Genomic DNA, 57,671 nt, shown 5'->3' on the forward strand with positions numbered 1-57,671 from the left:
CCAAGTTTCCCAATAATGTAATTTATTATCTACTTGTTTATATAATTTCAGCATTTTCTTTTAGATCAGATTTCTTAAATGACACACTACGTTAAAGATATAACTCGTTTCCATAAATTCTATCAAGTGATTTGTGAAGTTAGCAGAATTCAACCAAAAGGAATTTAATAATTGCATTTATCAAATGAATTGACTTAATTACTGCAAACTAGTTTAGCTTAAATGATTGCCACAGTAAAACACAACTCCCGTAACTATAAAATAGACCTCACCAAACCCCTTGATATTTCAATACCGCTCAAAGGGGGCGACAAAAACGTGAACGCATGGTACTTGGACCCGCCCAAAATCTCACCGCATGAAGAGGACGGGTTTGTGGGAAAGGTAAGCGACGGCGCATCCACCAATTTCAACGATATTTGGTTCAACCCCCATTCGCACGTTACGCATACCGAATGTTTGGGACATATTTCGGAGGAGTTCAACTCCATCAATAAAAAACTGAAGCAATTTTTCTTTTTGGCCGAGGTAATCACCGTGGCCCCCGAACAAATGGACGAGGATTTTATCATCTCGGAAAAGCAAATAAAATATGCCTTGGGCAACAAAAAACGACAGGCCGTAGTTATCAGGACCATGCCCAATTTAGGCGACAAGCGTTCCAAAAAATATTCGGATACCAACCCAACGTACCTGACCGAGGCAGCGGCCAAATATTTGGTGAAAAAAGGAGTGGATCATTTGTTGATAGACCTCCCCTCCGTGGACAAGGAAAGGGATGGCGGAGAGCTTTTGGCGCACAAGGCCTTTTGGAACATGAGCGGAAAGCCCAGGACCAAAGCCACCATAACAGAATTTATTTATGTGCCCAACCCTGTGGAAGACGGCACCTACTTTTTAAACCTACAAGTAGCACCTTTTGAAAATGATGCCAGCCCCAGTAGACCTGTGTTGTACAAAATTGAAAACCCATAAATGAAGACAACCCTGAAATTGGAAGAGGTAATGATGTTCGTTCTGGGCATCTACCTTTTTAGTTTGCTGGATTACCCCTGGTGGTGGTTTTTGGTATTGATGTTAACCCCTGATATTGGAATGGTGGGCTACATTTTCGGAAACAAGGTCGGAGCTTTTTGTTATAATCTGTTTCATCATAAGGGAGTGGCCATACTCATCTATCTGGTGGGCGCTTACTTTTCCATACCTTTATGCCAGTTGATCGGGGTAATTTTGTTCTCGCACTCCGCGTTGGACAGAATGCTGGGGTACGGATTAAAATATGATAAAGGATTTAAGTTTACCCATTTGGGTGAAATAGGAAAATAATATGGGCGAAGTTGTGGATATTGTTTTGGGGTTGATCTTGGGCGCAATAATCATGTATTGGGTCTATTCCCTGTTCCGAAAAAAGAAGAACAAAGAAATTACCGAAGAACAGTCTACCGTAATTCTCAATAAAATCCGTAGTGTATGCAAATTGGTTTCGGTTGAAGGGGATTTTGCCGAGATCTATCATTACGAGAACACCAAGGACAGCTTTATGAGCCTGTTGCGAAGCAAGAAAAAGGCATTGATCGTCATCAAGGCGAAGGCACAGATCGGGTACGACCTGAACAAATTGGATTTAAAAGCGGATAACGACAACAAGCGGATCATGCTCAACCATTTTCCAGAGCCAGAAATATTGTCCATTGAACCCGACCTGCAATTTTATGACATTAAAAATGGTATTTTTAACAGCTTTTCGCCCACAGATCTGACCAATCTGAATCAAGAGGCCAAAGAGCATATCAGAAAAAAGATACCCGAAAGCGGGTTGATGGAAACTGCAAGGAGAGAAGCATTACAGGCCGTTTTGGTCGTGGAAAAAATAGTGGAGACCATTGGATGGACATTGGATTGTTCCGCTTTGGAAATATCAAAAAAGGAAAAAGAATCAATAGAAGAGTAAATATGAAAACCAAAATTGTAACCCTGCTATTGGTAGGTGTATTAGCCTCCAGTTGTGTACAAATCAAAAATGAAATGAACAATAATTTTGACCACACGTTTGCCCACGTGGTCTATTTCTGGTTTAAAAATCCAGATAGTCAAGCCGATAGGGCCACTTTTGAAGCATCCTTGACCAAATTTTTGAACAGTTCGCAGTACGCGAAGACAAAATTTATCGGTAAGCCGCCAAAGGCCATCCGCGATGTGGTGGACGATTCGTTCACCTACTCTTTGATCCTTTCTTTTGAATCTGCCGAAGATCAGGCCGCCTATCAAGACGAAGCCGCTCACAAGGTTTTTATAGAAGAGTGCGAAGATTTTTGGGAGAAAGTCATCGTTTACGACTCACAGGGAATCCAGCAATGAATGTAGAGGAACTTCGGGAGCTTTGCCTGAACAAAAAGGGGGTGACCGAAGCGTTTCCTTTTGATGAAAACACATTAGTGTTCAAGGTGATGGGCAAAATGTTCGCCCTCGTGCCTTTGGAACGCCTCCCTACGCAGTGCAATTTAAAGTGCGACCCCGAAAGGGCCGTGGAGCTTCGGGAGGAATATGATGGCGTAATCATGCCAGGCTATCATATGAGCAAGACCCATTGGAACACCCTGTTTCTGGAAGAGCTCCCTCCCCGATTGATCAAAGATCTGGTCGACCATTCCTATGAACTGGTCGTATCTGGATTGACCAAAAAGCTTCAACAAGAGCTCAACAATTTAGGTTGATGTTTCATGAAAGATTTAAAAACATTTTACACTTCCCAGCGAGATAAACATCAGCAGGAACTTCAGCAGGCAAAAAAACAATTGGGCCTGTTGGCCACCTTGCGTTTGTCCGTTTTTGTGGCCTTGGCCCTTGGTATGTATTTCCTTTGGGGAAGTTCGTTGCTATTTGTAGTGCTGCCCTTGGGCATTGCGCTGTTTTTGTATTTGGTCACCCGCTTCAGCAATGTAAAACGCCATAAGGAATATTTGGAAAGGCTTATCGAAATCAACAATACAGAATTGAACATTCTGGCCCGAAAGTTTCATTATTTGCCCGACGGCAAGGAGTTTTTGGAACCCGATCATCCATATGCCCAGGACCTTGATATTTTTGGAAGGGGTTCCTTTTACCAGTATGCCAACCGTACGACCTTGGTGCAGGGTAGGGAGGTGTTTTCAAAGCTTTTATTGGACATATATCCAAAGGATATAGCCAAAAAACAGGCTGCGATTCAGGTACTGTCGCAATTACCCGAATGGCGGCAACATTTCTCGGCATTGGCAGGAGAGACCCGACCCAAAATATCCCCCGATGTGGTTTCCGACTGGATGAAAAACCACAAGTCTTTTATGCCCAAATGGGCGGGAATCGTTCCGCCGATTTTTGGTGTGTTGTCGATTGTACTGATTACATTGGCGGTTATGGGCCATGTGCCCGAAAGTTTGATTCTGTTCTGGTATCTCCTGGGCGCTGGAATCGTAGGTCGCTATGCAAAGAACATTATCGGATTTACCACAAATGTATCGGAGGCCCAAGAAACCATTCAACAACACCAACGACTGATTTCGGAACTGGAAGCACATGCTTTCAACTCAGAGTTGCTGCAAGAGCTTCAGAAAAAACTAGAGGTAAAAGGGGAGAGGACATCAAAAATTCTAAAGAAATTTTCCCAAAGTATGACGATGTTGGAGCAGCAGTTCAACCTCATAATTTCGATGTTTGCACAGGGTCTCGGCTTATATAGTGTTTATTATGCCTATAAAGTGGAATCTTGGATCGAGAAATATGGGGACGATGTTGAAGATTGGTTTTCCGCCATTGCCCAGTTTGATGCCTACATCACGCTTGGTACCTATGCCTTCAACCATTCCGATCATACCTATCCGAACTTGGTTCATGGTGACATTATCCTTAGCGGGAAAGAAGTGGGCCACCCCTTGGTGGACCCCAAAAAGAACGTTTTAAACGATTTTGAGATCGCAAAGGGTCGTTTTTGCATAGTTACGGGCGCCAACATGGCTGGTAAAAGTACCTTTTTGCGTGCCGTTGGCCTGCAGATAGTAATGGCCAACATGGGTTTGCCCGTAAAAGGAAGAGAAGTGTTGTACCGTCCCGTACGTTTGCTAACAAGTATGCGATCTTCGGATTCTTTGGCGGATGAGACTTCCTATTTTTATGCGGAGCTCAAACGCTTAAAATACATTGTGGAGGAGCTGGATAAGGATGACTGTTTTGTGATTTTGGATGAAATTTTGAAGGGTACCAATAGTGTGGATAAGGCCGCTGGTTCCAAAAAATTTGTTGAACGATTGGTAAAAAATGGGTCTACGGGCATGGTCGCTACGCACGATCTAAGTTTGTGCAGCCTTGCCGATGAACTGTCCGAAGTGGAAAACCGCTATTTTGATGCCCAAATCGTAAACGGGGAACTGTATTTTGACTATACCTTTAAAAAAGGGGTTTGCCAGAACATGAACGCTTCCTTTTTGTTGCGGAAAATGGATATCATCAGGGATTAGAAAGGGTAGCCAATGGCAAAATTCAATGTTGCTTTGTTCCCGTTGTTTCCAAAAAAGGGAACGTTCCATCTGTCATTTTTTGGTTGATAGGGCACTCTAAAAGGTGAGGCCAAATCAAACCGAATCACAAAATTCTGGATGTCCACCCGCAATCCAAAACCGAACCCTGCGCCCATTTCCTGCAACCAATCCGATTCAAATCTGCCATCGGCAAAAAGGGTATTTGAAAAAGTACTGTTTTGTTGGTCGTCCTCCAATTCGTCAAAATCCCCAGTAAGCCATACATTGCCCGCATCTACAAAAAAAGCACCTTTAAGATAGGAGAATATAGGGAAACGATACTCGATATTGGCTTCCAGTTTTAGGTTACCCGATCGGTCAAAATAATCGGTAGTGGAATCTTCCGAAGTGGCATTAAAATTTCCTGGCCCCAGTGAACGGATATTGAAAGCCCTAACACTATAGGGACCTCCTGAGAAAAATTGTTTCACAAAGGGAAGGGTCTCACTGTTTCCGTAAGGTATTCCCCATCCAGCATACACTCTCGACACCAAAGTTTGTTCCTTGCCCATTCTCAGGTAAAACCGAAAATCCGCATCCATTTTGGCATATTGCGCATATTCCGAGCCAAAAATGGTACCTGAACCGCCATCAATCAAACTAAAAAAGTTTCCTGCCAAATCGATATTGGTAGAAAAGAAAATAGGGTAATCCTTACCCAGATCGGATACTTCGTCATAAGTAAAAGTGTACAGGAGTCCTGCTATAAAACGTTGGTCAAAACTTCTACGGAGGAAGGGATTGTCATCCAAGATCTGTTGGAACTCATCCGTCACATTGGACAATCGAGTGTAATTGATACTAATTGGATCTAACTGGTGAAAAACATATCGGTTTTCCTTCCAGGTATATCCAAAGGAACCGTTGATGGAACTCAAGGTAAAAAGTTGACTCCTTTTCAAGAAATCCACCCCTGCGGATATTTTTGTTTTGGGAACGGAATACCTGAAATTTTCTGGTGAAAAGGGAATGGAACGGGGGAAAATCAAATCTCCCTTTACGCCCCAAGCAATACTGCTTAAACTGGAATTGTTTCCAGACGTAAGTTGGGATTCATAAGAAAAATGAGTGGACAGGCTCAAGGTTTCCCCTCCTTTAAAAAGGTTTCTGTTATTATAGGTCAACAATAGTCCTGGGCCCGTAAATCCGTTAGATTTGGTCACCGCCTGTATTTCTGCCCGCAACGATCGCTTCGTCAAAGGGGCCAGATAAATATCTGCAGCAAGGGAGCCTCCATCGCCGTCGGTCAAGGTAGTGTCCAATTCGGTGTACTGTATGTTCACATACTTATAACTGCCCAAGGAGGAAAGCCTGCTGCTGGTTATTTTGGAGGTGTTTGCATTGTACAGATCTCCCTCTTTGAACAAGAGATACGTTTCCAGTAATTTGGGTTTAAAATAGTATTCGTTCTGTATGAAATCGGTCCCGTTTACCGTGGTTCGGTTTTGTTTGGACAATGGTAGGGTATCGCCCTCGATCGAATAATTGGGATAAACCGTGATGGAGTCGATGGTGTAGGGTATGGCCGTTTTTTTAGGTACATTTTTCTTTAAACGAAGGAACAGGTCGAATTTTCGATTTTGGTATTGATTGGTGTCCGCTTCAAAAATCATAAGGTTGGCATGACTGTTATAGTACCCTCGCTGTTTTAATCCATGGTCTAAGCGTTCCCGTTCCGCTTTTAAAAGATCAAGGTCAAAACGATCGTTTTGTGATAAGGGGGTCGCTTTGATGAGGTCCAACAACTCGTTGTAGATGGGCAGGGAATCACGGTCCACTTCGTAGTTTTCCAGCGTATAGGGTTCCTGTACCGTTGCGGAGTAGTTGACCGATGCATATTTTTCCTTTAAAAGGGTCTCGGAGCTGGACCTGCTGTAAAAGAAGCCGTTGTTGTCCAAGCGGTTCAATAAAAGCTCTTCCACCTGTTGCGGATTCACATCGGAGAAGTATACGGGTTCCTCACCAAAGGATTTATTAAGGAACTTGTAAATAAAACCTGGTTTTTTCCGCTGTGCCTTATAATGAAAATATAGCGCAGGCTTCATTCCCAAAAATGTGGTATTGGGGTTGGGCTCGATCAAATCGATCAGTTCAGACTCAACATCTTTTAGTTCGGTTACGTTGCCAATGGTATCCAATGTCAATTCTGCCCCCGTATAGAGACGCTCGCCTTCGGGGATAAACTTTTTTATACTGCAGGAGTGGAACAACAAAGCTGCTAGGCCACCATACAAAATATATGTTTTGATAAAAGTTTTCAAAAAATGATTTTATGGTTTCTTCTTGTCATTGTCCGTTTCGGTTATTTCCTCTTCTTTGCTCTTGGGCTTTATGGGATTGAACAATTGACTGAATTTATTGAATTCCCTATTGAAAATAAAGGCAAGCCCTGTAACTATCAGTTGACCATCGATAACATTTTGGTATTCTTGCCTTCTAAAACCCTTAAGTCTATAAGTACCTTCCTCGTTCAAGAGATATTCCAGGGTCACATTCCCAATGACTGGGGTAGCGGTATCCGAGCTTGATGATTTTCCCTCAACATCCACGGCACTTCCCGCGGTAACTATAAAACGGTCATCGAATAGTTTTTTGCTTGCGTTAATGTTCAGTTGCGTCCTGTTCTGGTAGCCATCTCCCTGATTCTCCTGAAAACTATCCAAGTCAAAATCCAGTTCCAGCCCCGTGTTTCCCATGATTTTGTTGGAAATGGAATTGAGCTCGCTGGACAGTACTTTGTTCACATTGTCTCGGGCAATGGCAACAGCGCCGCCATTACTTCCATCGCTACCCGAGGTGGGATAAAAGCGGTTCAGGGCCAATAACGAAAAAACCTGTTTGTTGAGCTCGGATTCTTGTTCGTTCAACTGCTGGATGCGTCCATACACACCTCCACCGTAACTTCCCTGCACATTTTCGGGCATGTCCAGGGCAAAGGAGATTTCGGGGGCGGTGATTTCACCATCGACCATTAAATAGACCAAAAATTTGGCAGGCCTTTGGTACTGTCCAGAGATTCCCGTGTCCTGCCCATAGCTTATGGAGGACATCAAGGGTGCGGCGGAAGTTTCGACTTCGTAAGTGGCCGTAACATCCAAGGTTGCATTGTAGGGGTCCCCAGACCAAACCACGTTGCTGCCATCGTTTATTGTGAATTCACGGTTTACCAAATTATAGAGGCTTGTCTTGTAAAAACCTGAATTTAGATCTAACCTTCCCGATAAACGGATGCTCTGATTGGGGTCAATGTTCAAATTTAAGGTCGCATTACCAGATGCCTGAAGCATGTCGCCCGTGCGCTCGTCCAATACAATTGTGAAAACTGATTCGTCCGAGATTTGCAAGGTGGTACTGATGTCCATTCCCTCAAAAATGGAGTTGGTCGTTTCACCAGTGTTTCGGGTCAGGATGGCATCGGGGTTTTCACGGTTGACAAAGATCACAACGCCTTCTCTCTCCTGTATTTCATATTGTGTCTTGGGAACCAGGTAGGTAAGGTCGGTTGCATCACCAATGGTAAGTTTACCGTTGATGATGGGCAGCTCCAAATCTCCCGTCACTTCCAATTCCGTATCAACGATGGCCTTACCATACACAAGTTCATTGTCGCCTTTTTTGGAATCGAGCATCGTAAATTTATCCGCTTGGACGGATAGGTCGAACCTAGGATTTAGTAGCTCCTCGGTAAAAACGGTTCCATCGAGCACCAAAGTACCTTTATTGGTATCGTTTATTCTGAAATCATCAAAGATAATCTCCTCTTCATTCAGATCAAGCGTTTGCTCCTTCACGCTCAAGTTTGTTTTAAAGGCTGAAAGGGTGAGTCCCACATCGTTGAAATTCAATGTTCCAGAATACATAGGGTCGTTCAGCGTGCCCCCGACCTTCATGTGTCCTGAAAAATAACCTGATGGGTCGGATATTTCGTCTTTGAGAAATCCCTGAACAATACTGGTTTCAAATTTTTGAATGTCAAGATCCATATTTAAATCCGAACCATTTTGATGGGCCACATATCCTCCTGTCAAAGTTAGGTCGGCGCCTCCGCCAGAGAGTTTTAGGTCAAAATCATAGTCCGAAAGGGATTTGGAAGACGCATTTAAACTGAGACTCCCCAACGGGTTCTGCATCAAACGAAAATCCGAGATATCCAATTTGGAAACCAATCCAGTAGCTTCGTAGGGGTTGAGAATCACAAAATTTCCCTGTACCGTTCCTTTTGCCAGTGCTTCATCTGGATTCAATAGACTTAGAAAGGTCTGAAGCTGAAAATTTTCGAAAATGATTCCAATATGTTCATTTTCCATTTGGGGAACCGTTGTGGATACCTCCAGTTTTTGTCCGTTCCTTGAAAGCACTAGGTTTTGAAATTCCGTAAATGATTCCGCCATTACAATTTTATTGTCATCTGGGATTTCCCAAGATTTTGTGTTCAGCAGCAGGTTTTTAGGGGAGATGTGCAAGCTAAGGGTGTCTTTTTTGAACACCAGTTCGGAACTTATGTGCATGATCTGTGTAGTATCGTTTACAGAACTAAAGTCCAGCACCAACTCTTTGTTCTTTAGGTTTCCTTCTATATGGGTTCGCTTTAAAAGTATGGGGTCGTATTCAAAATTTTTGAGGCCTGCATAAAAATTGAGGTTGGTGGAGTCGCCTTTGAGATTTACTTCAAGACTGTCCACCGTGCTCCCAGCATAGGTAAACTTTGGAACGGATATTTTTCCGCCCAATTTTTTTGTTTTTGAGTTAAAGTCGGCATCTATGTTCAAGGAGTCCAAATCTTCCACGCCATTAAAAAAGACCTTGGAAATGATGGGTGTGGGTTTTAGGGCCAAATCCAATCGGGCCTCAACGTCAACCAGATCGGCAGAAAGGGTACTATCCGTGGAAAAATAATTTTCCAGTTGCTTTTTCAGGGCCGTCCTAATCCTATCGGGAGATGCATTGGAATACAGTCCGCCGTTTATAAAACCGCTCTCCACTGTGGCGTCGGTGATAGAGTCTTGGACATGGGCATTCAGCAGTATCGGTGCAATCTGAAATTGTTTGTTGTCCGAGACCGCGATACCATTTTTGATCGAGGTGTTGACCGTATAGTTGTTCGAGCTTCCGTTGTACGATCCTTCGATATTGCCAGCGATTTTTATATCGTCCCTTGTAAATCCAAGTTTTCTTAAATCTGCTCCTTCAATGTTTAATGTAAAGGTTATGGCGTTGTTTTCTGAGGTTAAATCGATGGAAGTATCGGCTGTTAAATCGAGGTTTTCATCCGCTATGGCAAGCGCAACTTGCCCTGTGCCATTGTTCAATTCACCTTCTAATTGGATGTCCTTGTACTCATATTGATTCAACTGAAGTTGGGAGATAGTCCCTTCAACTTGGGCATCCATATCCGCAAGTTCCGTTCCTGAGCCAGAGCCTTTTAGTTCTAGCGAGATTGCACCAATATTTTTATTTTGAAGCAGGGCACCAAGTTGAAGACTATCCGTGCTTATGGTGCCATCAAAGCGTTTCTGATTTCCAAAATTTGCAAAGGCGTTCAAAATAATGCGTCCCTCAGGAATCTTTACAATTGACTTGGTCTTAATGGATTCGAGGTCACCTTTGAGAGTTCCCGTGAGGGTAATGTTTTCTGGAATCTTGAAGCTTATACTGTCTTTGGATATAAACGGTCGGATATCTTTTTCCGTAGATTTTATATCGATATTTTTCAAATTATAGGCGAGGGAATCCATTTCCATGATATTGGAAAGACTTCCTTGCATTAGAATGGACGAAGAACCCCACTCCAGTTGGGTATCAAACTCATCTACCATTTTTAAGCTTCCGTTTGCCTTTACCGACCCTGTGATGGCATGTTGGGCGAGTGCATTTATGTAATCGTTCTTTTGCAGTTCGGGCAGGAAGCTTTGTATGTCCGAAGGTTGCACATGAAGTTGATTCAAACTGATTTGTAGCGTGCTGTTTTGTGGATTGTCAAAGGCGTTATCGATGGATTTATATTGAAGGTCAATATTGGCGTTGGCAACACTGTTGTTGAGCTGCACCTTCAAGTTGGAAATAACCGCCTTGGTGTCCGATATACCTGCCTCGAAACCCAATTGTTTCAGTGCAATTCCACTGCCTTCCTTAAATGAGAAATTAGTAATCCCCACATGGAAATCCTTTGGAATGTATCTAAAATCGTTTGCTTTCAGGGCAATATGGTCTATCAAAAAAGCATCGGGATTAAAAATGCTATCATTGGGAACATTGCCATTTTTGGAAAAATCAAGGGAATTGGATTCCAGATTCAGCTCCTCCGCCACTAGTTCCATATCAGGCCATGCAAAGGGAGCGCTTGGCTCCGAACTTTTTGTGGAATCCTTGGGTTGATTTAGTGTCAACTGTAGACTTGAATTTTTTAGTCGTATTCCACCAGTTTTGTAACTGTTTTTGGAAAGGTCTATGGCCGTTTCCTCCAGGCCCATGTCAGACAGTTGCATTTTTGTACGAATGCCATCAGGTTTTGAGTTGTATTCGATGGCAACTTCGGCTATCTCAAAGTTGTCAATCTGAATTTTAGGCGGTGTTGAGGCGGTGGTATCGTTGCTGATGGGAAATGGGCGGGTTTGCTCATAGGAAAGTTGACTGTTCTTCAAAACAAAATCGTCCACTCCAAAATGCATTTCCTCAAGGTCAAATTCGGTAACCTCAATCTCAAGTTCACCAAGTTTCACATTGATTTGGGTTCCTAAATAGGCATCATTGTACCGCAATTTCCAATTGGTGAGTTGAAAATCGCCCAGCGAAATGGACATGGGTTCAGCCGTTGATGTGTTTTCTTCGGAGGAGGCGAAGGCGTCCAATAGAAAAGAAAAGTTGAAATCTTTTTGTTCGTTGTTTCTGCTAATGTTGGCAACAAGACCAGTGGCCTCAACATCATCAATGGATAGTTCGTTTTTTGCGATCAAAGGATATATGGGAAGGTCCATTTGGAGCTCTTTGGCATACAGCAAGGTGTCCCCTTGTTTGTCTTCCAGATAGATGCCCTCTACTTGTACGTCCCCAGAAAAGGTGATAAAGACTTTGCTTACTTCGACCTTGGTCTGCGTTTTATTGGAGACGTATTCCGTGATGCGGGTAACGATCAGACTTTGCGCCCAAGGTGTTCTGATGATCAAAACCAGGATGAAGAACAAAACCAACAGAACAAGGAAGCATTTCCCAATGGTTTTTAGGATTCTTTTACGGTTCCACTTTTTATCCTTCATACATACCAAATCGAAGCGATTGCATCACTTTTATTTTACAAATCGTCAGAAACACCTTGTAAAGATAGGATAGTGCTATGTAAGAAGGATGCTGAAACGGGATAAAGAATATCTCGATAGCATCACCTGTCGGGTAAAAAATTATAGATTCTTAACCTGAAGCTTATGGAAACTATCCGCTTGTAAACGTAACAGCTCTTCTGCCTTTTGCTTTTTGTAGCGGTACAGTTCTTCTTCGTTTTTGATGTCGGCGTAGATTTGCTGATTGAGTTCCCCATCGGTGGCCATAAGCAATTTACGTTGTTCCACTTTTTGGGAGACCCAAGTAGCGACCACACTTTCCTGCTCTTCGAATTTGTAGTCGTATTCCCCTTTCGGAGACATTAATTTTGCAATGATGGGCGCGGTTTCGATGGCCAAGAACAACAAAAAGATGAAAAAGGATGGGAACCAGGGCAATTTGCCCAACGCATTAATGCGTGCCATCAGTCCGTCAAAACCATCAATAATGGGCTGTGAATCGGCAACTGCGGTATCGTAATCGGTTTGAAGGGCCGCAATCTGGGCCTCGATATTCTCGATTTTATCGGCGTTCGTTTCTTTTAAGGAATTAAGCTCCGCCAGAGCCGCATCGTGCTTTTCACGTTTCTCCTTGTACACGGGGCCTTTGCCCAATAGTCCAGTTCCCGCTCTGCCTTCGGCTTCGGAAATGTAGGTATCGTAGAGCGCGTTGGTCTCTGCTTCTTTGGTCGCAACCTCATTCTTCAGGTTGGCAATGTCTTGGTTTAGGCTTTCAATTTTTGGAGTGTATTGGAGTGCCAATTGTTCCTTGTTGTTCAAGGTCAAGGCATTTTTTTCTTCCAAGAGCACCTGATTGATTTCTTTTTCAAAAATCTTCATCTCCAAGGGCTTTGAAATCACCACGGCGATGATCAAAGCCAAAACAATTCGCGGAGCCGCTTGGAGCAGTTCTCCCTTAAAATTGTCACGCTTTTTGATGGTGGACACAATATATCTATCCAAATTAAAAATGAGCAGACCCCATATCAGTCCAAAGAAAACAGCGGTATATATGTTGTCGAAAACTGTGTAAAGGGCATAGCCCGATGCAATAAATGCCATTACGGCGGTAAAGAATACGGTAGCGCCGATGCCAGCGTATTTGTTGCGTTCCCCATTGGAACAAGTCTCTAAAATTTGGGTGTCGGCTCCCGAGCAGAAAATAAAAAAGCGTTGTAGCATAGCGTGTTCTCTTTGATTGATAGATTATTAGAACGCAGTTTTTATGGATTTGTTACATAAAAAGCCCCAATTAAGGGGCTTTTAACATTGTATGGATAACAGGGTCTAGTTGTCTATTTCAATAGGGTCTACCGACAGCTTGACTATCGGGTTGTCGCCCTTGGTGCCCCTGATGTCAATATTGATTTTATTGTTTTTCTGAACGGTTCGCATTGCTTCTTTGGCAGATATTTCCTTGCCGTTCAACGTAAAGGTTGCTCCCTTGTCCGCCATCTCCTTGATGTGCTCCAATGGTGATTTTGGCGCAGGCGGTGCAGGGGGCATTTGAGGAGCGGGAGTACTCACTTCCTTCACTTCTCTCGTACTTAAGGGAGATTTTGGAGGTTCTGGTTCTCCAATTGCAGGTGGTGCTGGCGGTGGCGGTGGAAAATCAGGGAACGGTTCGGCATCGTTACGTTGTTTCTCGGACATTTTCCCATAAATGGTTTTTAGGCGCATTACCTCATCTTTTTTGATGACCATATGGTTTCGGTCCATTGCATTGTACTTTTTGGCCAAAGTATTGTATTCTTTCATTTCTTCCCGAGTGGCACTGCTTTGACCGAGCATTTTTGGCTCCACAATATTTATGGTCGCGGAACCGTATTCTTCAAAAATACCATCGACTTTTTGGATAACATCTTTTGGGGTGGTTGCCTCCGCATTTATAATCGAACGGATAGTTTTCTTCCTTTCTTCAAGGGAAAGGTGGTCATTGATTTTTGCGAGCTCACCTTTTAAATCTTCCAACGGGACTAATTTATTTTGGAATAATAGCTTGCCATTTTTATTGATGTGGATTTCAATGGGATTGATGGTTTTTTGGCGATCATTTTGATTCTGTTTTGAAGTATAAATCGCATAATTGGCTTTATTTCCAAACCCCAATGGGGTCATACCAATTATTTGGTTTCTCTTGATAAGGTTGTTCAATGTATTGGCAGGTACAATAGTTTCATCGTCAACGAGGACCAAATCACTCTTGGAATTTAGTCTTATCCAACTGTCGCTCAATAGGTAGAAGTCTTTGTCTATTTGCATGAAGACATTTTGGTTGCCCTTTTTAGATGACTCTATTTTTTTTGCCAAAACAAAGTCTTTTTTAACCTCGGGATAATTGGTTAATATAGTTTCATAATCAAGATTTTTTACATTAGGAACTAGGGACGATAGCTGCCTTGTGTTTGATTCGTCTTGTCGTAAACCAATGTAGATAGCAGAACTAATTTTACCTTGTAAATTTCCCCAATGCTGTATTTGATTTGTGGAAACATACCCCTCTTTTACCACATTGAAATCAAAAAATATTTCACCTGAACTGGAAACTTGAAATTCAATATTGTAATATCCCTTGTTGTCGGTTTTTGCAAGTGTACTTCCTTTGGAATCAGTAATAATGGCATTTTCAAGAGGTAATAAGGTTTCTGAATCTAAAATAAGACCTGCTAATTGAATAGATCTGGAGGAAATCCCATCTGCGGACTCAAAACTTTTGTTTTCTGGGTACAAGGATGTTTCTGTAAACTCGACAGGCGTGGTACGGGTTATTGTTTTCGTCTCACTAAACCCAAATAATAATAGGGCCGTAAGTGGCAGGAGCAATAGGCTCCTGAGTACAAATGATGTTTTTGATGTTTTTGTTTTCATGACTGTAAAACGTTTTTTGATTGATGAATAATTGATGGCATTTGCCATGCCGACCGACTGATGATTTTCAATGCCGTTTGATAAGTACGACAGCAAAGTATTTTGATATTGTGAATGATCATGGTCTTTGTTGATCACCGCGTTATCAGCTAAAAATTCGTGGTTGAGCTTTATGGACGATTTAAAAAGATAGATCAACGGATTGAACCAAAGAATGACTTGGGCCAATTCTATAAAAAGGATATCCAAGCTATGCTTTTGTTTGGCATGGGTCTCCTCATGCAGCAAGACTTCTTGTGGGATGTTGCCTTCCTTGTGCTGTTTTTGGTTTAAGAAGATAAAGTTGAAAAATGTGTGTGGGGGCAACGCTTGTTTCAAAAGCACCTTGGTGACAAAATTTTCCTTGAACTTGGGATTCTTCTTAATTCTTAAACGTATTCGTAAAAGATTTGCCATAAAACGCAGTCCGAATCCAATAACACCCAATCCATAAACCATCCACAACAAAAGTTGCCAATCAAAAACCGAAGCTTCTGTAATAGGTTGTTCAATTGCGGTATTGGAAATAGGTGTTGTTATCGGAGCAATTGAAGTGGTGGTGGGTTCAACCGCATCGATATATTCGATAAACACCAAGTTGGGAATTATAAAGGAGACGATAATGGCCCCCAGAAGAAAGTAGCGCTTAAAATGGTGTATGCTTTCCCTTTCCAGCATTAGTTTGTAGAACACCAGAAAAACGGTCAGGCAGGCTGTGGATTTTAAAAGGAAGACCAACATAATTACTTCTTTTTGATTTCGTTGTCAATTAATTTTTTCAAGTCCTCCAATTCTTCTTTGCTCAAGTTGGTTTCTTGGGTAAAGAATGATGCAAACTGACTCGCACTGTCGTTGAAGAAGTTCTTGATGAGGCCGTTCACCTGCTTCGAAAAATAGTCTTTCTTCATCACCAAGGGATAATATTCCCTACTTCTACCTATACTATTGTAGCCAATAAAACCTTTGTCCGCTATCCGTTTTAAAAGCGTCGCCACCGTGGTGGTCGCTGGTTTGGGTTCGGGATAGGCATCCAAAATGTCCTTCATATAGGCCTTTTTCAATTTCCAGACAATGTTCATTAACTCTTCTTCGGATTTTGACAATTGCATTTTTTCGGTTTTACCATTTATGTTCTACAAACATAGAATAAAAATTAATATTCTACAAGTGTAGAGTTAAAATAAATCGGTTTTTCTGTCTTTTTAATTCAAAACGTGTTGAAAAACCCACTTGATCTATGTTCTAAAAAAGATAGGGTTATGTGCCCTAAGTTACTGTGCATCAGAATTGGTAGCGATACTTTTATACTATTAAATCACGCAATCATGAAAACCACAGTAGTTATTGGCGGAAATTTTGCAGGAATGACCGCCGCGTTGGAAATCAAAAGAAAAGGGAAAAAGGACCATAAGGTTTTAGTGATAGATAAATCACCTTTGTTCCTATTTGTTCCCTCACTGATCTGGGTACCTTTCGGAAGAAGGGAAATCAAGGATATCTCGTTCAGAAAAGATACTGTTCTTGAAAAGAAAGGAGTCGATTTTGTACAGGCCGAAGCTTTAACCGTAGACCCCGATAGCCAAATAGTGCATACGACCAAGGGTGATTTTACCTACGATCATTTGGTCATCGCCACTGGTCCAAAAGTAAAATACGATGTTGCTCCAGGGGTTCAAGAGCATGCCCAATATATTGGAACGCCCAATGGTGCCATGAAAACCAGAAAGGCTTTGGAAGAGTTCAAGAAGAATCCTGGCCCTATTGTTATCGGAGCTACACAAAATGCGGGTTGTATGGGCGCCGCCTACGAGTTTTTGTTCAATGTGGAGAAATGGCTCAGGGAGCAAAAAATCAGAAAGAAAGTCGATCTGTATTGGATTACCCCCGAAACCTTCTTGGGACACTTTGGCATTGATGGGATCACTGGTGGCGAAACCATGCTGAAATCTTTTATGAAGATGTTCAACATCCATTACCGAACACAAGTTGGGGTGAAGGAAGTGACCGCAGAGAGTGTAACCCTAACTTCTGATGAGGTGTTGCCAAGCAAATTTACCATGTTGATGCCTCCTTTCGTTGGTGTTGATTTTGTGGTCAACTCACCAAAATTGGAAGCCACCGCAGCAGGGTATTTGCCCGTTGGTGATGACTACCGACATTTTAAATACCCCAATATTTGGTCCGCAGGTATTGCCGTTGATGTAAAATTGCCCTTTAAACCAGGCAAAGTGCCATTTTCTGGTCCCAAAACAGGATACCCATCCGATGAAACAGGCAAAATTGTAGCGGAGAACATCATCAGGGTAACCCAAGGCAAGGACAAATTGAAGAAGAAAGCTTGGGGCAAAATCCCTGGAATATGTGTGATGGATGCTGGTAAAAAAGAAGTCATCATCTTGAGCGACCACTTGTTCAAGCCCAGAAACTTTGCCATCATGATACCCAACATATTTTACGACTTCAATAAAGTGTTGTTTGAAAAATATTTCCTTTGGAAAACAAAACATGGATATTCTCAATTGCCTTGACCATTGAGGTGTATGTTTGATCAAATCCATTCATGGCAACGTGGGTGGATTTTTTCTTTGGTATATATCAAAACCCGTTGACCGAAAAGTTCTAAGTTTGCAAGCGATAAAAAACCATCTATCATGTCAGTATTGGAGGAATTACAAGCACGAAGCGGAAATCAATGTGAATTGTGCGGAGCAACGGAGAGTTTACAGGTGTACGAAGTTCCCCCTGTGTCCACCGGTGGCTTGGATGGAAGTATTTTGGGCTGTGCCACCTGTATCTCACAAATTGAGAACCCCGACAGTACAGACGCCAATCATTGGCGCTGCTTAAACGACAGCATGTGGAGCGAGCACAATGCGGTAAAGGTCGTGGCGTGGCGAATGCTGAACCGCCTAAAGTCCGAAGGATGGCCCCAAGACCTTTTGGGCATGATGTATTTGGATGATGAAGCCTTGGAATGGGCCAAGGCTACGGGGGAAGGCCAAGATGAAAGCGAAAAAATTATCCATAGGGACGTAAACGGCAATATCCTTGAAAACGGGGACAATGTTGTTTTGATCAAAGACTTAAAAGTGAAGGGTTCCAGCATGGTCGCAAAACAGGGAACCGCCGTTAGACGGATTTCCCTGGATCACGAAAATGCCGAGTATATTGAAGGCAAGGTAGATGGCCAGCAAATTGTAATAGTGACCAAATACGTAAAGAAGCTCTAGGCCTTCATCTCTGTATAATATTTGTAAAAATAGGGTATGGTCTCAATGCCCTTTAAAAAGTTCCAGACCCCGAAATGTTCGTTAGGGGAGTGGATGGCATCACTGTCCAATCCAAAGCCCAAAAGAATGGTTTTACTGTCAAAAACATTTTCAAACAAAGCTACGATCGGAATACTTCCGCCAGTCCTTTGTGGCACTGGCGTTTTGCCGAATGTGGTCTCCATAGCTTTCGAGGCTGCTTGGTAACCATCGCTGTCAATTGGCGTAACGTAGGCTTGACCACCATGATGTGGAGAAACTTTCACTTTCACACTTTTTGGAGCAAGTGATTCAAAATGTTTGGTGAACAGTTTAGTGATTTCGTGCCAATCCTGATCGGGCACTAATCGCATGGAAATTTTGGCGTAGGCCTTGCTGGCGATTACGGTCTTTGCACCTTCCCCAGTATACCCGCCCCAGATTCCGTTTACGTCCAACGTTGGACGGATACCGAATCGCTCGGGAGTTGTATAGCCTTTTTCACCGTGCACGTCGCCAATGTCCAATGATTTTTTGTAAGCTTCCAAATTAAAAGGGGCCTTCGCCATTTCGGCCCGTTCATCATCGGGGATTACCTGCACCTTGTCATAAAATCCTGGGATAGTGATATGATTGTTTTCATCGTGCAATTGCGCTATCATTTTGGCGAGTACATTGATCGGGTTTGGTGCAGCTCCACCGTAGATTCCTGAGTGTAGATCACGATTGGCTCCCGTAACTTCCACTTCCACATAGCTCAGTCCTCGTAGCCCAGTGGTAATGGACGGGGTGTCGTTGGCTATCATTCCTGTGTCGGAAATGAGGATGATATCGTTTTTGAGTTTTTCGCTGTTTTCCTTTAGGAAATCTTCGAGACTGTCGCTCCCCACTTCTTCCTCGCCTTCGATCATAAACTTGACGTTGCAGGGCAATTCATCGTTTTGGATCATATATTCCACCGCTTTCACGTGCATAAAGAACTGTCCCTTATCGTCACAGGCACCACGGGCGAAAATGGCCCCATCGGGATGGAGCTCTGTTTTCTTGATTACGGGCTCAAATGGCGGTGATGTCCAAAGGTTCATCGGATCTGGTGGCTGTACATCGTAGTGGCCGTACACCAAAACGGTCGGTAAATTAGGGTCGATGATCTTATCGCCGTATACCACGGGATAGCCTTTGGTCTCACAAATCTCCGTATTGTCGCAACCTGCATCTTCCAAGGATTTTTTGACGGCTTTTGCCGCTTCCAGCACATCTTTGGCATAAGCCTTATCGGCACTGATGGAGGGAATTTTTAGGAGCTCGATCAACTCGTTGATAAATCTGTCTTTGTTGGAATTAATGTAATTGGTGATGTCTTTCATATAGGATTTTAAAGTACCCTAAAAGTACAAAAAACAAGTTTTTAAGGGCGGTACATTTGCAAATCGGAAAATTGATTTATATTTGCACTCCATTTCGCGGGTGTGGTGGAATTGGTAGACACGCTAGACTTAGGATCTAGTGCCGCAAGGCGTGGGGGTTCGACTCCCTTCACCCGCACTAATAAAAAAGCTCTTCAATTTTGAAGAGCTTTTTTATTTTCTTGCCACCGGTATTTGATTCTAAATTAGACTTTCTTTTTTTGATTAATTTACAAGAATAGACTTTAAAAATTGACTTATTCTTAAAAAAATAAATATTCATTGAATTTTTTATTGATATCAATAAAAATGTTAAATTTACGATAGGTGCTAAATGATGGTTGGGTTTATTCAATTCGTAGGTATAGCCTTAGAGCAGTTATCCCACTTCATTTTCACTAGTGTCGAATTTTTTTACAATAAATTGAAGTAAATTAAGTTCTAATTACTGTTAAATATTGATATTTGTCAATTTTTGACTTGAAACCAAACTGAAACTAACTAAATTAATTGGCCAACTACACTATGTACAAGGAAATATATTTGGTCGACGACGAAGACCTAGTAAACACTGTGAATGCGATTCACTTTAGAAGAATGGGAATGGAAGATAGGGTTAAAAGTTTTACCAACCCTGAATTGGCCTTGGACGATCTTAGGTTTAGAGATGACCCCAAAACAAAAACCTTGATCTTATTGGACATTAATATGCCGGAAATGAGCGGATTTGAATTCTTGGAATTTATGATGCTCGAAGATTTTCCAGAATCCAATGAAGTACTATTGGTAACCTCTTCGGAATCTGATTCCGACAAGGAAGAAGCCAAAAAGTATGAAAAATACGTAAAGGAGTTTATTACCAAGCCTTTGAGAATTGAACATCTGGAGGATTATTTGCAAAGTGCAAATAAATAATCTTACTTTAAGTAAGAGCATAGGTTGTTATGGTTCCCCGTATACGTCCCATTTTTCCATGTCGATTAAGTTTTGATCCGTGAAACAGAAACAGGTATTGATCCATAACAAGGTTGAAATCGTTGAGGATAGGGAGGATATTGTCTGGGCCATGGATGAGAACTATAAGCTCACTGCGTTTAACTCCTGCTTCAAGTCACTCTTAAAAAAAGAAGGCATTGGTAAAGCTGAACGGGGCATGGACCTTAAAAAGGTATATAGCTCCGGATTTTTTTTCAGTCCGTGCGAGCAGGGATGTGAAAGAGCCTTAAAACGATATGCAACGACTTCCAAGCACACTTTCGAGGATAACGGAAAAATCGTGGTGCACGAGTTTTCTTTCCAGCCTTTTATGAACAGCTCCGGAGAGGTGGTCGGCTGCTGTATTTGGCAAAAGGACATTTCCAAGGAAATTGACAATAACCATCGATTACGGGACAGCGAGAGAAAATATCGTGAGGCACAAGAAGTTGCCGATGTAGGCCACTGGAACTGGGATATGCAAAAGGACGAAATCACTTGGTCCGACCAGCTGTACAGGATATTTGGCCAGGACCCGGAAACGTTCCATGCGCATTATGGTTCACTAATGGAAATCATCCATCCGGAGGATCGCGAAATTTTTGACGATGATGTAAAAAAGTGCATCAATCAAAGAGTAGTTCACGACATTGTTCATCGAATAGTTGTCCATCAAGGTGAAATTAGATATGTCCACCAAAAAGGAAGAGCTTTTTATGATATGGACGGAAGGCCATACCGAATGAGCGGTACCACTCAGGATGTGACCAAGGATGTGCTTTCCCGACATCAAATCATGGAGCAGAACCACGAGCTTCAAAACTTTGTCAGAATTATATCCCACAACCTTCGCGGTCCCATATCAAATCTATTGATGTTGTCAAAAATTTATGAATGGGGCAAAGACGAAGTGAACGATGATATCGTACGGAAAATTGAAAATACTACCGAAGCACTGGATCAGACCATCAAAGATCTCCACCTTTCCCTATCATTAAAATCTGCGGACAAGGAAAAGTTTAGGAATGTTCCATTAAAAGATGTAATGAAGGATGTGGACGGCCTGTTATCCGAAGAAATTTTGAAGAACAAGGCTTCCATCCAAACAGACTTTGCAAAAGCCGATCTTGTTTTTGGGGCAAAAAGCTATGTGGTCAACATTTTCTACAATATCATCCTCAACGCCATTAATTACGCCAAGCAGGATGTTCCGGCCGAAATACAGATAAAGGCGGAGAAAACCGAAAAATCCGTTGTTCTAAGTTTTACGGACAATGGGATAGGTATGGACTTGACCCCAGAAAAGGAGCGTAAAATCTTTGATATGTACGGTAGGCTCAGTGGAGCAACCGAAGGAAAGGGTTTTGGATTGTATTTGGTCAAAACACAAGTAGAGGCCATGGATGGAACAATAGAAGTGGAGAGCAAAAAGGATGTGGGCACGACCTTTAGAATCATTTTTCCCAACAATACCGTCACCTCGTCTTAGAAAGGTAATCTTCGCAAATCCACGTTGCCACCGGAGATGATTATCCCAACATCTTTTCCCGATAAATTTTCTTTTTTCTTCAGAACAGCAGCGAACGCAACCGCGCTGGAAGGTTCACAAACAATTTTTAAGCGTTCCCAGATCAATTGCATGGCACTCGCGATCTCTTCCTCGGTAACCCTCACAATTTCCTCCACATGTTTTTGGATGACTGGAAAATTTCTATCCCCCAGTTGAGTTTTGAGTCCGTCCGCAATCGTATTTGTCGTCTCATTGGTTTCAATTTTTCCACTTTGTAAAGAGCGATAGGCATCATCTACCTCAAAAGGCTCGCCCCCGATAGTTTTGCAATGATTACCAAAAAAATGGGCGGATAATGCGGTACCGGCAATCAAACCTCCGCCACCTACAGGCGTAAATACGTAGTTGATATCCGGATGAAGCTCCAAAAGTTCTTTGCAGGCGGTTCCCTGTCCCAAAATAACGTGGTCATCGTTGGAAGGATGGATAAAAGTAGCCCCATGGTCTCGTACAATCCGCTCAGATTCATTTTCCCTGGCTTCCAGGGTCGATTCACATTCGATTAAAATACCGCCATAGCCCTTAACAGCTTCTTTCTTGACCTCGGGTGCCGAACGCGGCATCACAATGTAGGCCTTTACCCCCAGACTTTGGGCAGAAAGGGACAGGGCTTGTGCAAAATTGCCCGATGAATGCGTGACCACACCGTTCGCTTTCTGTTCTTCGGACAGTTGCATAATGGCGTTGGCGGCACCACGCATTTTAAATGCGCCCATGCGTTGAAAATTTTCGCACTTAAAATATAAATTGGTGCCGGCCATCTCGTTCAAGAGCCGGGAAGTGAGTACGGGAGTGTTATGGATAAAAGGTTTTATCCTTTCGTGGCATTCGATCAATTCACGTTTGTCCATATGTTGTTTTTGGAAGTTCGAGGAACAACCTCGAATTTCATGTAAAGATAACAACACATCATTGATTTCGGGACTCGACCTCCCTCTCTTTTTCCTTTGATTTTGCCGATATTCCCTCCATTCCCAATTCCGGAATTACCAAGAGTGGTATTTGGGTGTGGAAAGCCGTTCTTTTGATAATGGGCTCACGGGTCATTTTCTCCATATAGCTATGCTGATAGTTCAACATGGCCAATAAATGAATGCCCAACTCTTTGGAGAAGGTTTCCAACGTGTGGGATACCGAATTGAGTTCGGAAACCGTATGCACATAGTGTTCAATGCTTCCCAAATATCTTCGTAGCATGTTCAAGTTGAACTGCTGTAATTCCGTTAATGCCCGAATACCGTATTGGACATGTACGATTCGTATCGTGGCATTGAACATAGTGGCCAGGTCAATGATCGGCTCCAATTCCGAATTCGTGTAGAACCTGTTAAAATCAGTAGCAAAGGCAATTTCCGAAGGAGTTACGTATTCAAAATGATATGGAATGGCCAAAACAGGACACTTTCTGGTACTTTTTATGATCCGTACCGTATTGCTTCCCATAAATACTTCGTCCACGCCCGAGGCACCTTTGGTCCCGGTGATTACCAGATGTATTCCAAACGTATCCACAATGTCCTTTACCTCCTCTACCAATAAATTAAAGGAAGAGATGGTTTCAAAGCTGTGATTGGGATTTCCGTATTTGGTTTGGATACGCTCTACCGTTTTGTTCAACCCCCTTTCCGAATTCTCCCTAACGGCATCAACTATTCGGACTCCATCAATCATTTTGGCCATGAACCGACTGCTCGGAATAACAGGGGTGTACGTGTTCAACAAGTAAAAAGTGCAACGCCTGTTGCGGAACAATTGCATGGCATAATCAATGGCATTCCATGCATTTTCCGAAAAATCCGTAGGTATTAAAATCCTTTGCATCTGACTAAGATTTACGATGCGATAAAATTAGACCTAAGGGGTAGGGGATACTATGACAATTGTCAGGTTTTTGAAAACGTGTTAAAAGCCTTCGACCATTTCAAGCAATTTGCGCTCGTCCTTGATGCCGATTTTTTTACCGGAAGTATGGATCAGCCCTTTCTTTTTGAACTCGGAAATAATTCGGATGGCAGATTCGGTCGCGGTGCCCACAACATTGGAAATATCCTCCCTGGAAAGCGTAAGAGCCAAGAATCCGTCGGCATCTTCCCCAAAATTGTTCTGTAGGTACAGGAACGCTTCGGCCATTCGCTGCTTTACCGTTTTTTGGGAAATATTCACGATGACATCATCGGCCTCCTTAAGATCATGGGCCATATGCCGCAATACCTCCAAAGTAAAGTTTGGGTTTTTTTGAAGCGTATTGTTGATACTTTCCTTGGGAATAAAGCAAACCTCCATATCATTGATCGCAATGGCGGAAAGATTGGTGCTCTCTTGGGAAATTACGGAACGCTGACCAAGTACCTCTCCCTTGCTGGCCAGCTTTACAATTTGGTCCTTTCCGTTGGCGCTCAGCTTGGAAAGTTTTGAGACTCCATTTCGCACGCAATATACTCCATTGAGTTTGTCGCCCTCTTGAAATATGGGTTCGCCCTTTTTGATGGTTTTGGTCGTTTTGGAATCCGAAACTTCTTTTAACTCCTCCTTGCTCATTGCGCGGAGCGAATTGAACTGGCGGATGATACAATTTTCACACCTGCTTTCCATGATGATTAGTTTACCTGAGAGAACAAATTTAAGGGACAAGGAATTATTGGTAACTGATAAATATCATGTTTTAAGAGTCTGACCTAGGCCAAATTTGCACTAGGTAAAGCAAATGTGAAATGGCAGACTCGACCTGTTATCATTGTGGAGACGAATGCGGTGGCCGCAGCGTTCAATTTGATGATAAGGATTTTTGTTGCAACGGTTGTAAGACCGTCTACGAAATCTTTACATCCAATGGCCTGTCCACCTTCTACGAAATAGAGGGGAAGGCAGGGACCACCCCGAACGAGATTCGTCAGAAGTACGATTTTTTGGACAACCAGGAAATCGCGCAACAACTCTTGGAATTTAATGAAGATGGCGTGCAAGTGGTCAGTTTGAGCATTCCTACCATTCATTGCAGTTCCTGTATCTGGGTTTTGGAAAACTTGAACAAACTGCATTCGGCCATAAAAGTTTCTCAGGTCGATTTTCCAAAAAAAATCATCAGGGTCACTTATAAAACAGAAGACTTTTCCCTTAAAGCCTTGGTGCTTTTGTTGGGGAGCATTGGGTACGAGCCCTATATCTCTTTGGAGGAATACAACAAAAAAGGAAAAAAGGTCGACCGTTCCTTAATATACAAATTGGGCGTAGCAGGATTTGCCTTCGGCAACGTAATGCTGTTCTCGTTTCCAGAATATTTTGAGGTAGAAGAATTTTGGTTAGATCAATACAAACACGTGTTCCGCTGGTTAATGTTCGCCTTTTCCTTGCCCGTAGTATTATATGCGTCACAAGATTATTTCATTTCCGCTTACAAAGGTATCCGTTCCAAATTATTGAATATTGATGTGCCCATCGCACTGGGAATTTTGGTGCTCTTTTTAAGAAGCTCGATTGATATCATATTTGACTTGGGCTCTGGATTTTTTGACAGCCTCACGGGCTTGGTGTTCTTTCTATTGTTGGGCAAGTTCTTTCAGCAGAAGACCTATGCCTACCTATCATTTGAGCGGGATTACAAGTCATATTTTCCCATAGCCGTAACCCGTCTGAAGAAAAACGGGGAAGAGGAAAACATCCAAATTTATAACATCGAAGTAGGGGATAGAGTCCTGATCCGTAGCCATGAAATCATTCCTGTGGACTGTATCCTCATCAAAGGAACGGCCGAAATCGATTACAGTTTTGTGACTGGCGAGTCCGATGCCGTGTTCAAGGAATCGGGAGAAAAACTGTTTGCGGGGGGTAAGCAACTTTCGGGAGTCTTGGAAGTTGAGGTGCTAAAGTCAGTTTCCCAAAGTTACTTGACCCAACTCTGGGGCAATTCCATATTTTCCAAAGACAAGGCGAGCCAATTCCAAACCCTTACCGATAGCATAGGTAAACGATTTACCATCGCAGTCTTGAGCATCGCTACTTTGGCAACTGTTTTCTGGTTGATTTTTGACCCAAGCTTGGCCCTCAATGTGTTCACTTCTGTACTCATTATAGCTTGTCCCTGTGCCATTGCTTTGGCAGCTCCGTTTACCTTGGGCAATATGCTCCGCATTTTTGGAAAATATAAGTTCTACTTGAAGAACACCAACGTAATCGAACGTTTGGCCAAAATCGATACCGCCATTTTTGATAAAACGGGAACGCTCACCACCAATCAAAAGGATACCATCCATTATGAAGGTATGGAGCTTACAGAAGAAGAAACCGCACTTCTAAAAACGACCTTGAGGGCTTCCAACCACCCCTTGAGCCGCTCACTTTACGATATTTTACAATCCAATTCCATAATGACCTTGGAAGAGTTTCAAGAGCATACGGGAAAGGGTATCGAAGGAAAATATAATCAACACTCCATAAAAGTGGGATCGGCATCCTACGTAGGGGAAAGCAAATCCACCTCCATTGCGAACACGGCGGTTTATGTAAGTGCCGATGAAGATGTAAAAGGAAGATTTGTGTTCAAGAACACCTATCGGGACGGGATGAGCCAAATTTTTGATGAACTCTCAAATGATTTGGAACTCGGTATTCTTTCGGGCGATAACGATGGGGAAAAAGCCCAATTGCAAAAAGTGCTTCCAGAAAAGACAAAGATGCTATTTGACCAAAAGCCCGAGGATAAGTTGGACTACATCAAACAGCTACAGGAAAAACACAAGGTTTTGATGGTGGGCGATGGATTGAACGATGCAGGAGCCTTGGCCCAAAGCGATGTGGGATTGGCAGTTTCGGAGAACATCAATGTGTTTTCGCCCGCTTGTGATGGAATTTTGGATGCCAGCAAAATGAAAATGCTGCCAAAGTTCATAAAACTATCCAAACGGTCCATGCGCATCATAAAAATGAGCTTTTTGTTGTCGCTCTGCTACAATGTGGTGGGACTGTATTTTGCCGTGACAGGCCAGTTGCAGCCCGTGATTGCCGCTATTTTGATGCCTCTGAGCTCCATCAGTATAGTGGTGTTTACCACCTTGGCAACAAATTATTTGGGAAAAGAATTAAAAACTTTAGAAAGCTGATATATGTCATTTTTTGAGGAAAACCATCAGAGTAGTTTTACACCTAAATTCAGGCAGGTATGAGTGTTATTTATGTGTTGTTGGCCATAAGCATAACGGTGGCCATAGTCTTTTTTATAGCCTTTGTTTTTTCGGTAAAAAGCGGACAATACGATGATACCTATACCCCATCGGTAAGAATGTTGTTTGAAGACGAGGTGGTCAAGGACAAGGATAAATCAAACCTAAATAAAAAGGAAATCGAACAAACTAAAAGTACAAACCAATAAATATGGAAATACAACAGTTCCGTTACGATAACAAAATCGTACAAAAGTTCTTATACGCTACCATTCTATGGGGCGTAGTGGGTATGGCAGTAGGTCTCTTGTTGGCCTTTATGTTTTTGTTTCCCAATGTCACCGAAGGTATCTCTTGGTTGAGTTTTGGGCGTTTGCGTCCATTGCACACCAATGCCGTGATCTTCGCATTTGTGGGGAACGCCATTTTTGCAGGGGTGTATTACTCGCTGCAACGCTTACTAAAAGCAAGAATGTTCAGTGATGTCCTTAGCAACATCAACTTCTGGGGGTGGCAATTGATCATTGTGGCCGCAGCGTTGACCTTGCCCTTGGGGTACACAACATCCAAAGAATACGCCGAATTGGAGTGGCCGATAGATTTGGCCATAGCAGTAGTTTGGGTGATTTTTGGTTGGAACATGATCGGTACCATTTTAAAAAGAAGACAAAGGCACCTCTATGTGGCGATTTGGTTCTATTTGGCCACATTTGTAACCGTAGCCGTGCTGCACATTTTCAATAGCTTGGAGTTGCCAGTAACGGCGTTGAAGAGTTACTCTGTTTACGCTGGTGTGCAAGATGCCTTGGTGCAATGGTGGTACGGTCACAATGCGGTGGCATTCTTTTTGACCACTCCTTTCTTAGGGTTGATGTACTACTTTGTCCCCAAAGCGGCCAACCGTCCCATTTATTCCTATAGACTGTCCATTGTCCACTTCTGGTCATTGATATTTATTTATATATGGGCTGGTCCCCACCACTTGTTGTATTCTGCACTGCCCGATTGGGCACAGAACCTCGGTGTGGTATTCTCTATCATGTTGATTGCTCCATCTTGGGGTGGTATGATCAACGGATTGTTGACCCTTCGCGGTGTATGGGATAAGGTACGCACCGATGCTACATTAAAATTTATGGTGGTTGCCATCACAGGTTATGGTATGGCCACTTTTGAAGGTCCCATGCTTTCTTTGAAAAACGTAAACGCCATTGCCCACTTTAGTGACTGGATCATTGCCCACGTTCACGTTGGTGCCTTGGCTTGGAACGGATTCTTGACCTTTGGTATGATTTATTGGTTGGTGCCCCGTATGTTCAAAACGGAACTCCACTCCAAAGGATTGGCAAACTTCCACTTCTGGATCGGAACTTTGGGTATTGTATTGTATGCCCTGCCCATGTACGTAGCTGGATTCACCCAAGCCTTGATGTGGAAAGAATTCAACCCAGATGGCACCTTGGTCTACGGTAACTTCTTGGAAACCGTTACTCAAATTATCCCCATGTACTGGATGAGGGCCATTGGAGGTTCCTTGTACATCTTGGGTATGTTCGTACTGCTGTACAATGTGGTAAGAACAATCAGGTCGGGCAGTAAGGTAGAAGATGAAGCAGCAGAAGCTCCAGCATTGGAACGCGTTGCGAAAAGAAGAGTGGCTGGCGAAACCTTCCACAATTGGTTGGAAAGAAAACCCGTCCAATTGACCATCTTGGCCACCATCGCCATCTTGATTGGTGGTATCATTCAGATTGTACCGACCATTTTGGTGAAATCCAATATTCCTACGATTACCAGTGTTAAACCCTATACACCATTAGAGTTGGAAGGGAGGGACCTTTATATTAGAGAAGGCTGTGTGAGCTGTCACTCCCAAATGATTCGTCCGTTCCGTAGTGAAGTGGAGCGTTATGGCGAATATGCCAAGGCAGGGGAATTTGTTTACGACCACCCGTTCTTGTGGGGTAGTAAACGTACAGGTCCTGACTTGCTTCGAATTGGCGGCAAATATTCCGATAGCTGGCACTTGAACCACATGTACGACCCACAAAGTACGTCTGCAGGGTCCATTATGCCATCGTACGAATGGTTGGTAACCGACGAGCACGATCGTAGCGATGTTCAGGCCAAAATGGAAACCATGGTAAAACTTGGAGTACCTTATACAGAAGAAGATATTGCCAACGCTCCAGAATCCTTGGCAGAGCAAGCAGCGTCAATTGAAAAGAGTCTTTACGCAGACCCAGAATTTGAGAGAACGTACGAAGCGGATAAAAAGTACGCACAGGAAAATGGATTGGATTTTGTGGAAATGCGAGATCGCGAAATCGTAGCCTTGATCGCCTATCTACAGCGATTGGGTACCGATATCAAAATTGAAGGAACAGAAGAAACTATATCTCAAAATAAATAACCATGTTGAAATTTGTAAAAGAACATATGGAAACCATCGATGGGATAGCCAATTATCCCATGGTTTCCCTCCTCATCTTCTTTGTGTTTTTCGTGCTATTGTTCTGGTGGGTGTTTACCGCCACCAAGGAACACATAAGGAAGATGTCCGAACTGCCTTTGGATAACGATGATCAACAAAACAAACTATAACATTATGAGTACAAAGACACCTTGGTGGATACGAGTCCCGGTTTTATTCTTTTTGATCTTCGGATTGATGGAATTCTTTATAGACTCTGGTGATAAACCTGCAATTATCGAATATCCGATCACACAGTTCTTTATGCTGTTGGTTTTAATGATTCTTATTGCCATAGAACTGATATTGGCTTCTATAGAGAACATTATGTTCCAAACCCTTTCAGAAGAAGGCAAGGAGCGCTACTTAGAGGCCAAAAGCAAAAAGTACGAATGGACATGGGCCAAAAATCTCATGAAAAATTTGACCAAGAGCCGCTCCATTGAGCGCGAAGGGGAAATTGTCCTCGATCACAATTACGATGGTATTCGTGAGTTGGACAACGTATTGCCTCCTTGGTGGGTATACCTCTTTTATGGCACCATAATTTTCTCGGTAGTGTACTTGGTGCGTTTTCATGTTATTGGGGATTATGATCAAGCACAGGAATACGAACAAGAAGTTGCTGCTGCACAGCAGGCCATAGAAGAATATAAAAGGACCGCAAAGGATTTGGTGGATGCCAGTACGGTAGAGTTCCTATCGAATGAATCGGACTTGGCCGCTGGGGAGAAAATTTTCCAGACCAATTGTGTTGCATGTCATACACAAGATGGAGGTGGGTCCATTGGGCCTAACCTAACCGATAAGTATTGGATATTGGGCGGAGGCATCAAAAATGTCTTCACCACAATTTCCGAAGGTGGACGTGACGGTAAAGGGATGATTGCATGGAAGCAAAGCTTAAAGCCTGCGGAAATAGCCCAGGTGGCCAGTTATGTCATCTCATTGGGCGGAACCACACCCGCCAATCCAAAGGAACCTGAAGGTGAAATTTGGGTGGACCCAGATGCTCCCGAAGATACCAATGGAACCGAATCTGAAACCCCTCCGACAGAGCAGGTTTCGGACTCAACTGAAGTAGCCATGCAGTAGCCCTTTAGGGCCGTCTATGGTAGTATATGAATCGATAAATCACAAATTCGATGGAAGAGAATTTTAGGGATTCCATAGGCACAATCACAGAAGAAGGAAAAAGGAATTGGATTTTTCCAAAGAAACCCAGCGGACGGTATTATGATTACCGAAAGTACGTAAGTTACTTTCTGCTGATTTTCTTGATAGCAGCACCCTTTGTCAAGATCAACGGGCACCAGTTTTTGTTGTTCAATGTGCTGGATAGGCGGTTCAATATTTTTGGACTTCCGTTTTGGCCGCAGGATTTCCACTTGGTGGTAGTATCCATGATCATTGGAGTGATTTTCATCGCATTGTTCACAGTGGCCTACGGGCGTATTTTTTGTGGATGGATGTGCCCCCAGACCATTTTTTTGGAAATGGTGTTCCGCCGTATCGAATATTGGATAGATGGTGACCGAGGTGCGCAAATGCGATTGGCCAAAGCACCTTGGACGGGCAAGAAGATTCGAAAAAGAGTGTTGAAGTGGATCATATTCTTCATTATCTCCTTTTTAATTGCCAATGTTTTCTTGGCGTACTTGATTGGCAGTGATCAATTGATTGCCTATATCACGGACGGTCCAATGGAGCACCTTGGTACCATGGTTCCGTTGCTGATTTTCACTGGAGTGTTCTACTTCATCTTCGCGTGGTTCAGGGAGCAGGTATGTATCATTGCTTGCCCTTATGGAAGATTGCAAGGGGTATTGCTCGATAATAAATCCATTGTGGTGGCCTATGATCATAAACGGGGCGAAGGTGAAAATGGGCGCAAAAAGTTCAGAAAAAATGAAGACAGGGAAGCGCTCGGACATGGCGATTGTATTGATTGCCTGCAATGTGTAAATGTCTGTCCTACGGGAATAGACATCCGTAACGGGACACAGTTGGAATGTGTGAACTGTACAGCCTGTATCGATGAGTGCGATCACATTATGGAGAGCATCGATAAGCCCAAAGGATTGATCAGATACGCCAGTGAGGACGAGATTACCCATAAGAACAAGTTCAAGTTTACACCCCGGATGAAGGGGTACACTGCGGTACTTGTTGTTTTGATAGGGGTTTTGATCGGAATGTTGTTTATGCGGAACGAGGTCGAAGCAAATATTTTACGTTTGCCAGGGCAACTGTACGAGCGAAAAGAGAACAATATCATCAGTAACGTTTACACCTATAAATTGATGAACAAGACCACCAAGGATATCGAAAATGTGTCTTTTGAACTGATGTCGCACAATGGAGAAATCAAAATGGTTTCACAAGATAAGTTTACCGTTCCTGCAGAGGAGCGTACGGAAGGAACGTTGTTCATCGAAATAAACGCTTCGGCATTGAACGGTGATAAGGACAAATTGAAGATTGGTGTATATAGTGGAGAGAAACTCATAGAAACCACGGTGACGCAGTTTTTGGCACCAAGGAGTTATAATTAAAAAAGAAAATAATGAAAATTAATTGGGGAACAGGAATCGTATTGGCATTTATAGGCTTCATAAGCTTTATCCTATACTTTGTGGTTAGGATGAGCACGGATGACAGTGCCAACCACGATTTGGTAACGGAGGAATATTATAAGAAAGAATTGGCCTATCAACAGCAGATAGATGCATCAAAAACCGCTATGGAAATGAATGCCAACCTTACCGTTGAAAAAACGGCCGAAGGCTTGATGATTTATTTTCCAGAGCGTTTCAACCCGAATAAGATAAGTGGAACAGTGTCCCTATACAGACCGTCTAACAAGCATTTGGATACAAACTTTCCTATAAGTTTGTCCAAAACACATTTGCTCATACCTGACAATCGCTTGGTGGACGGTCGCTGGGACATTTCCATAAACTGGGAATACGAAGGTAATTCCTTTTTACATAAACAAAAATTGGTGTACTGATCATGTTGACCTCTGCTTTGGTTCTGGGATTGTTGGGAAGTTTGCACTGCTTGGGCATGTGCGGGCCAATAGCCTTTATGTTGCCATTGGAGCAGAACAACAATGTAAAAAAGACGGTACAACTGTCCATTTACCACTTCGGGAGATTATTGGCCTACGGAATCATTGGATTGCTTTTTGGACTTTTGGGCAAGGGATTGTCCCTGTTCGGTATCCAACAGAAGCTTTCCATCGGTATTGGTGCCTTAATGATTATTTTGGTGCTTATTCCTGGAAAATACTTTAACGGGCATAAACTTTTATCACCCGTTTACTCAATTATTGGCAAGGTAAAATCCAAACTTGGGGCCGAACTCAAAAAAAAGACACCCGATACCTTTTTGACCATAGGATTTTTGAACGGCTTTTTACCCTGTGGTCTGGTATATATGGCGCTTTTGGGGGCCATGGCCATGGGAAACCCTTTGGAAGGTGGGCTCTACATGATGATTTTTGGTTTGGGCACCGTACCTTTAATGTCCTTGGTGGTCTATTCCAAAGGAATGTTCAGTACCTCGATAAAATCTAGAATACAGAAATTGATACCGGCATTTGTGGTCATCATAGGTATTTTGTTTATTGTGCGCGGGCTTGGATTGGGAATACCCTATGTTTCCCCAAAGGCAGCCCCGGCCGACACCGTATCGGCGACCATAGAATGCCATCAACCTTAAAATAAGATCCAACGTGAAAATAACAACAGCTCAAGAAGCGGTAAGTATAGTAAAATCAGGAGATAGAGTATTTTTTCAAGGTGCGGCCATGACCCCCAATGTTATTATTGATGCTCTTTGCGATAGACATACCGAAATCGATGATATCGAAATTGTGTCCATACACACCGAGGGAGAGGCCCGGTACACCCAAGCGCCCTGTAATAAAAGTTTCAGGCTCAACAGTCTGTTTGTGGGCGGCAATGTTCGAAAGTTCGTGAATGAGTTTAGGGGAGACTATGTACCTATTTTTTTGAGTGAGATCCACTTGTTGTTCCGAAGAAACATTATCCCATTGGATGTGGCCTTTATTCAAGTTTCGCCTCCGGACAAGCATGGATATTGTTCCCTGGGAGTTTCGGTGGATGTAACGCTTCCAGCTTTGGAAAAGGCCAAGACCGTAGTGGCACAGATCAACCCTTTTGTGCCCAGGTCTCATGGTGATGGTATTATCCACATCAACAAAATTGACTATGCCGTTGAGGTAAACCATCCCATCCACGAGCATGAGCCCATGCCAATTTCCGATGTAGAGCATCAAATTGGCGCCCATGTAGCTTCTTTGATCGAGGATGAGGCCACATTGCAGATGGGGATAGGAAGTATTCCCAATGCCGTATTGTCAAATTTGGGAAACCATCAAAAATTGGGCATACATACCGAAATGTTCTCCGATGGTGTTTTGCCCCTAATTGAAAAAGGAGTGATTACAGGGGAGGCCAAAAAAGTAAAACAGGGCAAGATAGTGAGCTGCTTTGCCGTAGGTTCCCGTGCCCTGTACGATTTTATAGATGATAATCCCCTTTGCGATTTTAAGGAAGCTGCCTATACCAACGACACCGCGGTTATCCGTAAAAACCCAAAAGTGACCGCCATAAACAGTGCTATAGAGATAGATGTTACCGGGCAGGTTTGTGCCGATACCATAGGTAGCAAACAATTTTCCGGGGTTGGCGGACAAATGGATTTTATTAGGGGCGCGTCCCTGTCCAAGGGCGGAAAACCTATTTTTGCCATGCCGTCCGTTACCAACAAGGGTGTTTCCAAAATAACTCCCTTTTTAAAGCAGGGTGCCGGAGTCACCACTACTAGGGCGCACGTGCATTATGTGGCCACCGAGTACGGGGTGGTGGATTTGTACGGAAAAAATTTACAACAGAGAGCCAAGGCACTTATTTCCATTGCCCATCCAGACCATAGGGAGGATTTGGAAAAAGCCGCTTACGAAAGATTTAATGGATAAAATTATTCCCGAGCCACAAATAACGAAAGAGGGACGATTCTTGAGAATCGTCCCTCTTTTTTTGCATTACATGAAACCAATCAAAATGCAATCCATTAGATTTTAAATGTAATCACAGGGGCTTCGGAATGGTTGACGATATCTTCGCCAATACTTCCCATAAAGAAATGGGACAAGCCTTTTCTGCCATGCGTGGGTATACCGATCAGGTCCGCCGATAGCTTATCACAGTAGTTGATCACGCCTTTTTCCACGGTATAGTCATTAAATATTTCAACTTCCATACCTACATTGGCCTCATCCAGGAACTTGGATATCTTGGCATAGGCATCGTCCGTGCTCAAAAAATCGTCCCCCGGGGTATTGATATAGACCAGATGCAGTTTAGATCCCAAGAGCTTTGCCATTTCTTTGGCCTTTTTTAGGGCAGGAACGCTTTCTGACTCAAAATCGCAGGCGAACACAAAATTTTCAGGGTCAAAATCACCCATATTTCCTTTGATCACCAATACAGGAACATCGGAGGTCCTAACAACCCGTTCCGTATTGGAGCCAATAAAGATTTCTTCTAGTCCGTCGGCGCCATGGGATCCCATCACAATAAGATCGGCATTGTGCTTTTGTGCCACTTCGGCCACTTCGCTGAACACTTTGTAGTGCTTTATCACCGGAACAACATTTACTTCTTTTAGGTAAGGTTTGTTCAAAAAGTCGTTGAACCTTTGTTCTCCCAATTTTATCAAGTGCACCACTTGCTCTTGCGAAATATATCCCGATTCACCCATTAGGGCGGGGGAAAGTTCCAACATGTGGAGCACATACAGTTCGGCCTTATGTTTCTTGGCCAAGGACGCGGCCACTTTTAGGGCCTTTTCGGATTGATTTGAAAAATCAACTGGTACGATTATACTTTTCATTGTATTGTTTTTTTAGGTTAAACGGTCATGGAAAATATTCGGGTATTTGGTTTTTTTCGATGCATTCTAAGGTCAAAAGCCATGCTGATGTTCCTTACGAAAGGCCTACCTTTTTCGGTCACTTTTATTTTGTTGCCATCGATTTCGACCAATCCGTCCATTTGCATTTCGGATAGATTCTTTAAGATGCTTTCAAAATCGATTATCTGCTCTTCATCAGGGTTCCACGCAGTCTCGAATTGGCACATGATGTCAAGGATATGTTTCCTTATGATTTCATCCTCCTTGTTTAGGATATGTCCTCTAAAAATAGGGATTAAGCCTTGCGAAACCAAATTTTCATATTCCTCCACGTTTTTTACGTTTTGGGCAAAGCCGTACCAGCTATCACTGATGCTGGATGCGCCCAAGCCTATCATGAGAGTTGTTTTTGATGGTGTATAGCCCATAAAATTTCGGTGCAGGGTGCCGTTTTCCAGAGCTTTGTGCAAACTATCATTCGGCAGGGCAAAGTGGTCCATGCCAACATCCTTGTAGCCAAATGAGGTGAGCATTCTCTTGCCCATTTCGTACTGTGCCTTTTTTTCAATGGAAGATGGCAAATCCTCTTCTTTATAACCACGCTGTCCGTTCCCCTTCAACCATGGCACATGGGCATAACTGTAAAAGGCAATTCTGTCCGGTTTTAGGGCATTGGTCTTCATAATGGTTTCCTCGACATCGGAGCAGTACTGAAACGGAAGTCCGTAAATAATGTCATGGCCCACCGAGGTATAGCCTATTTCCCTGGCCCATTCAGTGACGTTTTTCACGTTTTCAAAAGGTTGTATCCTGTTGATGGCACGTTGCACGGTAAGGTTATAATCCTGTACGCCAAAGCACACTCTCCTAAATCCAAGGTCGTAAAGTGTCTGTAAGTGCTCCTTAGTGGTATTGTTCGGGTGACCTTCAAAACTGAACTCTATATTGTCAGCCATTTTGCTTAGACGAACAATCCCATTGATCAACATTTTTAAATTTTCCGGAGAAAAGAAAGTTGGGGTTCCACCGCCCAAATGCAGTTCCTTGATTATAGGTTTGGCCCCCATTAGGTCAAGGTAAAGTTCCCACTCCCTTAGGACAGCTTTAATGTATGGTAATTCTACATCGTGCCTTTTGGTGATACGTTTATGGCAGCCGCAAAAGGTGCACATATTTTCACAAAATGGCAAATGGATATAGAGACTGATTCCCTCTTCCGGGCTTTCCTGAAACGCACGGAGCACACTGGATTTCCATTTTTTACCGGAAAAACTGTCCGGTTCCCAATAGGGAACTGTTGGATAACTCGTATATCGAGGGCCGGGAACATTATATTTTTTAACTAATCCACACATAAGCTACATACCTTAACATTATAGGCCAAAAGTACTTTTGATGTTTTTTTAAAAACATGACAATTGTCAGTATCCCTTATTTAGGTGCCCGGTTTTAAGTTTTGTTGTTCCACCATCTAGCGCAAAATGGCCGTTCTTTTTGTGGATGTTGGTGAAAAAAGGCCCAAGCTTATACTTGGGCCTATCCTATAAAACTATTGGACAACGTTTCAGTTAGTGGCCATAATAAAGTTTATGGGAATACTATATTTTACGCTTACTGGTTTACCACGTTGTTGTCCGGGCTTTACCTTTGGTAGGGAAGCTATGATTCTTTCAGCTTCTTTCTCCAACAATTTATCCGGACCTCTCTTTTCTATACCTCCCACCTTACCGTTGGAATCGATGACAAATTGAACATAAACTCTACCGGTAATGCCCATTTCCAAAGCTGCCGGAGGATACGAAAAGTTGGTTTTAATGTGTTCCTGTACCTTTTGGTTAAAGCACTCTTTGCGTTCGGCCTGAGTCTTTAGGTCCTCGCATCCGGGAAAAACGGGCACATATTCAATAACGGAAAAGGGAACCACAATTTCTTCCTCCACTTCTTCCACGTCCACATCCTCGATTTTTACCACGGCATCCTCAATAAAGGTTTCTTGGCTACTTTCGGTACTCTCGATGATGGTTTCTTTTATATCTTCCACATCCTCCACGATTTCAATAACATCCGGTGAGGATGGTGGGGGTGGGGGTGGGGCGGTCCTGATCATTTCAGTAATGGGAACATCTTCCTTAAGCTCGTCTGTCACCTGTACAACTTCGGAAACTTTGGATTCTTCCTCGTAAAACTTTACTTCGAAGGATTGCCATGTCAAGAACAATACCGAAGTAAGTCCTATCATGAAATATAGACTGCTGTTGCGTCCAATTTCTGCGTTTGGGTTCTTTTTTGGTTTCATGACTTCTACTATTTAACTATGTTAAAGGTAGTTCTCTCCGATATCAGAAAATATGATAATAATCAGGTTTTGGAACGGTCAACCAATTGTGCTTTAATAGGGTAACACCTGATTTGATTTTAGGGACAAGTCTTTTTTCGTAAGGTCAATGTCAAAGTAAAAGCTCAGTCTTACCATATTCTCTCCATAATCTCTGAACCTTCGGTTGAAGTATCCAATATCCGCTTTCAGAGTTGGTGTAAGTTTGCGGCCAAAACCCACGAAGATTCTGTTTTCACTAAAGGTCTTGCCCTCCAGGTTAAGAAATGCCTCGTCAAAAGCCTTAAAATACATTCCCTTATAAATAGGTCTCACGTATTGAAGCCGATATCGGATTCTATTGTTCACTTTAGGGTCTTCCGTGTGAACGAGCCTCCGATTTTCAAAACGGATGCGTTGTGCGATAAAGTTTTTGTTGAATTCTGATTTGAAATCAAACTCGCCATACATCCAAACCTGGTTGGTGTTGATTACATCATTTGGTTCCAAGTAGGAGTTCGAATTGATGAGGGCAAATCCGCCCGTCAACGTAGCGGTTTTACTTACATGGTATGAAGCTCCTGTCCTTAAAAAGAAAAATCCATAGGTGTCCACCATATGGTGATGCCTTAGAATCCCTACAGCGGGTACACTCCAGTCTTCGTGAACTTTTACGTTGCCACAAAGGACCAGCCAAGAACCATATTCATTTTCTTCGGAGTTTTGGCCATAGGAAGGAAAATGGATCAAGACTATAAATGCCAGGGAACAGAGTAGTCCGAGCAAATACTTTGTAAACCCCATGGTCAATGGTTTTTGATTGTTGGAGTACAAAGGTTTTCACTAAGATCAACGACATAGTATGATACTTGTCATATTATGTCCTTTTTCTTAAAAAAATATCTTTTTAAGCCTGTTTTTTCTTTTGATTCTCCCAAATCAGGGCGGCGGCACCGCAAATGGCAGCTGTTTTTCCCTCCATGCTGGAATACATGAGTTTTACCTTTCCCTTATAAACGTCCAAAAGAAAGCCGTTGAAGTATTTTTCCAGAGGATTCATGATCCATTTCCCGCTGTTCGTAAGTCCACCCATTAAAATAAAGGCTTCTGGCTGGGTAAAAGCGGTAAAATTGGCCAATGCCTGCGCCATGATCCGAGCGGTATAATCAAAAGCCTTTAACGCAATTTCATCGCCTTCTTCCGCGGCTTGGGTAATGTCCTCCCCATGAAGATCGTTATAGGCAACGTCCCTGAACCTGCTATCCACCAAATATTTGCTTTGCATGTACATAACGGTGCGCTTGAGTCCCGTGGCGGAAACATAGGCCTCTAGGCCACCTTTTACACCAAGCCCCGTTAACCGGCCATCGCCTATGGTCATGTCCACGTGGCCAAGTTCTCCGGCAAATCCATCATATCCGTCAATAAGTTGGCCATTGGCCACTATTCCGGCGCCAAAACCCGTGCCCAAGGTCACCACGATAAAATCGGTCATGTCCTTTGCTCCGCCAAAGAGCATTTCGCCCAATGCTGCTGCACTGGCATCGTTCATGATCCGTATGGGCATATCCATTCTTTGTTTAAGAAGTCTTACCAAAGGAACGCTTCCTTTCCATGCCAAGTTGCTGGCACTTTCAATGGTCCCGTTCTTACTGGAGGCATTTGGGGCCCCGATGCCGCATCCAATTATATTGGCTCTCTCGCCAAATTGCTCCAGTAGTTCGTCGCAGGTAGATTTGATTTTATCCAGGTAATTGTCCAAGTTGGGGTACTCCTTGGTTCTAAAGAATGTTTTTTCGTAGCATTCCCCGTGTTCGTCCACTAAACCGATTTTGGTTTTGGTCCCGCCTATGTCAATACCTATAACTAAATCCATGATTATTGTTGCCTTATTTTATGGTCCCTAAATATAGCTATTATGGAAGCAATAATATAACGCTTCGGACTTTTATGGTGACGTATTTTTTGGTAATATAAGGGTAAAATTAAGAATCCTGACTTCTGTCATGTTTTGGGTCATGCCCGGATTCTATTTTTGAAACAGAATTATAATAATCAAATAAAAACAGGTATGAGCACTCTAAAAAAAATATTAATTCCTTTTGATTTTTCGGAGGCATCATTGAATGCTTTGGAATATGCGGTCAATTTTGTGGGCACTGAAAGAACGATCAGTATTTTGGGCCTTTATGTGGGTTCCATGGCGATCAGTGAGTCGGACAATGAAAAATTGGGCAAGGATTTTTCCAAAGTATTGGAATCTTTCAACATCAAATTAAAAGTTGAGCCCAAATTCGCTACGGATACTGGTGAGGTGATCGCAACCATTCTATCCGCACAGCAAAGGAGCAATGCCGATTTGATCATGATGGGGACCATGGGCGATAAAATTACCGATGAAGCCATAACCAATACCTCAAAACTGGTATTGCAGGCCAATTGTCCGGTAATCTCAATTCCGTATGGAACAGGGATCAAGGACCCAAAAAACATCGCTTTGGTTTTGGGAGGCGAAAAAATTGATGACAAATCAGTTTTGGAAACACTATTGGATGTTGCCAGAACCTTTGACGCCCGAGTGCACGCTTTGACCATTTACAAGGATTCCATTTACGATGAACAGGCCATCAAGGAGTCCAACGAGAATCTATTGGAATACTATCTGGAGCATTTCTATGAGGACCATACTTTCAGTAAAAATGAAGATGTGGAGCAAGGAATCCTGGATTACATCAAAGAAAAAAATATTGACCTCTTGACCATATTGCCAAGAAACCATACAGAGAAAAGCATCCCTTCGGAAGGGCGGTTGACAAAATTGTTGACCTTGCATTCCGAGATACCGGTGCTTGCCCTGGACTAAATAATACCTATTAACATGCTGCCACTGTTGATTATTTTGGGGATTACCATTGTGTTGTTTGTATGGGGAAAATTTCCTCCCGATGTGGTTGCCTTAATGGCTATGTTGTCGCTTTTTCTCACCGGTATTTTAGATTTGGGCGAGACCTTGACCGGCTTCAGTAATCCGACAGTGATCATGATTGCGGCCCTTTTTATAATAGGAGAAGGACTTTCCAGAACCGGTTGGACAGCCATGGCAGGGCAGTTTTTTGTGAAATGGGCCAGAAAAAACGTTTCACGTTTGTTGGTCATTGTGACCTTGGGCTCCAGCTTGCTTTCGGGTGTCGTCAGCAATACCGGTACCGTGGCAGCACTGCTTCCGGTAACCGTTACCGCAGCTTGGAACGCGGGGACCTTGCCATCAAAATTGTTGATTCCCGTAGCCTTTGGTTCCAATACAGGGGGACTGCTTACATTGACGGGTACGCCACCCAATATTATCGTGAGCAATGCACTGGCAGAAAACGGTTTTACGGGTTTTTCGTTCTTTGAATTTGGATTGATAGGGGTGCCCCTTCTCATTATTTCCATACTTTATTTTAGGTATGTCGGCTATAAGTTGCTGCCGAATCATAGGACCAATAACAAACCTATGGCCATAGATCAGGAGATGCACAAATGGATAGAAAATTACAGTATCGGCGATAATTTGTACCGATTGCGTATCCGTTCAATGTCGCAATTGATCAATACCAAAATAAGGGATTGGAATTTCGAGAGCGAACACAAGGTGTCGGTAATGCGCTTAAAACGTAGACACCCCAATAAATTGCATCGAATTCCCCAATTTGTGGAAATGCCCGGATTGGATACCGAAATGCGCTATCACGATATCATCACCGTAAAAGGAGAGCCAGAGGATGTGGATAAACTGGTTTTGAAATTTCATTTGGGCGTCATTCCGCTCAAACCGGAAAAGGACATGCTCAAAAAGGAGCTGATCAATCAGGAAGTGGGCATGGCCGAGATGATCATTACACCGAAGTCCGTTTTTGTGGGCAAAACCATAAATTTGGGTCATTACCTCCGTCAGGCAGGAGTTCAGTTGTTGGCGGTTTCGAGGGATAATGCACCATTGACGGGGAAAATAAAGATTAAGGCAGGGGATGCATTTGTCATCCGTGGGCAGTGGGAAAACATTATTGCACTGAAATCCGTATACGAAAACCTCGTGATTTCAGGAAGTCCAGAAGCCTTGTCCAAAAATGTGGACCAATTGACTACAAAGAGCTATGTGGCGCTGGGTACTTTGGTACTGATGATACTTCTACTGGTACTCAATATTTTCCCGGGGGCCATAGCGGCACTAATTTGTGCTGGAATCATGATGTTGACCGGTTGTGTGCCCATTTCCAGAGCGTACAAGGGCATCAGTTGGACGAGCGTGGTAATGATTGCTGCCATGATTCCCATGGGATTGGCCCTTCAGAAAACCGGAGTGGCACAATTGGCGGCCAACAGTCTGGTGGAGAGCTTGGGAAGCATTCACCCCGTAGCCTTGTTGGCAGGTATTTTTCTGTTGACAGCGGCTTTCAGCCAAACTATCAATAACTCGGCAACAGCGGTATTAATGGCGCCAATCGCAATAATGGCATCCATGACACTGGGGGTTTCGCCCAAGCCTTTTATGATAGCCGTCGCCGTAAGCGCATCTACCGCATTCTTGACCCCTGTAGGGACTACGACCAATGCCATGGTAATGTCCGCAGGCGGATATAAATTCATCGATTATGTAAAAGTGGGCGGCCCATTGCTCCTGCTTTTCTTTATAGCAACATTACTTTTGGTTCCATGGATATGGAGCTTCTAATTCTTTAAAAACACTGACATGATCACAACCAAAGACCTCAGCAAGTACGGATTAAAGAATGTACAACCGCAATGGAATCTTGACGCGGAAACCCTGCAAAAACTTACATTGGAAAAAGACATGGGGGTAGAAACCGAGAACGGTACCCTATGCGTTAATACAGGTAAATTTACCGGTAGATCTCCAAAAGACCGTTTTTTGGTGAAGGACGAATACACCAAGGACAAAGTTTGGTGGGGCAGAATAAACAAACCAGTATCTCCCGAAAATTTTGATAAGTTATATGATGAGGTTACCAGCTACCTCGATGGCAAGGAAGTTTTTGTAAGGGATGCCTATGTATGTGCAGACCCAAAATATAGAATGAATGTTAGGACCATAACCGAATATCCATGGTCCAATTACTTCATCAAAAATATGTTCTTGCGTTTGGATGAGACCGAACTCGAAAACTTTGAAGAAGAATGGTTGGTACTTTGTGCTCCCGGGTATGAAGCTCAGAACCCATCTGAATATGGAATATTGAGTGGCAACTTCTCAATACTCAACTTTACCAAGAAAATTGCTTTGGTAGGTGGCTCTGCCTATACGGGTGAGATGAAAAAAGGAATTTTCTCTGCATTGAACCTTATACTGCCCACCGAAAAAGAGGTATTGCCCATGCACTGCTCCGCCAATGTTGGCGAAGCAGGGGATACCGCTATTTTCTTTGGATTGTCAGGTACGGGTAAAACTACCTTGTCCGCCGATCCCGATCGTAAACTTATCGGGGACGATGAGCACGGCTGGACCAAGGAGGATACCATCTTTAATTTTGAAGGAGGGTGTTACGCCAAGGTAATCGACCTTACAGAAGAAAAGGAGCCGGATATCTTCAGGGCGATTAGACCAGGAGCCTTATTGGAAAACGTAGTATTTAAGGAAGGAACCAAAGAAGTGGATTATTCTGATAGTTCCATTACCCAGAACACAAGGGTAAGCTATCCGATTTTCCATATCGATAACATTCAGGAACCTTCTTACGCATCCAACCCCAAGAATATCTTTTTCTTAACTTGTGATGCCTTTGGGGTGTTGCCACCGGTATCCAAACTGACCCCTGGTCAAGCGGCGTATCATTTTATTTCTGGTTATACGGCCAAAGTGGCTGGGACAGAAGCTGGTATTACGGAGCCCGTTCCATCGTTCTCCGCATGTTTTGGGGAACCTTTTATGCCATTGCACCCAGCGGTGTACGCGGAAATGTTGAGCGAAAAAATGAAAGCCTCCGGGGTAAACGTCTGGTTGGTAAATACCGGATGGAGTGGAGGACCTTACGGAGTGGGGTCAAGAATCAAGCTTAAATACACTAGGGCAATGATTTCTGCTGTTCTTGAAGGTAAATTGGATGATGTGGACTTTGATACCCATCCAATTTTTGGTTTATACATGCCAAAATATTGCCCGGGCGTACCCACAGAGATGTTAGACCCAATGAACACATGGTTGCAAAAAGGGGCCTATGTGAGCAAGGCCATTCAATTGGCCCACTCGTTTCACATCAACTTTGATAAATTTGCAAGTCAAGCATCGGATGAGATCATGAACGGTGGACCGCTCATCGATTCGCACCACAGCTTGACAGAACATCTTTAGAACCTAAAAAGTGAGCAGCACAAATAGATTTAAAATAGAAAGCTTAGGGGCGTCGGAATATAAGTCGCCCCTGCAACTTAGCACCGTTAAAGGCGACCGTATCTTCAATTTTGTAAGTGAATCGGACCGATTGGTGTTCGATTTATCCATGGATTACTACAATCAATGCCTTAATGATGGCGAAGCACCCGTGTGCATGGAAAAGGCCGGTCCTAGGCAAAATATATTTTTCGACACGAAAAATACCACAGCGGCCATTGTGACCTGTGGCGGGCTTTGCCCTGGGATCAACAATGTGATTCGTGGACTCGTGATGGCCCTTCACTATTTCTACGGCGTAAAAAGAATCATAGGGATTCCGTACGGCTATGAAGGCCTAAACCCGGAAAAAGGCCATGGGTTGGTGGAACTAACCCCTGACAAGGTCAAGGATATCCATCAATTCGGGGGTACATTTTTAGGCTCGTCCCGTGGCGGGCAGGACGTATCCGTTATGGTGGATACCCTTGAGGACCATAAAGTGGACGTGCTTTTTGCCATTGGAGGGGATGGAACTTTGAAAGGAGTGAATGCCATAGGGGAAGAAATCACCAAAAGAAACGGGAAGATAAGTGTGGTAGGAATTCCAAAGACGATTGATAACGATATTGACTTGATTGATGAGTCCTTTGGGTTTCAAACCGCTTTTGATGTGGCCAGTCCTATTTTGCGGGATGCCCATAACGAAGCCACGGGGGCTTATAACGGCATTTCCATCATCAAATTGATGGGGAGGGACAGCGGTTTTATTGCTGCATCCGCAGCTTTGGCCATGCCTGTGGTAAACTTTGTGCTCATTCCAGAAATGGATTTTACACTTGATGGCAAAGACGGTTTTTTGAAAGTCCTTGAGAAACGCCTGCATCAAAAAAAGCACGCCGTTATCGTGGTGGCCGAAGGAGCGGGGCAACAATTGTTCAAGGATAGGGAGATTGTTACCGATGCATCCGGAAATGTAAAGCACGAGGATATAGGGGTTTTCCTAAAGGAAAAAATATCCGAATACTTTAAAGGGAAAAGCCCTGTGACCATCAAATACATCGACCCGAGTTATATTGTACGCTGCGCCCCGGCCAATTCCAGTGATAGTGTCTATTGCAGTCGGTTGGCCTATCACGCAGTGCACGGTGCCATGGCGGGAAAGACCAAATTTGTGGCCAGTAGGGTGAACAATAGGTACGTGTACATTCCCATTACCGAAGTGACCAAAAAGCGTAAAAAAATTGATTTGGAAGGGGAATTTTGGTTTTCGGTACTGCAGAGTACGGGCCAACCTTTTTTTCTGGGATAACGGTCAGTTTTTTAAATGACAATTGTCATTAAATTTTACCTTTAGTAATTATAGATTTGAATATAATTAAAACAAAAGTCATGGAAGTACATGTTCAATATCAAAAAATGAAGACCAGTGAATCATTGACCCAATTGTTAATGAAAAAACTGGAAAGTTTGGAGAATAAATATAGCTGGTTGATCAAAGCGAACGTTCTGTTCAAAATGGAAAATGACAAAGCTGGGGAAGGAAAAATTTGCGAGATTGAATTGAGCGCACCGGGCCCAAGGATTTTTGCCAAGTCCAGTACCGATGATTTTGAAAAATCCATGTCCGAGACCGTTGAAGATTTGAGAAGACAACTGGAAAAAAGGCAGGCAACGTTTGCCACCCATTAATTAAAAATAAGATCGCTGCTGCGCATGGATCTGTAAAACCCTGATCATGAAATCAAAACTTATAATCCTAAGCCTGATATTCCTAATGGGATGTTCCTCCACGCGATTGGTAAGTACCTGGAAAAATCCGGATGTGGTACTTTTTGATGCCTATCAGGTCCTGGTGGTCGGAATGATACAGGATGACAGTGCCCGAATGGAATACGAGACCAAGTTTGTGGAGGTCTTGAAAGCACAGGGCGTGGATGCCATGCGCAGCATAGATCTTTTTGATGTGGAGTTTACTTCATCCGAAAGGACCAAAAAAGAATTGGAAGAAGTGGAAGAACAATTATTGGACAAGGGTTTTGATGCGATTTTGTTCACGAAGGTCATAGGGACCGAGAACCGCAGGACTTTCAAGGATCACATTAGAGATGTAGATCAAATGTTCGTAAGGTTCACCAATGATTATTTGGAGCATCAAAACATTTATTACGATGAGGGATACTATAACAGCTTCAATATCTACCATTCGGAGACTTCCTTGTACTGCATATGTATCGGAAAGGAAATAGAACTGATATGGAAAGGCGAAGTGGATGTCACAGAGCCCGAAAATATAAATAGGGCAATGGACGCCTACATCAAGCTGGTCACAAAATCAATGGGGGAACAAAATGTGATTTTTTAAGAAGAAAGGCCAATGGCCTCCAATACCCCCAAAAAGTCAAGCGCTATCAAAATCGGTATTGCGATCAAAATAACGATCAAGATAAAGACCATAACGCGCAAAAATGCGACCATTAGTTTGTTTCCTATGCTAATTTCATCCGCCATAATAGTGTAATTTCTATCAATTTACGGAATTATTTGCGCATTGTTATAACCCGGTGGACCAATAATCGACTAAAGGCTGTTTTTTTGGTATATGCTGTAAGCCAATCAATTGGATTTGTCCTGCTTTTTGCTGAGCAGTTTTCCAAGCTCCTCCAAAGTAATTCCTTTGGTCTCCGGCATCATAAACATGACCCAAAGCAGTTGCAGTACCATCATTACGGCAAAAAAGATGAAAATAGGCCATGGATTGTCCTTGAAGATTCCTATTTCAGCATCTAAAAAAGTGGGCGTCAACAGTGTAATCAACGCCGCAAACACCCAATGTGTGCCCGTTCCCCACGATTGCCCATAGGATCTTACCTTGTTCGGGAATATTTCGGAAATAAAGACCCATATAACCGCACCTTGCCCTATCGCATGTGAAGCGATAAAGATGAGAATGAAAGTTAGCAATAAAACCGAGCTGGCTCCCGAGTAGAAACACCAGCCGACCATTGCCAAGCTTACAATGTAGCCGATAGAACCGATGTACATGAGCTGTTTTCTTCCAAGTTTATCGATAAGGGAAATACCGACAAAGGTGAAAATCAAATTGATGACACCGATGGATATGGAACTAAAAAGCGATTCCCCGGAAGCTAGACCGGCCCGTTCCAAAATTTCAGGTGCGTAGTAGAGTACAAAATTGATTCCCGATAGTTGATTGAAAAAAGCGATCAAAAAAGCCAATAATAAGGGTTTGTTGTATTTCCCGGAGAACAGGCTGTCCTTCTTTTTTTCCGGAGTTTCGAACAAGGCGATTTTTATTTGCTCCAAATGAACGGATGCCTTGTCCTTGGCAATGCCCAGCAATGTAATGGATTCGATTACCACAGCGTCTGCCCGTTTCTTCATCAAAAGCCATCTGGGACTGTTGGGTATCTTAAATACCATCAGGGTATAGATCAGCGCCGGAAGCGCCTCTATCCCCAACATCCATCGCCAAGCTATGCTTTCATCAAAAATGATCCCGATGAGGTAGTTGGATATGAACGCGATCAAAATCCCAAAAACAATATTGAACTGGTACATGGCCGTGAGCCTTCCTCGGGTCTGGGCCGTGGAAATCTCAGAAATGTATACAGGCGCTGCCACAGATGAAGCGCCTACACCGACCCCGCCGATAAATCTAAAAAGCGAAAAGCTAAAGGGTTCGGGAGCAAAAGCTGACCCTAAAGCAGACGCGAAATACAGCACACCTATCCAGAACAAGGTCTTTTTTCTGCCCAACCGATCCGTTGGAATACCTCCAAAGAGCGAGCCGAGAACGGTTCCCCACAATGCCATGGACATGATAAAGATACCGTGGAAGGTAAAAATGGAATCGCCCAAAAACCAGTTGGTGCCCCAAATCTCTTTTATGGGTTGGTTGGCCCCGGAGATCACTACGGTGTCGAATCCAAACAAAAAGCCCGCTAGGGCCGCCGTCAATGAAATTCTAAAAATACGCTTGTCCATACAGGAGGAATTTCGCTAAAGCTAACCAAATTTTATAAAATCCCGGAAATGTATTTCATGACCAAATCGGCAGCTCCTTTATTGGCGTTGATATAATCGGCGTTGATAGCTCCAATGTTTTTGATGGAAATGGGTTTGTTCAATAGGTCATTCATCAAATTGTCAAAACTATCCTGACTGGAAATCGGAATAATTCCTCCTTCGTTGACCAAGTCTTCAGCTTCTTTGAAGCCTCCAAATTGTGGTCCGATGATAATTGGGATGCCAAAAACCGCAGGCTCCATGGTATTGTGCAATCCTGTGGCAAAGCCACCGCCAACATAGGCAACGTTGGCATAGCTGTAAATTTTGGTCAGCAAACCAATCGTGTCCACAATAAGGACATCGGTTTCCTTAAGGTTTTGGTTGTCCAGTTCGGAATAGCGTACCGCGGGTTTTTCGAGTGCAGAAGCAATTTTATCGATATGTGCCGACTTGATTTCGTGCGGTGCGATGACAAACTTTACTTTTTCGGTGGCTGTGTTGATGTAATTGATTAGGATTTTTTCATCTTCCGGCCATGTGCTTCCGGCCACCAAACAGAGCTGGTTGTTCTTGAAGCGATCCATAAAATCCAGTTGGTTGTTTCGTTTCAGGATTTCAGAAACTCGGTCCAATCGAGTATCGCCACCAATACTGGAATTTTTTATTCCGATGGATTCCAAAAGTTTTTTTGATTTATCATCTTGCACAAAATAATGGTCAAACTTCCTTAGGCTCTTTCGCATAAACCCTCCAATGGATTTAAAATAAATTTGTCTGTCGGAGAAAATAGCGGAGACCAAAATGGTTGGGATATTTCTTTTTTTGAGATGATATAGGTAATTGGGCCAGACCTCATATTTTACAAAAATGGCCAATTTCGGATTTACAAGATCTAAAAGGCGTTTGACCTTGGCATTACTGTCCATGGGTAGGTACACCACCACATCGGCTGCGGATGTGTCCTTTTTGACCTCATAGCCGGAAGGCGAAAAGAAGCTGAGAACCAATTCATGTTCGGGATATTTGGAGCGTAATCGTTCCAAAATAGGAAGTCCTTGTTCAAACTCGCCAAGGGAAGCCACATGCATCCAAATGGTTTGGTCATTTTCATTGAGTTTCGCTTTCAAAATGGAAAACGTCTTTTTCCTGCCTTGAACAAACAATTTGATCTTACCATTGAAAAAGGCAATCACTTTAAGGCCAAACCAAGCAACGTTGATGAGAATGTTGTACAGAAAACGCAAGGGCATCATTTTTCGCTAAAATACATTCTTTCGGTCAGAGACCATTATGGCATCTTAATTTCTTAATTTTGACGTATTAATTTATTGGGATGAAAAAAATTCAAATGGTTGACCTAAAAGGTCAATATGAAGGTATAAAAACGGAGGTCAATGATGCCATTGCGGAAATCTTGGATTCTTCTGCGTTCATAAATGGTCCTCATGTGCAAGCTTTTCAAAATGAGTTGCAGGAGTATTTGGGGGTGAAACATGTGATTCCCTGTGCCAATGGGACCGATGCGCTGCAAATATGTATGATGGGCCTTGGGCTGAAACCGGGCGATGAGGTGATTACAGCAGACTTTACCTTTGCGGCGACCGTGGAAGTAATCGGTCTGCTGCAATTAACACCTGTTTTGGTAGATGTAGAGCCCGATACATTTAATATAGATGTGAAAGCCATAGAAAAGGCGATTACTCCAAAAACAAAGGCGATCGTTCCCGTTCACCTATTTGGGCAATGCGCCAATATGGACGAAATTATGGAATTGGCCAAAAAACATGATTTATATGTCATTGAAGATAATGCGCAGGCCATAGGAGGTTCTTATTTTTCCAAGGATGGCTCCAAACAAAAGGCTGGCACAATTGGAAATTTAGGGGCAACATCGTTCTTCCCATCAAAAAATTTGGGCTGTTATGGAGATGGCGGCGCTATTTTTACCAACGATGATGATTTGGCACATATTATTCGTGGTATTGTAAACCATGGCATGTACAAAAGATATTATCACGATGTGGTAGGTGTCAACTCGCGTTTGGACTCCATTCAGGCTGCTGTTCTAAGGGCCAAATTGCCCAAGTTGGACCACTACAATCAAAAACGTTGGGAGGCAGCATCAAAATATTCCAAGGCATTTAAGGGGCAGGAGCATATCATTGTTCCAAAGATTTCCTGCGGTTGTGATACGGAGAAAAGCGTTTGCGATTGCCACGTATTTCACCAATATACATTGCGGATCACCAATGGCAAAAGAGACGCGCTTGTGCAACATTTAAATGATAACGACGTTCCTTGTGGTGTATATTATCCGGTTCCGTTGCACAAACAGAAAGCTTATGTGGACGACCGATACAACGAAGATGATTTTCCTGTGACCAATCAATTGGTGAACGAAGTGATTTCTCTTCCGATGCATACCGAGCTCGATGATGAACAAATTGAATATATAACCGGTTTGGTAATCGACTTCGTAAACAAATAAAAATGAAAATACTCGTAACTGGCGGTTTGGGCTTTATTGGCTCCCACACCGTTGTTGAACTACAGAATGAAGGTTTTGAAGTGGTCATTGTGGATAACCTTTCCAACTCATCCATTAATGTTTTGGATGGTATCGAGGCCATCACAGGAAAGAAACCTCTTTTTGAAGAATTTGACCTTCGTGATAAGCCCAAGGTCCAAGATTTCTTCCAAAAACACAGTGATGTTGCCGGTGTAATTCATTTTGCGGCATCAAAGGCTGTGGGAGAAAGCGTGGAGGAACCCCTTCTGTACTACGAGAACAACCTTGGTGTATTGGTCTATATCCTTCAAGAGTTGAAGAAAAAGGGCGGTGCAAGCTTCATCTTTAGTAGTTCCTGCACGGTTTATGGCCAAGCGGATGAAATGCCGATAACTGAGTCGGCCCCGGTTAAACCTGCTGAATCCCCATATGGGAATACCAAGCAAGTGGGAGAGGAAATTATTAGGGATACCTGCAAGGTAAATCCAGAGATCAAAGCCATTGCGCTACGCTATTTTAATCCAATCGGTGCTCATCCATCAGGTAAAATCGGGGAGCTTCCCATGGGGGTGCCCCAAAATTTGGTTCCTTTTATCACCCAGACCGGAATTGGTCTAAGGGAACAACTTTTGGTTTTTGGCGATGATTACCCCACGGAAGATGGCACATGTATCAGGGATTACATCCATGTGGTTGATTTGGCCAAGGCGCACGTAGCGGCATTGCAACGTCTTTTGAAAGATGAAAATGAAACTAACTACGAAGTCTTCAATCTCGGAACAGGGACCGGAAGCTCCGTTCTGGAGGTCATCCAAAGTTTTGAGCGAGTTTCCGGCGAAAAGCTAAATTATAAGATTGTGGACCGAAGGCCTGGGGATGTTATTCAGGCGTATGCTGATACCAAAAGAGCTAATGAAGTGCTTGGGTGGAAAGCAAAATCCAGTCTGGATGATGCCATGAAATCTGCTTGGGAATGGGAGAAAATAGTAAGAAGTTAAGTCGGAATAATCCCAAATCTTGATTTGTACGTAGATAGAGTATGCTTCCCAACTACAATAACAGTTTGGAGTTGCTGGAAAGTGTCCAGCAAGAGCAGCTCTATCAAAAACTTTTGCTGCAGCTCAAAAAGGATTTTGAATTGGCCAATGTGCCCATTAATCTTCCTTTGGATATAGCTCCCGAGGAACTGAAAAGTATCATTCACGAAAAAATTTACTTTTTGATCGTGGAAAAGTTCCCGGAATATCTCAACCTATTATATGTGGTGGATATTTCGGAAAATGAAATTAAAAGGATAGCTCCATCCGATGTTGTTGACATTTCGGAGGAGGTATCCTTTCTGTTGTTGAAAAGGGAATGGCAAAAAGTGTGGTACAAATCCAAATATAGCAGCTAAGCCCTCCATTATACCTTCACGTAGATGCCTTTTTTGTCCATAAAGTAACCCACGACCCAACAGGTGAACATGATCCACAAGGCAAATAACAAAGACCCCATATAACCACCTGACCAAGAAATGAACACGTTGTCGGCAATCCATCTATATAGCGAACCATCTTTGGTGTTGATTGCGTAAAGTGATATCACAAATACTTCGGACAACAGATAAATGAACAAGGTGTTTTTGCCAAAGACCTCAAAAAAGTAGCTCCAACTTTTTGCTTTCCTCATATCCAAAATATAGATGAGTATGGCAATCGCCATCAGGTCGATTCCACAAGTAAGCAGTACAAAAGAGCTTGTCCACAGTTTTTTGTTGATGGGAAGAATCAGGTCCCATGCCAATCCAGCGAAGATCAGGGCAAAGCCCACCATCATCAATTTGGCCACTGTTTCATAATTTTGGCCGTTGTTCTGGATAAATCTACCCGCCAAATAACCAATAATTACGTTTACAATAGCTGGCAGTGTGCTCAGCAATCCTTCCGGGTCAAAAGCTATGCCCTCGCCATGGTACATGTGGCTTGGTCCAATAAGCCATTCATCCAATTTTAGGACAGCATTCCCTGTCAGTGTGAGGTCCCCAAAACCTATTAAAATCATGTGATACCCCACTAAAAATAAAGCACTCAGCCAAATGGCCGTTTTGGTCTTCACAAAATATAGGATGATGGAGGCGAACATGTAGCAGAGCGCAATACGTTGAAGAACGCCAAATACTCTGGTTTCCGAAAATGGTTTCAACTGTCCTTCATCAAAAAAGGGATACCAATACATTAAAAAGCCCAAAAGAAAAATAATGGCCGTCCGCTTCAAAACTTTTTTGAAAAACGCAGGGGTGCCCATATTTTCATACTTTTTCATACTAAAGCTCATGGCATTCCCCACCACGAACAAAAAAGTAGGAAAAACAAGGTCGGTCAACGTAAAACCGTTCCATTCGGCATGTAATAATGGTGAAAAGGAGGTAGAACCATTTCCTGGGGAGTTGACTATGATCATTAAGGCAACGTCCAGTCCCCTGAAAACATCGAGGGAGAGGTATCTGTTTTTAAGTTTGGACATATTAGGTTGGTTTAGCTGGTCGGTCAAGTTAAATTATTTTTAGTTTCCACTGTTAATTTCAGTTAAAAATTTCATTTTTATTGCTTTACCGTTTATTCTGTGATATAGTTGTAAATTTGAGTAAGAAAATCACGGGAATACAAGCATATAAATGCTAAAACCCGTATTTTTGACAAAATTTTCCATAAAGTTTTGGAGAAACAGAAAGAATGGACAAATATTCATTTTTAAACGCTGCGCACACTTCATTTTTTGCGGAGCAATACGATAAATATCTAACGAATCCCGATCAAGTAGAGCCCAGTTGGAGGGCTTTTTTTCAGGGTTTTGATTTTGGTTTGGAAGGATCCCTAGAAGATTTGGGAATCGAATCGGATAAGGGTGATGGCGGCATGGTCGTGCTTTCCAATGGACGGAAAGTGGAAATGCCGGAAACCTTGCAAAAGGAGTTTCAGGTCATCCGCCTTATCGATGGTTACCGTTCCCGTGGGCACCTCTTTACCAAAACCAACCCGGTAAGGGAAAGGCGCAAGTATGAGCCTACCTTGGACATAGACAACTTTGGTCTTACCCAAGATGATCTGGACACTGTTTTTGATGCTGGAAAGATATTGGGCATTGGCCCTGCATCCCTAAAGGAAATCATACGCCATCTGGAAAGCATTTATTGCGATGCCATTGGGGTGGAGTATATGTATATCCGCACTCCGGAACGCATCCAGTGGATTCAGGATTGGCTCAACAAGAACGATAATCATCCCGATTTTACACCGGACGAGAAAAAGAATATCCTCCGTAAGTTGAACGAGGCCGTTTCCTTTGAAAGCTTTTTGCACACCAAATATGTGGGGCAAAAGCGATTTTCACTGGAAGGCGGTGAATCTCTGATCCCGGCATTGGACGTAATCGTTGAAAAGGCTGCGGACAAGGGAGTAAAACAGTTTGTGGTCGGAATGGCCCACAGAGGTCGTTTGAACGTGCTAACCAATATTTTTGGAAAGTCGCCCAAAGACATCTTCAGTGAGTTTGATGGTAAGGATTACGAGGAAACCATCTTTGATGGTGACGTAAAATACCACTTGGGATGGACCTCAAAACGTGAGACCGATTCTGGGAAAATGGTCAATATGAACATTGCCCCGAACCCTTCGCACCTTGAGACCGTAAACTCTATCGTTGAGGGTATTTCCAGAGCCAAGCAGGACCGCGATCATGGGGACAATATTTCTGAAGTATTACCGATTTTGATTCATGGTGATGCCGCTTTTGCTGCCCAGGGAGTGGTCTACGAAGTGATTCAGATGGCCCGTTTGGATGGTTATACCACAGGAGGGACCATTCATATTGTGGTAAATAATCAGATTGGATTTACTACGAACTATTTGGATGCAAGGTCCTCGACTTACTGTACCGATGTGGGCAAGGTTACCCTTTCGCCTGTACTTCACGTAAATGCTGATGATGCAGAGGCCGTGGTACATGCCACCACCTTTGCCTTGGAATATAGAATGCGGTACAAGCGTGATATATTCTTGGATCTATTGGGATACCGTAAATATGGACACAACGAGGGTGACGAGCCCAAGTTTACCCAGCCGTTGTTGTACAAATCCATATCAAAGCATAAAAACCCAAGGGATATTTACGCTGAGAAGTTGATAGCCGAAGGCATTATCGATGAGAACTACGTAAAGGAACTTGAAGAAAAATATAAGAACGATCTTGAAGAGAATCTTTTGGATTCCCGAAAAATCGAGAAGACCAGAATAACCCCGTTCATGCAAGATGAATGGGAAGGGTTTGAGCAAGTGACCGAAGAGGTGATGCTGAAACCCATGGACACTTCCTACGATCTTAAAAAGTTGGATGAGGTCGCCAAGAGTATCACCAAATTGCCAGAGGATAAAAAATTCCTGAGGAAATTGGAGCGATTGGTGGAAGGTCGCCATGCCATGTATTTTGAGGATAATAAACTCGATTGGGCCATGGGCGAACTTTTGGCCTATGGATCGTTGATTGAGGAAGGTTACGATGTTAGGATGACAGGCCAGGATGTGGAAAGGGGAACCTTCTCGCACAGGCATGCGGTCATCAAAACAGAGATGCACGAGGAAGAAGTGGTGCTGCTGAACGAGATGGGAGACAACCAGAATGGGAAATTCCATATCTATAACTCCTTACTGTCAGAATATGCCGTTATGGGATTTGATTATGGCTATGCCATGGCAAGTCCGAAAACATTGACCATATGGGAGGCACAGTTTGGGGATTTCAGTAACGGGGCCCAGATAATCATAGATCAATATTTGTCATCGGCAGAAGATAAATGGAAATTGCAGAACGGATTGGTGCTTTTGTTGCCCCACGGTTATGAAGGTCAGGGAGCGGAGCACTCATCTGCACGTATGGAGCGATACTTACAGCTTTGTGCCAAGGATAATATGTTCGTGGCAGATGTGACCACTCCGGCAAACCTGTTCCACTTGTTCCGTAGGCAAATGAAGGCCAATTTCCGTAAACCATTGGTGGTATTTACGCCAAAAAGTTTGTTGAGGCACCCAAAAGTAGTCTCCACCAAAGAAGAAATGGCCAACGGTAGTTTCCAAATGGTGATAGATGACGCTGATGCAAAAGCGACCAAAGTAAAAACATTGGTGTTCTGTACCGGTAAGTTCTATTATGATCTTTTGGACAAACGTGAAGAGTTGGAAAGAGATGATGTAGCTTTGGTACGTGTGGAGCAATTGTTCCCATTGCCGGCTGAAGAAATGCGAAGCATCATCAAAAAATACAAGAACGCCGACGATATTGTTTGGGCACAGGAAGAACCAAGGAATATGGGGGCCTGGGGCCACATGTTGATGCATCTGGACGAGGCCAAACAGTTTAGGGTGGCATCCCGCAGGTTCTACGGAGCCCCTGCAGCAGGTAGTGCGGTGCGTTCAAAAAGACGTCATGCCCAAGTATTGGACTACGTTTTTGACAAGAGTAAGGACAACATGCAAATAAGATAATTCAAGTATAAACTATAACAGAATGGTTTTAGAAATGAAAGTTCCCTCACCAGGGGAATCCATTACAGAGGTAGAAATAGCCGAGTGGTTGGTAGAGGATGGAGACTATGTGGAGAAGGACCAGGCCATAGCCGAAGTAGATTCGGACAAGGCAACATTGGAGCTTCCTGCAGAGGAGAGCGGAATTATTACCCTTAAGGCCGAAGTCGGGGATGCCGTAGCTGTTGGCGAGGTGGTTTGCCTAATCGATACAAGCGCCGAAAAACCCGGAGGCTCATCGGATAAATCAGATAAAAAGGAAGAATCCAAGAAAGAGGAGTCCAAAAAAGAAGAAACAAAGAAGGAAGCCCCAAAGAAAGAGGAACCTAAAAAGGAAAGCTATGCTTCCGGTACCCCATCACCAGCGGCCAAGAAAATATTGGACGAAAAAGGAATCGAGCCCTCTTCCGTTTCTGGAAGTGGCAAAGATGGAAGAATTACCAAGGATGATGCGGTAAAAGCCGTTCCATCCATGGGAACACCTACTGGCGGTAACCGCGGCGAAAGTCGTTCCAAATTGTCCATGTTAAGAAGAAAAGTGGCCGAACGATTGGTTTCTGCAAAGAACGAGACCGCGATGTTGACCACATTCAACGAAGTGGACATGTCCGCGATCTTTGAGTTGAGAAATCAATACAAAGAAGAGTTCAAGAACAAACATGGTGTAAGTCTTGGATTTATGTCCTTCTTCACCAAAGCGGTAATCCGTGCCTTGGAAATGTATCCGGCCGTTAACTCTATGATCGATGGCAAGGAAATGATCACATACGAATTCTGTGATATCAGCATTGCTGTGTCAGGACCTAAAGGTTTGATGGTTCCCGTGATCAGAAATGCGGAAAACTTGACGTTCAGAGGAATCGAATCCGAAGTAAAACGTTTGGCCATCCGCGCAAGAGAAGGTGAAATCACTGTTGATGAAATGACAGGAGGTACCTTTACCATTACCAACGGAGGTGTGTTTGGTTCCATGTTGTCCACTCCGATTATCAACCCACCACAAAGTGGAATCTTGGGAATGCACAACATTGTAGAGCGTGCCATTGTTAGGGATGGCGCCATTGCCATTGCACCGGTAATGTACGTAGCGCTTTCTTATGACCACCGTATTATTGACGGTAAGGAATCCGTTGGGTTCTTGGTGGCTGTTAAAGAAGCATTGGAAAGTCCAGAAGAATTGTTGATGGACGGAAACGTGAAAAAAGCGTTGGAATTATAATCTAAATATTAAATAGAAAAGTCGCTGAGCAAAGTCGAAGCGATATCGCGAAATCTATAAGCAAATGCCTTTACTTTTTTAAGTAGAGGCATTTTTTATTGTAGTCGATTACGGCCTTACCTTTT

General features: G+C 43.1%; 50 protein-coding genes and 1 tRNA gene (2 of these 51 running past the window's edge). 31 read left to right on the forward strand and 20 right to left on the reverse strand.

What is annotated here, in order from left to right; translation table 11 throughout:
• Positions 1-54: the beginning of a hypothetical protein gene (locus SD449_RS06265; protein ID WP_318309364.1), read on the reverse strand. Its footprint begins 429 nt before the window's first position; only the first 54 of its 483 coding nucleotides appear in the window; the start codon lies at positions 52-54; its stop codon lies off the left edge, out of view.
• 168 nt (positions 55-222) lie between these two features.
• On the opposite strand from SD449_RS06265, the gene SD449_RS06270 reads away from it, so the two are divergent.
• The 6 genes from SD449_RS06270 to SD449_RS06295 all read left to right on the forward strand — a co-directional run bounded on the left by SD449_RS06270 (position 223) and on the right by SD449_RS06295 (position 4,493).
• Positions 223-975, forward strand: a complete 753-nt coding sequence (locus SD449_RS06270; RefSeq protein ID WP_318309365.1) for a cyclase family protein — start codon at positions 223-225, stop codon at positions 973-975.
• A complete protein-coding gene (locus SD449_RS06275; RefSeq protein ID WP_318309366.1) occupies positions 976-1,326 on the forward strand; it encodes a DUF4260 domain-containing protein in 351 nt (116 codons plus the stop codon).
• 1 nt (position 1,327) lies between these two features.
• On the forward strand, positions 1,328-1,951 hold the full coding sequence (locus tag SD449_RS06280; protein ID WP_318309367.1) for a DUF4230 domain-containing protein: 624 nt from the start codon (positions 1,328-1,330) through the stop codon (positions 1,949-1,951).
• Between the two features lie 74 nt (positions 1,952-2,025).
• A complete protein-coding gene (locus SD449_RS06285; protein ID WP_318309368.1) occupies positions 2,026-2,358 on the forward strand; it encodes a Dabb family protein in 333 nt (110 codons plus the stop codon).
• The gene (locus SD449_RS06290; protein WP_318309370.1) at positions 2,355-2,714 is read left to right on the forward strand and encodes an MmcQ/YjbR family DNA-binding protein; all 360 of its coding nucleotides are present in this window, start codon (positions 2,355-2,357) and stop codon (positions 2,712-2,714) included. Before SD449_RS06285 ends, SD449_RS06290 begins: the two co-directional genes overlap by 4 nt.
• Positions 2,715-2,720: 6 nt before the next feature.
• Complete coding sequence (locus tag SD449_RS06295) at positions 2,721-4,493, forward strand: MutS-related protein (protein WP_318309373.1); 1,773 nt, start codon at positions 2,721-2,723, stop codon at positions 4,491-4,493.
• On the opposite strand, the gene tamL is transcribed toward SD449_RS06295, so the two are convergent.
• From tamL to SD449_RS06320, 5 genes are all read right to left on the reverse strand, one after another.
• A complete protein-coding gene (gene tamL, locus SD449_RS06300; RefSeq protein WP_318309374.1) occupies positions 4,490-6,814 on the reverse strand; it encodes a translocation and assembly module lipoprotein TamL in 2,325 nt (774 codons plus the stop codon). The genes SD449_RS06295 and tamL overlap by 4 nt on opposite strands.
• Before the next feature lie 9 nt (positions 6,815-6,823).
• A complete protein-coding gene (locus SD449_RS06305; protein WP_318309376.1) occupies positions 6,824-11,806 on the reverse strand; it encodes a translocation/assembly module TamB domain-containing protein in 4,983 nt (1,660 codons plus the stop codon).
• A gap of 141 nt (positions 11,807-11,947) precedes the next feature.
• The gene (locus SD449_RS06310; RefSeq protein ID WP_318309377.1) at positions 11,948-13,048 is read right to left on the reverse strand and encodes a DUF4407 domain-containing protein; all 1,101 of its coding nucleotides are present in this window, start codon (positions 13,046-13,048) and stop codon (positions 11,948-11,950) included.
• Between the two features lie 105 nt (positions 13,049-13,153).
• Positions 13,154-15,514, reverse strand: a complete 2,361-nt coding sequence (locus SD449_RS06315) for a M56 family metallopeptidase (RefSeq protein WP_318309378.1) — start codon at positions 15,512-15,514, stop codon at positions 13,154-13,156.
• Positions 15,515-15,516: 2 nt separating this feature from the next.
• Entirely contained in the window at positions 15,517-15,882 is a 366-nt protein-coding gene (locus SD449_RS06320) for a BlaI/MecI/CopY family transcriptional regulator (RefSeq protein WP_207034492.1), read from the reverse strand.
• Between the two features lie 216 nt (positions 15,883-16,098).
• Between SD449_RS06320 and SD449_RS06325 the strand changes: the two genes are divergently transcribed.
• Both SD449_RS06325 and SD449_RS06330 read left to right on the forward strand, forming a co-directional pair.
• Positions 16,099-17,301 (forward strand): NAD(P)/FAD-dependent oxidoreductase, encoded by a 1,203-nt coding sequence (locus SD449_RS06325; protein ID WP_318309379.1) that lies wholly within the window; start codon positions 16,099-16,101, stop codon positions 17,299-17,301.
• Between the two features lie 123 nt (positions 17,302-17,424).
• Positions 17,425-18,003 (forward strand): PhnA domain-containing protein, encoded by a 579-nt coding sequence (locus SD449_RS06330; protein WP_225603209.1) that lies wholly within the window; start codon positions 17,425-17,427, stop codon positions 18,001-18,003.
• Here SD449_RS06330 and SD449_RS06335 read toward each other — a convergent pair.
• The gene (locus SD449_RS06335; protein WP_318309381.1) at positions 18,000-19,388 is read right to left on the reverse strand and encodes a dipeptidase; all 1,389 of its coding nucleotides are present in this window, start codon (positions 19,386-19,388) and stop codon (positions 18,000-18,002) included. The genes SD449_RS06330 and SD449_RS06335 overlap by 4 nt on opposite strands.
• A 96-nt stretch (positions 19,389-19,484) precedes the next feature.
• On the opposite strand from SD449_RS06335, the gene SD449_RS06340 reads away from it, so the two are divergent.
• The 3 genes from SD449_RS06340 (at position 19,485) to SD449_RS06350 (ending at position 21,891) form a co-directional block, all read left to right on the forward strand.
• Positions 19,485-19,566, forward strand: a tRNA-Leu gene (locus SD449_RS06340).
• Positions 19,567-19,952: 386 nt separating this feature from the next.
• On the forward strand, positions 19,953-20,342 hold the full coding sequence (locus tag SD449_RS06345) for a response regulator (protein ID WP_318309383.1): 390 nt from the start codon (positions 19,953-19,955) through the stop codon (positions 20,340-20,342).
• Between the two features lie 79 nt (positions 20,343-20,421).
• A complete protein-coding gene (locus SD449_RS06350; protein ID WP_318309385.1) occupies positions 20,422-21,891 on the forward strand; it encodes a sensor histidine kinase in 1,470 nt (489 codons plus the stop codon).
• Here the strand turns inward: SD449_RS06350 and SD449_RS06355 are convergent.
• From SD449_RS06355 to SD449_RS06365, 3 genes are all read right to left on the reverse strand, one after another.
• Complete coding sequence (locus SD449_RS06355; RefSeq protein ID WP_318309387.1) at positions 21,888-22,823, reverse strand: threonine/serine dehydratase; 936 nt, start codon at positions 22,821-22,823, stop codon at positions 21,888-21,890. The genes SD449_RS06350 and SD449_RS06355 overlap by 4 nt on opposite strands.
• 58 nt (positions 22,824-22,881) lie before the next feature.
• Positions 22,882-23,793: a universal stress protein gene (locus SD449_RS06360; RefSeq protein WP_318309389.1), complete on the reverse strand. Its 912-nt coding sequence runs from the start codon at positions 23,791-23,793 to the stop codon at positions 22,882-22,884.
• A gap of 81 nt (positions 23,794-23,874) precedes the next feature.
• On the reverse strand, positions 23,875-24,564 hold the full coding sequence (locus tag SD449_RS06365; RefSeq protein WP_318309391.1) for a Crp/Fnr family transcriptional regulator: 690 nt from the start codon (positions 24,562-24,564) through the stop codon (positions 23,875-23,877).
• Positions 24,565-24,683: 119 nt separating this feature from the next.
• Here SD449_RS06365 and SD449_RS06370 point away from each other — a divergent pair, with 119 nt between their 5' ends.
• The 9 genes from SD449_RS06370 to SD449_RS06410 are packed head-to-tail and all read left to right on the forward strand — an operon-like array spanning position 24,684 to position 34,609.
• Positions 24,684-27,068 (forward strand): heavy metal translocating P-type ATPase, encoded by a 2,385-nt coding sequence (locus SD449_RS06370; RefSeq protein WP_318309393.1) that lies wholly within the window; start codon positions 24,684-24,686, stop codon positions 27,066-27,068.
• Positions 27,069-27,127: 59 nt separating this feature from the next.
• Complete coding sequence (ccoS, locus tag SD449_RS06375; RefSeq protein ID WP_207034606.1) at positions 27,128-27,337, forward strand: cbb3-type cytochrome oxidase assembly protein CcoS; 210 nt, start codon at positions 27,128-27,130, stop codon at positions 27,335-27,337.
• Between the two features lie 2 nt (positions 27,338-27,339).
• Entirely contained in the window at positions 27,340-29,541 is a 2,202-nt protein-coding gene (gene ccoN, locus SD449_RS06380) for a cytochrome-c oxidase, cbb3-type subunit I (RefSeq protein ID WP_318309395.1), read from the forward strand.
• Between the two features lie 2 nt (positions 29,542-29,543).
• On the forward strand, positions 29,544-29,732 hold the full coding sequence (locus tag SD449_RS06385; protein ID WP_318309396.1) for a CcoQ/FixQ family Cbb3-type cytochrome c oxidase assembly chaperone: 189 nt from the start codon (positions 29,544-29,546) through the stop codon (positions 29,730-29,732).
• 4 nt (positions 29,733-29,736) lie between these two features.
• Positions 29,737-30,696: a cbb3-type cytochrome c oxidase N-terminal domain-containing protein gene (locus SD449_RS06390; RefSeq protein ID WP_318309397.1), complete on the forward strand. Its 960-nt coding sequence runs from the start codon at positions 29,737-29,739 to the stop codon at positions 30,694-30,696.
• A 50-nt stretch (positions 30,697-30,746) separates the two neighbouring features.
• Positions 30,747-32,156 carry a cytochrome c oxidase accessory protein CcoG gene (gene ccoG / locus SD449_RS06395; RefSeq protein WP_318309398.1) on the forward strand — a complete coding sequence of 470 codons (1,410 nt, stop codon included), beginning with the start codon at positions 30,747-30,749 and terminating at the stop codon, positions 32,154-32,156.
• 11 nt (positions 32,157-32,167) lie between these two features.
• Positions 32,168-32,614, forward strand: coding sequence for a FixH family protein (locus tag SD449_RS06400; protein ID WP_207034615.1), 447 nt, complete (start codon positions 32,168-32,170; stop codon positions 32,612-32,614).
• A 2-nt stretch (positions 32,615-32,616) separates the two neighbouring features.
• Positions 32,617-33,327: a sulfite exporter TauE/SafE family protein gene (locus tag SD449_RS06405; RefSeq protein ID WP_318309401.1), complete on the forward strand. Its 711-nt coding sequence runs from the start codon at positions 32,617-32,619 to the stop codon at positions 33,325-33,327.
• A 13-nt stretch (positions 33,328-33,340) separates the two neighbouring features.
• Positions 33,341-34,609, forward strand: coding sequence for an acetyl-CoA hydrolase/transferase family protein (locus SD449_RS06410; RefSeq protein WP_318309403.1), 1,269 nt, complete (start codon positions 33,341-33,343; stop codon positions 34,607-34,609).
• A gap of 95 nt (positions 34,610-34,704) precedes the next feature.
• On the opposite strand, the gene SD449_RS06415 is transcribed toward SD449_RS06410, so the two are convergent.
• The 5 genes from SD449_RS06415 to SD449_RS06435 all read right to left on the reverse strand — a co-directional run bounded on the left by SD449_RS06415 (position 34,705) and on the right by SD449_RS06435 (position 39,737).
• Positions 34,705-35,526 (reverse strand): universal stress protein, encoded by an 822-nt coding sequence (locus tag SD449_RS06415; RefSeq protein ID WP_318309405.1) that lies wholly within the window; start codon positions 35,524-35,526, stop codon positions 34,705-34,707.
• Positions 35,527-35,543: 17 nt separating this feature from the next.
• The gene (gene hemN, locus SD449_RS06420) at positions 35,544-36,902 is read right to left on the reverse strand and encodes an oxygen-independent coproporphyrinogen III oxidase (RefSeq protein ID WP_318309406.1); all 1,359 of its coding nucleotides are present in this window, start codon (positions 36,900-36,902) and stop codon (positions 35,544-35,546) included.
• Between the two features lie 209 nt (positions 36,903-37,111).
• The gene (locus SD449_RS06425; protein WP_318309407.1) at positions 37,112-37,843 is read right to left on the reverse strand and encodes an energy transducer TonB; all 732 of its coding nucleotides are present in this window, start codon (positions 37,841-37,843) and stop codon (positions 37,112-37,114) included.
• Between the two features lie 93 nt (positions 37,844-37,936).
• Positions 37,937-38,665 (reverse strand): DUF2490 domain-containing protein, encoded by a 729-nt coding sequence (locus tag SD449_RS06430; RefSeq protein ID WP_318309409.1) that lies wholly within the window; start codon positions 38,663-38,665, stop codon positions 37,937-37,939.
• A gap of 103 nt (positions 38,666-38,768) precedes the next feature.
• Entirely contained in the window at positions 38,769-39,737 is a 969-nt protein-coding gene (locus SD449_RS06435) for an ROK family protein (RefSeq protein ID WP_318309410.1), read from the reverse strand.
• A gap of 195 nt (positions 39,738-39,932) precedes the next feature.
• On the opposite strand from SD449_RS06435, the gene SD449_RS06440 reads away from it, so the two are divergent.
• The 6 genes from SD449_RS06440 to SD449_RS06465 all read left to right on the forward strand — a co-directional run bounded on the left by SD449_RS06440 (position 39,933) and on the right by SD449_RS06465 (position 46,593).
• On the forward strand, positions 39,933-40,724 hold the full coding sequence (locus SD449_RS06440; protein ID WP_318309412.1) for a universal stress protein: 792 nt from the start codon (positions 39,933-39,935) through the stop codon (positions 40,722-40,724).
• Between the two features lie 15 nt (positions 40,725-40,739).
• A complete protein-coding gene (locus SD449_RS06445; RefSeq protein ID WP_318309414.1) occupies positions 40,740-42,575 on the forward strand; it encodes an SLC13 family permease in 1,836 nt (611 codons plus the stop codon).
• 18 nt (positions 42,576-42,593) lie between these two features.
• Positions 42,594-44,210, forward strand: a complete 1,617-nt coding sequence (gene pckA, locus SD449_RS06450; RefSeq protein WP_318309416.1) for a phosphoenolpyruvate carboxykinase (ATP) — start codon at positions 42,594-42,596, stop codon at positions 44,208-44,210.
• Positions 44,211-44,220: 10 nt separating this feature from the next.
• The gene (locus tag SD449_RS06455; RefSeq protein ID WP_318309418.1) at positions 44,221-45,540 is read left to right on the forward strand and encodes an ATP-dependent 6-phosphofructokinase; all 1,320 of its coding nucleotides are present in this window, start codon (positions 44,221-44,223) and stop codon (positions 45,538-45,540) included.
• An 80-nt stretch (positions 45,541-45,620) separates the two neighbouring features.
• A complete protein-coding gene (locus tag SD449_RS06460) occupies positions 45,621-45,920 on the forward strand; it encodes an HPF/RaiA family ribosome-associated protein (protein ID WP_318309419.1) in 300 nt (99 codons plus the stop codon).
• 46 nt (positions 45,921-45,966) lie between these two features.
• Positions 45,967-46,593, forward strand: a complete 627-nt coding sequence (locus SD449_RS06465; RefSeq protein WP_318309421.1) for a hypothetical protein — start codon at positions 45,967-45,969, stop codon at positions 46,591-46,593.
• Here the strand turns inward: SD449_RS06465 and SD449_RS06470 are convergent.
• The 3 genes from SD449_RS06470 to SD449_RS06480 all read right to left on the reverse strand — a co-directional run bounded on the left by SD449_RS06470 (position 46,590) and on the right by SD449_RS06480 (position 49,513).
• Positions 46,590-46,739, reverse strand: coding sequence for a hypothetical protein (locus SD449_RS06470; RefSeq protein WP_318309423.1), 150 nt, complete (start codon positions 46,737-46,739; stop codon positions 46,590-46,592). The two genes, SD449_RS06465 and SD449_RS06470, sit on opposite strands and share 4 nt — an antisense overlap.
• Positions 46,740-46,844: 105 nt before the next feature.
• Positions 46,845-48,236, reverse strand: a complete 1,392-nt coding sequence (locus SD449_RS06475; RefSeq protein WP_318309425.1) for a sugar porter family MFS transporter — start codon at positions 48,234-48,236, stop codon at positions 46,845-46,847.
• A 32-nt stretch (positions 48,237-48,268) separates the two neighbouring features.
• Positions 48,269-49,513, reverse strand: a complete 1,245-nt coding sequence (locus tag SD449_RS06480) for a 3-deoxy-D-manno-octulosonic acid transferase (RefSeq protein ID WP_318309427.1) — start codon at positions 49,511-49,513, stop codon at positions 48,269-48,271.
• 80 nt (positions 49,514-49,593) lie between these two features.
• On the opposite strand from SD449_RS06480, the gene SD449_RS06485 reads away from it, so the two are divergent.
• From SD449_RS06485 to SD449_RS06495, 3 genes are read left to right on the forward strand one after another with little or no spacing between them, the layout of a single operon-like run.
• Positions 49,594-50,748 carry a DegT/DnrJ/EryC1/StrS family aminotransferase gene (locus SD449_RS06485; RefSeq protein WP_318309429.1) on the forward strand — a complete coding sequence of 385 codons (1,155 nt, stop codon included), beginning with the start codon at positions 49,594-49,596 and terminating at the stop codon, positions 50,746-50,748.
• A 2-nt stretch (positions 50,749-50,750) separates the two neighbouring features.
• Positions 50,751-51,767, forward strand: a complete 1,017-nt coding sequence (gene galE, locus SD449_RS06490; RefSeq protein WP_318309431.1) for a UDP-glucose 4-epimerase GalE — start codon at positions 50,751-50,753, stop codon at positions 51,765-51,767.
• Positions 51,768-51,808: 41 nt separating this feature from the next.
• Positions 51,809-52,165 (forward strand): hypothetical protein, encoded by a 357-nt coding sequence (locus SD449_RS06495; RefSeq protein WP_318309432.1) that lies wholly within the window; start codon positions 51,809-51,811, stop codon positions 52,163-52,165.
• A gap of 8 nt (positions 52,166-52,173) precedes the next feature.
• On the opposite strand, the gene SD449_RS06500 is transcribed toward SD449_RS06495, so the two are convergent.
• Entirely contained in the window at positions 52,174-53,274 is a 1,101-nt protein-coding gene (locus SD449_RS06500; protein WP_318309433.1) for an acyltransferase family protein, read from the reverse strand.
• Between the two features lie 209 nt (positions 53,275-53,483).
• Here SD449_RS06500 and SD449_RS06505 point away from each other — a divergent pair, with 209 nt between their 5' ends.
• Together SD449_RS06505 and odhB are read left to right on the forward strand one after the other, a co-directional pair.
• Positions 53,484-56,288, forward strand: coding sequence for a 2-oxoglutarate dehydrogenase E1 component (locus SD449_RS06505; protein ID WP_318309434.1), 2,805 nt, complete (start codon positions 53,484-53,486; stop codon positions 56,286-56,288).
• A gap of 22 nt (positions 56,289-56,310) precedes the next feature.
• Entirely contained in the window at positions 56,311-57,546 is a 1,236-nt protein-coding gene (gene odhB / locus SD449_RS06510; protein WP_318309435.1) for a 2-oxoglutarate dehydrogenase complex dihydrolipoyllysine-residue succinyltransferase, read from the forward strand.
• Positions 57,547-57,616: 70 nt separating this feature from the next.
• On the opposite strand, the gene SD449_RS06515 is transcribed toward odhB, so the two are convergent.
• A protein-coding gene (locus tag SD449_RS06515) for a retropepsin-like aspartic protease family protein (RefSeq protein WP_225603241.1) crosses the window boundary here: on the reverse strand, positions 57,617-57,671 show its final stretch. The gene runs 386 nt beyond the window's last position; 55 of the gene's 441 nt are visible here — the last part of the coding sequence; the start codon falls outside the window, past its right edge; the stop codon is at positions 57,617-57,619.

Origin of the sequence: Flagellimonas crocea (genome assembly GCF_033441595.1) — a bacterium.
Lineage (GTDB): Bacteria > Bacteroidota > Bacteroidia > Flavobacteriales > Flavobacteriaceae > Flagellimonas > Flagellimonas crocea.

What these genes read in the sequence shown, in the direction of transcription:
- SD449_RS06440 (WP_318309412.1), top strand. Translation starts at nt 39,933, where the DNA reads ATGAGCACTCTAAAAAAAATATTAATTCCTTTTGATTTTTCGGAGGCA.
- SD449_RS06330 (WP_225603209.1), top strand. Translation starts at nt 17,425, where the DNA reads ATGTCAGTATTGGAGGAATTACAAGCACGAAGCGGAAATCAATGTGAA.
- SD449_RS06385 (WP_318309396.1), top strand. Translation starts at nt 29,544, where the DNA reads ATGTTGAAATTTGTAAAAGAACATATGGAAACCATCGATGGGATAGCC.
- SD449_RS06285 (WP_318309368.1), top strand. Translation starts at nt 2,026, where the DNA reads ATGAACAATAATTTTGACCACACGTTTGCCCACGTGGTCTATTTCTGG.
- SD449_RS06355 (WP_318309387.1), bottom strand. Translation starts at nt 22,823, where the DNA reads ATGGACAAACGTGAATTGATCGAATGCCACGAAAGGATAAAACCTTTT.
- SD449_RS06315 (WP_318309378.1), bottom strand. Translation starts at nt 15,514, where the DNA reads ATGTTGGTCTTCCTTTTAAAATCCACAGCCTGCCTGACCGTTTTTCTG.
- ccoG (WP_318309398.1), top strand. Translation starts at nt 30,747, where the DNA reads ATGGAAGAGAATTTTAGGGATTCCATAGGCACAATCACAGAAGAAGGA.
- SD449_RS06430 (WP_318309409.1), bottom strand. Translation starts at nt 38,665, where the DNA reads ATGGGGTTTACAAAGTATTTGCTCGGACTACTCTGTTCCCTGGCATTT.
- SD449_RS06480 (WP_318309427.1), bottom strand. Translation starts at nt 49,513, where the DNA reads ATGATGCCCTTGCGTTTTCTGTACAACATTCTCATCAACGTTGCTTGG.
- SD449_RS06465 (WP_318309421.1), top strand. Translation starts at nt 45,967, where the DNA reads ATGAAATCAAAACTTATAATCCTAAGCCTGATATTCCTAATGGGATGT.
- SD449_RS06270 (WP_318309365.1), top strand. Translation starts at nt 223, where the DNA reads ATGATTGCCACAGTAAAACACAACTCCCGTAACTATAAAATAGACCTC.
- SD449_RS06470 (WP_318309423.1), bottom strand. Translation starts at nt 46,739, where the DNA reads ATGGCGGATGAAATTAGCATAGGAAACAAACTAATGGTCGCATTTTTG.
- SD449_RS06435 (WP_318309410.1), bottom strand. Translation starts at nt 39,737, where the DNA reads ATGGATTTAGTTATAGGTATTGACATAGGCGGGACCAAAACCAAAATC.
- SD449_RS06290 (WP_318309370.1), top strand. Translation starts at nt 2,355, where the DNA reads ATGAATGTAGAGGAACTTCGGGAGCTTTGCCTGAACAAAAAGGGGGTG.
- SD449_RS06320 (WP_207034492.1), bottom strand. Translation starts at nt 15,882, where the DNA reads ATGCAATTGTCAAAATCCGAAGAAGAGTTAATGAACATTGTCTGGAAA.
- SD449_RS06280 (WP_318309367.1), top strand. Translation starts at nt 1,328, where the DNA reads ATGGGCGAAGTTGTGGATATTGTTTTGGGGTTGATCTTGGGCGCAATA.
- SD449_RS06425 (WP_318309407.1), bottom strand. Translation starts at nt 37,843, where the DNA reads ATGAAACCAAAAAAGAACCCAAACGCAGAAATTGGACGCAACAGCAGT.
- SD449_RS06295 (WP_318309373.1), top strand. Translation starts at nt 2,721, where the DNA reads ATGAAAGATTTAAAAACATTTTACACTTCCCAGCGAGATAAACATCAG.
- ccoS (WP_207034606.1), top strand. Translation starts at nt 27,128, where the DNA reads ATGAGTGTTATTTATGTGTTGTTGGCCATAAGCATAACGGTGGCCATA.
- SD449_RS06405 (WP_318309401.1), top strand. Translation starts at nt 32,617, where the DNA reads ATGTTGACCTCTGCTTTGGTTCTGGGATTGTTGGGAAGTTTGCACTGC.
- SD449_RS06335 (WP_318309381.1), bottom strand. Translation starts at nt 19,388, where the DNA reads ATGAAAGACATCACCAATTACATTAATTCCAACAAAGACAGATTTATC.
- ccoN (WP_318309395.1), top strand. Translation starts at nt 27,340, where the DNA reads ATGGAAATACAACAGTTCCGTTACGATAACAAAATCGTACAAAAGTTC.
- SD449_RS06360 (WP_318309389.1), bottom strand. Translation starts at nt 23,793, where the DNA reads ATGCAAAGGATTTTAATACCTACGGATTTTTCGGAAAATGCATGGAAT.
- SD449_RS06400 (WP_207034615.1), top strand. Translation starts at nt 32,168, where the DNA reads ATGAAAATTAATTGGGGAACAGGAATCGTATTGGCATTTATAGGCTTC.
- SD449_RS06475 (WP_318309425.1), bottom strand. Translation starts at nt 48,236, where the DNA reads ATGGACAAGCGTATTTTTAGAATTTCATTGACGGCGGCCCTAGCGGGC.
- SD449_RS06370 (WP_318309393.1), top strand. Translation starts at nt 24,684, where the DNA reads ATGGCAGACTCGACCTGTTATCATTGTGGAGACGAATGCGGTGGCCGC.
- SD449_RS06500 (WP_318309433.1), bottom strand. Translation starts at nt 53,274, where the DNA reads ATGTCCAAACTTAAAAACAGATACCTCTCCCTCGATGTTTTCAGGGGA.
- SD449_RS06310 (WP_318309377.1), bottom strand. Translation starts at nt 13,048, where the DNA reads ATGCTACAACGCTTTTTTATTTTCTGCTCGGGAGCCGACACCCAAATT.
- SD449_RS06505 (WP_318309434.1), top strand. Translation starts at nt 53,484, where the DNA reads ATGGACAAATATTCATTTTTAAACGCTGCGCACACTTCATTTTTTGCG.
- pckA (WP_318309416.1), top strand. Translation starts at nt 42,594, where the DNA reads ATGATCACAACCAAAGACCTCAGCAAGTACGGATTAAAGAATGTACAA.
- SD449_RS06485 (WP_318309429.1), top strand. Translation starts at nt 49,594, where the DNA reads ATGAAAAAAATTCAAATGGTTGACCTAAAAGGTCAATATGAAGGTATA.
- odhB (WP_318309435.1), top strand. Translation starts at nt 56,311, where the DNA reads ATGGTTTTAGAAATGAAAGTTCCCTCACCAGGGGAATCCATTACAGAG.
- galE (WP_318309431.1), top strand. Translation starts at nt 50,751, where the DNA reads ATGAAAATACTCGTAACTGGCGGTTTGGGCTTTATTGGCTCCCACACC.
- SD449_RS06445 (WP_318309414.1), top strand. Translation starts at nt 40,740, where the DNA reads ATGCTGCCACTGTTGATTATTTTGGGGATTACCATTGTGTTGTTTGTA.
- SD449_RS06365 (WP_318309391.1), bottom strand. Translation starts at nt 24,564, where the DNA reads ATGGAAAGCAGGTGTGAAAATTGTATCATCCGCCAGTTCAATTCGCTC.
- SD449_RS06305 (WP_318309376.1), bottom strand. Translation starts at nt 11,806, where the DNA reads ATGAAGGATAAAAAGTGGAACCGTAAAAGAATCCTAAAAACCATTGGG.
- SD449_RS06415 (WP_318309405.1), bottom strand. Translation starts at nt 35,526, where the DNA reads ATGAAAAGTATAATCGTACCAGTTGATTTTTCAAATCAATCCGAAAAG.
- hemN (WP_318309406.1), bottom strand. Translation starts at nt 36,902, where the DNA reads ATGTGTGGATTAGTTAAAAAATATAATGTTCCCGGCCCTCGATATACG.
- SD449_RS06460 (WP_318309419.1), top strand. Translation starts at nt 45,621, where the DNA reads ATGGAAGTACATGTTCAATATCAAAAAATGAAGACCAGTGAATCATTG.
- SD449_RS06345 (WP_318309383.1), top strand. Translation starts at nt 19,953, where the DNA reads ATGTACAAGGAAATATATTTGGTCGACGACGAAGACCTAGTAAACACT.
- SD449_RS06275 (WP_318309366.1), top strand. Translation starts at nt 976, where the DNA reads ATGAAGACAACCCTGAAATTGGAAGAGGTAATGATGTTCGTTCTGGGC.
- SD449_RS06390 (WP_318309397.1), top strand. Translation starts at nt 29,737, where the DNA reads ATGAGTACAAAGACACCTTGGTGGATACGAGTCCCGGTTTTATTCTTT.
- SD449_RS06325 (WP_318309379.1), top strand. Translation starts at nt 16,099, where the DNA reads ATGAAAACCACAGTAGTTATTGGCGGAAATTTTGCAGGAATGACCGCC.
- SD449_RS06495 (WP_318309432.1), top strand. Translation starts at nt 51,809, where the DNA reads ATGCTTCCCAACTACAATAACAGTTTGGAGTTGCTGGAAAGTGTCCAG.